Below are 56,692 nucleotides of genomic sequence, written 5' to 3' on the forward strand. Positions count from 1 at the left end.
CGGGTCGGCGGCGGGGGGGGGGGGGGGGGGGGGGGGGGGGGGGGCGGGGCCGGGGGGGGGGCGGGGGGGGGGGGGCCCCCCCGCCCCCCCCCCCCGACGCGTGGTCGGGGTGGGGCGTCAGCCGACCGCGGCGAGGGCCGCGGCCAGGCGGGTGGTCGACCGACCGGGGTGGAACGGGACCGTGACGACCCGGCCGCCCCACTCGGCGAGCGTCGCCGCCTCGGGCAGCTCGCTGGCGGCGTAGTCGCCGCCCTTCGCCCAGACGTCCGGGCGGAAGCGGCGCAGCGCCTCGTCCGGGGTGTGCTCGTCGAAGACGACGACGGCGTCGACGCAGTCGAGTGCGAGCAGGAGCTCGACGCGGTCGTCCTGGCTCATGATCGGCCGCTCCGGACCCTTGAGGGCTCGGACCGAGTCGTCGGAGTTGAGGCAGACGACCAGGCAGTCGCCGAGCGCCCGGGCCGCGGAGAGCGTCCGCGCGTGCCCGGCGTGCAGCAGGTCGAAGCACCCGCCGGTCGCGACGACGGTGCCGCCGGCGCTGCGCACCTCGTGCACGACGCGCAGGGCGTCGCGGTCGACGCCGGGCACCGCCACCGGAGCGGGTCCGTCGTCGGCGAAGAGCGCGGTGACGCCGCCGGCCGCGAGGTACTCGGACGCGGCGAGCACGCCCGCCTCGACGGCCTCGGTCACGTCCGCGCCCTCGGCGAGGGCGATCGCGACGCCGGCCGCCAGCCGGTCGCCTGCTCCGCAGGGGTCGCCGGCGGTGACGGACGGGGCGGGCACGAAGCGGCTGTCGAGCGCACCGGATCCGGCACCGCCGTCCGCGGCGGGACGGCGGGACGCGACGAGCGCACCCCGGTCGCCCATGGTGACGGCGACCGCGTCGACGCCCCAGGTGTCGACGAGCGCCGCGGCGGCGTCGGTGGCGAAGGGCACGCCCTCGCCGGGGACGTCCGTGTAGCGACGTGCCTCGGACGTGTTCGGGGTGACGACCGCGGTACCGACCACGGGGGCGGCGCCCTTGGGGTGCGGGTCCCAGACGACGGGCGTGGTGCGGGCGGCGGCGGTGAGCGCGTCGCGGAGGCCCGCGGACGCGGCGACCCCGCGGCCGTAGTCGGCGACGACGATCGCGTCGGCGCCCTCGAGTGCCGCGGTCATCTCGGCGGTGGTCTCGGGGATCGGGGGCGTCGCGCAGCCCTCGTCGATGCGGACCAGGGCGTGGTCGACGACCCGCACGCGGGTCTTGACCGGCGTCGGCGCACCGGAGGGACCGGCGACGACCCGCACGTCGGGCAGCAGGGCGCGGATCTCGGCTGCGCGGTCGTCGTCGCTCAGGACGGTGACGAGCGTCACGTCGTGGCCGTCGCGGACCAGCATCGTCGCGACGAGACCGGCGCCGCCGGCACGACGGTCGTCGGTGCGGACGTCGACGACGGGGACCGGGGCGTCCGGGCTGAGGCGCTCGCTCGTGCCGGACACGTCGACGTCGAGCAGGGTGTCGCCGACGACGACGATCCGGCGACGCAGACCGCCGCCGGTGCTCGGCGAGGTACCGCCGGTGCGCTGTGCGCCGCTCACCGGCGGCCACCGCGGCGGAGGGCCGGCTCCATGGCCCGGCAGAGCGCGTGCACGAGGACCAGCTGGGCCTCCTGCACGTTCGCCGACGGACCCTCGATGCAGATGGCGTCGTCGACCGCCTCGGCCAGCGGGTTGGGGCCGGGGCCCGTCATCGCGATAGAGCGGGCGCCGACGGCGCGGGCCGCCTCGGCGGCGCGGAGCAGGTTCGGGCTCTTGCCGCTCGTGCTGAGCAGGACGACGACGTCCCCGGCGCGGGCGTGTGCGGTGACCTGGCGGGCGAAGACCTCGTCGTAGCCGTAGTCGTTGCCGATCGCCGTGACCGCGGAGCTCTCCGCGTGCAGGGAGATCGCCGAGTAGGCGGGGCGGTCGCCGTCGAACCGGCCGGTCAGCTCGGAGGTCAGGTGCTGGGCCTCCGCGGCGGACCCGCCGTTGCCCGCGGCGAGCAGGCGACGGCCGGCCACCAGGCGGGCGGCGATGTCGTCCGCCCACGCGGCGATGTGGTCCTTGTGGTCCACGAGGGACGCGATCACGGGCACCGAGGCGGCCACGTGGTCGACGACCGTGCGGACGCTGTCGCTCTCGGTCGCCGGCTCGCGGGTGCCGGTCTGCTGCTCGATGGTCATCGTGCGGTCCTCTCCGTCGGGTGCGGCCGTGCCGCGGGCGTCGGGCGGGCGGTCCGTCCGGCGCGACCGGGGCGGGAGCCCGGGGTCAGGGTCGCGGGTTCCGCGGGCGCCGAGCCGGTGGCGGCCACGGCGCTGGTCGGTGCGGGGGCGCCGCTCCCGGCGGCCACGCCGCCGGCGACGAGCCGCTCGTACACGCGCTCGCTGTCGGCGGCGACCTTGTGCCAGGTGTAGCGGGTCTCGGCGCGTTCGCGACCGGCCCGGCCGTACGCCTCGCGGCGCTCGGCGTCGTCGAGCAGGCCGCCGACGGCCGCGGCGACGGCGTCCTCGTCGCGGGGCGGGACGTGCAGCCCCGTCGCGTCCTCGACGACCGTGTCGATGAGGCCGCCGACGCTGGAGGCGACGACCGGTCGGCCGCAGGCCATCGCCTCGAGCGGCACGATGCCGAACGGTTCGTACCAGGGAGCGCAGACGACGACGTCGGCACTGCGGTAGACGGCCGGCATGTCGTGCTGGCCGAGCTGGCCGCGGAACGTGACGTGCTCGCGCACCCCGAGCGAGCGGGCCAGGGCGTCGAGGCGCTGGTACTCGGGGTCGTCGGCCAGGTCGGACCCGGCGGTGCCGGCGCCGCCGACCACCACGAGCTCGGCCTCGCGGCCCTCGTCCAGGAGCTTCGCGAGCGCGGCGATCGTGGTGCCGACGCCCTTGCGGCGGACCAGGCGCGACGCGGTCAGCACGCGGAACGGTCGGCCGCGTTCCTCGACGGGGCCGTCCGGTCGGAACAGTTCGGTGTCGACGCCGCACGGCACCACGGAGATGGCGTGCAGCGGAACGCCGAGGGCCTTGAGCTCGAAGGCCTCGTCGGAGCAGGTCGCGACGACCTGGTCGACGCTCCGGCCGACGGCGGGCTCGATCCACTCGCGCTCGGCGGGGCTCGTGTCGGCGGTGCCCTGGTGGCGGCGCTTCACGACGCCGAGGGCGTGGAAGGTCTGCACGACCGGGATCCGGATGCCACCCGTGCGGGCCTGCACCTGCTTGACGGCCTCGAGCGCCGCGTGGCCGGACATCCAGAAGTGCCCGTGCACGACGTCGGGGCGGTCGACGAACCACTCGGCGGCGAGCACCGACGCGAACGTGCCCATGTACGGGAACAGGTCGTCCTTCGGCACGTGCCGAGCGGGTCCGGCGTCGACGTGCACGACCTCGACGCCGGGTCGCAGCAGCACGCGGACGGGCTGGTCGGCGTCGTCGCGCCGCGTGTAGACGGTCACCTGGTGGCCGCGGTCGGCGAGGGCTCCGGAGAGCTCCGCGACGTGCACGTTCTGTCCACCGGCGTCGACACCGCCGAGCACGGCGAGCGGGCTCGCGTGCTCGGACACCATCGCGATCTTCATCGGAGGCTCCCTTCCAGCGCGGCGGACGCCGCGTGCTCCCGTCGCGCACCACGCGCGACGGCGTCGTCGAGGAGGTCGTCCCAGTCGCCCAGGTACCGGCCGAGCGCGTGCCGCGCCAGGGCGGCCTCACGGGCGACGGCACCGCGGCGGCGGGCCTCCTCGGGGTCCTCCAGCAGCGTCCTGGAGGCGCGGACCAGCTCCTCGACGTCGGTCGCGATCGCGCCGGCCTCGGCGGGGACGGTGCGCGCCGCGTCGGTCGTCGCGAGCACCAGCACCGGCATCGCCATGTGCATCGACTCGATGAGCGACAGGCCGAGGGAGGTCCACCGGTTCGGGTGGACGTAGGCACGGCGCTGCGCGAGCGCCGCGTGCATGGGGTCGGCCGGCACGTCGCCGAGGGCGACCACGCGGTCGCCGAAGCCGAGCTCCGGCAGCCGTTCGGTCCCCATGCCCCAGAGGTCCACGGGGGCGACCTCGGCGAAGCGGGGGAGCAGGTCGGTGCCGACGACGCGACCGCGGCGGACCGGCTCGTTGATGACGACGCCGAAGCGCTCGAGCTCGCCGGTGTACAGCGGACCCGGATCGACGACGCCGTGCTCGATCACGGTGGTGCGGGTCGTGCCGCAGTCCCACATGAGGGCGTTCCAGTGCGTGACGTGCGCGATGACGAGGTCGTCACGGTCCCGCATCGGGTGCAGGCTGCTCGGGACGTCGACCCGCGGTGCGTTGTGCTCGACGAAGACCGTCGGGACCGAGCGGCCGCCCAGGAGTCGACGCGCCTCCTCGAGTTCCTCGGTGCGCTGCAGCACGACCACGTCGACCTCGGCGTCGGCGACGTCGGCCGGGTCGATCTCGATCACGGAGTCGGGCCAGTCACGGCCGCCGCGCCCGAGGCCCCAGCCGTCGCGGGCCGGGGTGGTCGGGACGAGGTACTCGTGGGGGCCGCGGACGAAGGCGTCCATCCAGCCGCCGTGCACGTGCCACACGAGGATCCGCATGCAGGGCCTTTCGGTCGATCGGGTTCCCACGAGCGGCCTCGCGCGCGCAGCGCGGGTGCCGACCGACAGGAGCAGGAGGAGCAGTGGCGCACGCTACGGAAGCAGTGCTGCGCCCCTTCGCAGACTTCTCTGCTTCATCCGCGGAACGCGGTCGGGACCCCTGTCACGCTACGGCCGAGCAGGCGTTCGTGGGCGGCGAGGACGTCCTCGACGCGCACTCCGGACAGGCAGGGGTGCCCCGGGACCGGGCAGTCGCGGGCCCGGCTCAGCCGGCACGGGGCGGCCTGGTCGCCGAGCAGTTCGACGTCCGGCGCGTACGGCGCCCACTTCACCGCGGGCACGACGGGCGAGAACAGGCTCACGATCCGCGCACCGACCGCGGCGGCGAGGTGCGCGGGACCGGTGTTGCCGACGACGACCACCTCGGCGCCGGCGAGCACGGCGGCCAGCTCGGCGGGCGACGTGCGGCCGCCGAGGTCGAGCGCCGTGTCGCCGGCCACCGACGCCGTGAGCGCGCGCTCGCCCGGACTGCCGGTGACGACGACGGGTACGCCCCGCTCGGCGTAGGCCGCCACCAGCGCGCGGTGGTGGTCCTCGGGCCACGACCGCGCCGGCACGCTCGCACCGGGGTGGACGACCACGTAGCGGTCCAGGGCGGCCACCTCGGGTGGTGCGACGGCGTCGTGCCGGACCGCGAGCCTCCCGTCGTCCGACGCGGGCAGCGCGAAGCCCGCCGCCTGCGCGATCCGCAGGGCGCGCTCCGGCTCCGGGAGGTCCTCCGGCAGGTCCTCGCCCGGGCGCAGCCGCACGTCGAGGAGCGACCCCGGGTGGTCGACCGACGCCCCGGAGACGCGGGCGACCCCGGCCAGGCGGAGCAGCAGCGCGACGGGCAGGGGCGACTGGTGGAACGAGGTGAGGACGACGGCCTCGTCGGGCTGCTCCTCGGTGACCAGGGCACGGAACTCGCCGAGGAGCGCGTCGTCGATCGGCCGCGCCGTCTCGGTGACCCACGGGGCGGCCCACACGCGGACACGGTCGACGCCGGGCAGCAGGTGTGCCGCCGGCGCACCCTGCGGACCGCAGAGCATCGTGACGTGCGCGGCACCGGCGGCCACCGCCCGGACGGCCGGGCCGGCGACGAGGACGTCACCGAACGAGTCGAGGCGGACGACCAGGACGCGGGGCCGGGGCATCGTCGCGCCCGTCCGGGCGTCGGCGTCCGCCGTCGCCGCGCTCACGCGCGTCGGGCGGGGACGCGGGCGAGCACGAGGTCCACGGCCTCGGCCAGGTCGGCGGCGACGGTCGTGGCCGCGTCGACCTCCTCGGTGCGCGTGCGGGCCGTCGGCACGAGGATGCCCTGCGCTCCGGCCGCTGCCGCCGCGCCGACGTCGGCGCCGATGTCGCCGACCACGACGAGCTCCGAGGGGTCGACGCCGAGCCGCTCGGCCGCGTCGAGCACCATGCCGGGACGGGGCTTCCGGCACGGGCAGCCGTCACCGGCGTCGTGCGGGCAGACGCACCACACGTCGAACGGCCCGACCAGCTCGTCGACGCGGGCGTTGGTAGCGTCGACCTGCTCCCGGGTCGCCAGGCCCTTGGCGATCGCCGACTGGTTGGTCACGACGCCGACGAGCAGCCCCGCGGCCCGGGCCCGCTCGACCGCCCGGTGCGCACCCGGCACGGGCACCACGCGGTGCGGGTCGGCGTTGTACGGGACGTCGATGACGATCGTGTCGTCACGGTCGAAGAGCAGACCGCGGACGAGGCGGTCCTTCGCGAGAGCCATGCACCTTGGTACCGGTCCGGAGCCGTGAACCGCCACAGCGCAGTCCGGATACCGTCGTACCGTGACCGCTGTCCCCGCCCTGCCACCGTCCGACGGCCGCCCGGACCTCCTGGTCCTCCGCGCCATCAAGCTCGGCGACGCGCTCGTCGCCGTCCCCGCGCTGCACGCGCTCCGCCGGGCCTTCCCCGGCCACCGCATCACGCTCGCGACGACCGCGTGGCTCGCCCCGGTCGTCGAGCTGCTGCCGGTGGACGTGCACCTCGCCCAGCACGGCCTCGACCACGCGATCGCCGTGCCGGCCGGCGCGGTCGACGTCGCCGTGAACCTGCACGGTGCCGGGCCGGAGTCGTCGGACCTGATCGCCGCGCTCGGTGCGCGACGGGTGATCGGCCACGCCGACCCGACGCACGGGTACGAGGGACCGGAGTGGCCGGACGACGTGCACGAGCGCGAGCGCTGGGCCGACCTGGTCACCTGGCACGGCATCCCCGCCGACCCCGACGAGGTCGCCATCGCCCGCCCGCAGGCACCCTCGGTCGCGCCGGGTGCCGCGGTGGTGCACATCGGCGCCTTCCACGGGGCACGGCACTGGCCGACGGACCGCTTCGCCGACGTGGTGCGCGGGCTCCGGGAGCGCGGTCTCGACGTCGTCCTGACGGGAGGCGCGGACGACGTCGAGCGTGCCACCACCGTCGCGCAGGCGGCCGGGCTCGACCCCTCGGCGGTCCTCGCGGGGGCGCTCGAGCTGCAGGCGTTCGCCGGCGTGGTCGCCGGGGCGTCGCTCGTGGTCACGGTCGACACCGGTGCCGCGCACCTCGCGTCGGCCTACGGCATCCCGTCGGTCGTGGTGTTCGGACCCGCCCCGCCGGAGGCGTGGGGACCGCCGACCTCCGGCCCGCACGTCGTGCTCACGGACGCCTCGGTCCGCCGCGGCGACGTCTTCGCCGAGGACCCGGACCCGGCGCTCCTGGCGGTCGGGGTCGACGACGTGCTCGCCGCCGTCGACTCGCTGCCCGTCCGGGCACAGCCGGTGTGAAGCGCTCGGGGGCGCACCGGTAGCGTCGCCGAGGAGCACACCAGCTCGAAGGACCACCGCTCGGAAGGAGCACCCGTGTTCGAAGCCGCCAACATCCGTGACTGGATCGGCCTGCCCGTCGTCGACGACACCGAGGACAAGATCGGCACGCTCGAGAGCATCTACTACGACACCGCGACCTCCGACCCGGCGTTCGGCGCCGTGACCACCGGACTGCCCGGGTTCCAGAAGCTGCTGTTCGTGCCGCTCGTCGGGGCGACGGTCGCGCCGAAGCACCTGCGCGCCGCGTTCTCGAAGAAGCTCGTGAAGGACTCGCCGACCATCCCGACCGACGGCGAGCTCGAGGCGTCGACCGAGCCGGTGCTGTACGAGCACTACGGGCTGCAGTACCAGACCGGCAGCGGGGGAGAGCGGCGCCTGGGTCGCCGCTGACGTGACGGCGGGTGCGGACGGGTAGTCTTGCCCGTCCACACCCGGCCCGTCCGTCGCCGTCCCTCGTCCACCTGGAGCACCCCCTGAAGCGCACCGCCCGCCCGAAGCGGCTCGTCGCCGCCGTGGCCGTGCTCGCCGTCGCGGCGGTGGCGGTGGTCCTCCCGTGGTCGCCCGGTGCCGGACCGGGTGAGCGGGCCGCTGCGGCCCCCATGTGGCCCGTCCCGGAGCCCTACCCGGTGACCGACGAGCCCGCGGAGACCCTCGCCGCGATCCCGCCGGGCAGCGAGTACGTCGCGCTCGGTGACTCGTACTCGGCCGGCTACGGCCTGCCGGACCCGACACGGCTGCCGACGAACGCGTGCGGGCAGTCCGCGCGGGACTTCCCGCACCGGATCGCCGCGCGCTTCGGCCTCGCGCTGACCGACGTCAGCTGCGCCGGGGCCACCAGCCGCGACGTGGTCTCCGGCCACCAGTTCCGCGGGGCGCCGCCGCAGGTCCGTGCGCTCTCGGAGCGCACCCGGCTCGTCACCCTGACGATCGGCGGGAACGACGCCGACCTCTTCGGGACCGCCGCGTCGTGCCTGGCGCTCTCCGCGCGCGGACCGGTGTTCTCCGGCCGCGACGCGCCGTCCTGCCGGAGCACGCTGGTGCGCGACGGCGTCGACGACCTCGAGGTCCGCATCCGTTCCCGGGTCGCGCTCGGCATCGCCGACACGCTCGCGGCCGTCCGCCGGGCGGCGCCGAACGCCGAGGTCGTGCTCGTCGGCTACCCGGCGATCTTCCCCGACGCCGACCACACGCCCGAGCGCGGGTGCTTCCGGTCCGCGCTCGACCTCGGGTCACTCGCGGGTTCGTTCCCGCGCGACACCTACCCGTTCACCGACACCGACGTGCGCTACCTGCACGGGGTGCAGGAGGAGCTCGACGAGGTGTCCGCGGCGGCGGCCCGGGCGGCCGGGGTGACCTTCCTCGACGTGTTCGCCCGCTCGCAGGCCCACTCGGCGTGCGCGACCGCCCGCCCGTACGTCGCCGGCGTCTCGCTGGCCGGCACCGGTGACCTCAGCCGCATCGACCTCGAGCCCGGGGCGCTCCACCCCAACGGCCGGGGCGTCGCGTGGCTCACCGCTCGGCTCGCGGCCGCGCTCCGGACCACCGCGGGCTGACCGGCACCGGCCCGCCGGCGCTCGGTACGCTCGACCCGTGGTCACCAGCGCCGGGCTCCTGCTGCACCGCGGTCCGCCGCACGACGGCGACCTGCAGGTGTTCCTCGCGCACATGGGCGGGCCGTTCTGGCGGCGCCGCCCGCGGGCGTGGTCGATCCCGAAGGGACTGCTCGAGGAGGGCGAGGACGCCCTCGCCGCGGCCCGCCGCGAGTTCGCCGAGGAGATCGGCGTCGCGGCTCCCGACGGAGAGGTCGTCGACCTCGGCGAGGTCCGCCAGGCGTCGGGCAAGCGGGTCCGGGTGTTCGCCCTGCCGGCCGAGGGGTTCGTCGTCGACGTGGTCCGGAGCAACACCGTGCGGCTCGAGCTGCCGCGCGGGTCCGGCCGGTTCGTCGAGGTGCCGGAGGTGGACGAGGCACGGTGGGTCCCGGTCGACGAGGCACGCGAACTGCTCGTGGCGGGACAGGTCGTCGCACTCGACCGGCTGGTGTCCGCCGTCACCGATCCGTGACCTCGGGACCGTGCCCCGTCCGCGGGACACGGATAGCCTGAGGAAGCGTCAAGGACAGGTGGCGCCGACACAGGGGAGCACACATGCGCGGATTGCGCACCATCACCGCCGGCGGCATCGCCGTCGTCCTCGGGGCCGGGCTGGCGGTGAGCGGCGTGACCAGCGCCTCCGCCGCGACCGCGGGGCACTGGGGCGTCTTCACCGTCGCCGGGTCCGCCCGCGCGTACAGCGGTGCCGTCGCGCTGCCGGGCTTCCCGGAGACCACGTTCACGTCGACCTCGCGCCAGACGCAGGTGGTCTCCGGCGCGTCGACCTGGCAGGGGCCCTCGACGCCGCCGGGAGCCGTGTACGGCAGCAGCCGGGGCAACTCGTACGTCAACCAGCGACCCGACACGGACAACGCGACCAGTCCCGCCGTCACCACCTACACCTTCGCGGGTGGCACCCCGGGCGCCGGCGGGTGGTCGTTCGTGCTGGGAGACATCGACGCCGACCAGGCCACCATCACGGCGACGCTCGCGGACGGCACTCCCGCCTCGGTCGCGCAGCTGGGCTTCGCCGGTGCGTACAACTCGTGTTCCGTGGTCTCACCGGGCGGCTGGTCCTGCGACGCGGACAGCGACGGCACCACCGGGCGGGACGTCCCGACGTGGAACGCGACGACCGGCGTCCTCGTCGGCAACCCGACGGCGAGCGACACGGCCGGAGCCACCGCGTGGTTCACGCCGACCGCCTCGCTCGGCACCCTGACGATCACGTACCAGCAGCGCAGCGGGTTCCCCGTCTACCAGACCTGGTTCGCGAACCGCACCTCGTCGCTGTCCGGCGTCGCGACCCTCGACGGTGCTCCGCTGTCCGGCGTCCTGGTGACCGCGACCGCACCGAACGGCACCGAGTACACCACCACGACCGACGCCGACGGCGCGTACTCGTTCGATGCCCTGACGCAGGCCGACGGCTACCGGGTGTCGATCGCCACGCCCGACAACGCGGCGGTCGACCGGGCACCGGCTGCGTTGTCCCTGCGCAGCGACGTCACCGGCGCCGACTTCGCCTTCAGCACGCCTCCCGGCACGGTCGAGGTCGACGGCACCGTGGTGGACGAGGACGGCCTCCCGGTCGCCGACGCCACCGTCACGGTGACCGACCCGGCGACGGGCACGGTCCTGGCCGAGGTGGTCAGCGACAGCGAGGGGCGGTGGAGCGCCTCCGGCCTGCCCGCAGGGACGGCGATCAGCGCCACCACCGCCGGTGCGACGCCGGTGACCGCGACCACGGGCGCGGACGGGGCTCCGTCGGCGACCGTGCCGCCGATCGTCGTCCGGGCACCGCTGGGGACGGTGAGCGGTCGTGTGACGCTCGACGGCGTGGCACCGACCTCGCCCGTGACGATCGAACTCCTGCAGGGCGACCAGGTCGTCGTGACGGTCGAGACCGCGGCGGACGGCTCGTACGACCTCCGCCTGCGTCCGGGGAGCTACACCGTCCGCACCGTCGCTCCGGCGACGGGGGCCACGGGACCGACCGAGGTCGCCGTCACGGTCCCGGCCGACGGCACGGTGACGGCGGACTTCCCCTTCGTCTCACCGGTCCCGCAGACCGTGTCGCAGACGGGGACCGTGACGTACACCGACGGCACGCCGGTCGCCGGGACGACCGTCTCCGCCCGCCCGGTCGACGCGGGTGCCGGGGCTGACGTCCAGGGCAGCACGGGTGCCGACGGGTCGTTCGACCTCGTCGGGCTGACGCCGGCGACGCCCTACGTCCTGACGGTCGACGGAGCGGACCCCCGGACCGTCACCTCGGCGGGGCCCGGAGCCGCACCGACGCCGGTCGGCTTCGTCCTGCCGCTGCCGACCGTGGAGCAGCCGGGCACCGTGACGGACGCCGACGGCGCGGCCGTGCGCGGAGCCGAGGTCGTCGCGACGCCTGTCGACCCGGCCGACGGCAGCCCCGTCGAGGCCACGACGGACGCGGACGGCGCGTTCGACCTGACCGGACTGCGCCCGAGCACCGCCTACTCGGTGATCGCTGGCGTCGAGGACCTCGCCAGCGAGCCCGTGGCGGTGACGACGGCCGCCGTCGGTGCGACCCCGACACCGCTGGCGATCGCGCTGCCGGCCGTGGCGGTGCCCCCGACCACGCAGCCGACGCCCGCTCCGACCGCACCGGTCGAGCCGGGCACCGGGCCGACGACCGTGCCGGTCGGCAGCGCGGGTGGCAGCGTGACGGGCGGTGGACTCGCGTTCACCGGTACGGAGCTCACGCCGGGGCTGATCGCCGCGGGCGCGTTCGTCCTGCTGGGCGGCGGTCTGCTGACGTTCCGGGCCGTGCGGAACCGTCGCCGCACGACGCACCTGCAGGACTGACCCGGTGACGAGGACGGGGCGGAGCACTGCCGGCCCGCCCCGTCCCCGTCGTGGTGGCACCGGCGAGTCAGCGCCGCCCCCGCCGAACCCGCGCAGCACCCCGCCGCACCCGGACCGCACCCCACCGGGACCGCGCCGAGCCTCCCGGCCCGTTCCGTGACCAGGCGGGGCGCACCGCCGGAGCCGCACCGAGCCTCCCGGCCGGCGTCACCGGGCCACAGGGCCTGCACGATCCGCCCGCCGCGCACCGTCGAGGTCCCAGGACTCGCCGTCAGCACAGCCCCGGGGTCCCGAGGACTCACGTCGACCGCGCCGAGGTCCCGGGATAGTGGAACCTCGACGACCGGCGATCGGGCGAGTCGGCGCACCTGCCCGCCGAGCGTCGCGCGCCGGACGTGCCTCAGCGCTGGCGACGCGTCCGCACCGACCCCGTGCTCACGGCGACCGACCCGGTCAGCGTCTGGATCGCCCGGCTGACCACCGGCACCGAGGTGGTGACCACCGCGAGCGACGACGTGATCGCCTCGATCGACGACGTCGACAGGTGCTCCTGCGTGTGCGTGTGCACCGGGAAGCCGCGACGTGCCACGAGCACGACGCCGAGCGACCCCACGAGCACCACGGCCCCCGCGAACGGCAGGTACTGCAGCCCGACGAGCCCGAGGGCCTGGCCGCCGATCGCCGCACCGCCCGCGATCCCGATGTTCGAGGCGCCGTTGACGAGCGCGCCGGCGATGTCGGGGGAGACGCCCCCGGTCCGGATGGCCGCCGCCATGAAGAGCGTCCCGGTCGTCCCGTTCGCGGCCATCCACACGCCGGCGACCGCCATGGTGCCGAGCAGGGAGCCGTGGACGAACGGCAGCACGGCGAAGGCACCCGCCATCACGGCGACGGCGGCGACGAGCGTCTGCCGCGGCGCACGGTCGACGAAGACCCCGGCGAGCCAGAGCCCGACGACCCCGGTGCCGCCGAGCACGAGGAGTGCGCCGCTCACCATGCCGGCGTCGAGCCCGGCGTCGATCGCGTAGGGGCCGATGTAGGTGTAGACGACGTAGTGGCCGGCGAAGAGCAGCAGGTCGGCCACCACGACGGCGAGCAGGCCGGTGCGTGCCCACGCCCGCGGCGAACCGATGTGCGGCGATGCGCTCCCGCCGACGCTCGGCAGGAACGCCACGGCGACCACGGCGAGCGCCGCGGCAGCGAGTGCGACCCCGCCGACGGCCGGCCGCCAGCCGGTGTGCTGCGCGACCCAGGTCGCGAGGGGCACCCCGAGGACGAAGCCGAGCGAGCTGCCGGAGTAGACGAAGGCGATCGCCCGGCCGGCCAGCCGGGGCGGCACGATGCGGGTCGCGTAGGCCGACGCGACCGAGAAGAACAGCGCGTGTGCGACACCGCCGACGACGCGGCCTGCGCAGACGACGGCGAAGGTCGGAGCGAGCGCGACCATCACGTTCGACACCGCGTAGCCGACCAGGGTGGCGACGAGCACCGCCTTGCGGGGGAGTCGCGCGGTGAACGCGGTGAGCGGCAGCGCGAGGATCGCGACGGCCGCCGCGTACACGGTCACGACGACGCCCATGGTGGACTCGGAGACGCCGAGGTCACGGCTCATGGTGCCGAGCAGGCCGACCGGCATGAGCTCGGTCGTGATCGCGAAGAACGTCGCGAGACCGAGCACGGCGATGCCGACGACGGACCTGCTGGTGACGGTGATCGGCCTCGTGTGCGTCGACACGGCCGAGGTGGTGGTGTTGGTGGACACGCTGCTGACCTCCTCCGGGGGACACCGGAGCACGCAGCAGCTCACCGTCCTGACGGTGGGGGTGCGGGGCGCGCTCGCGGTTCGTCGTCCGGGCCGACCGACCCGGACGTGGTGTTGTAGGACGACTCCACGGCGAGTGCGCTCCTCCAGTGTTGCACGCTGCATCCGGATCGCGCGAGACCCCCGCGGAAAGTCTCAGGAGCGCTCCAACGCACCGCGGGAGCGGGCATTCCCCGGTCAGTTCTCGTTCGTCACGGTCCCCTGCACGCCGCCGCCCCGCAGGGTGACGGTCAGCGTGCCGCTCATCGACTGCGCCGAGAGCGAGACGTTCCCGTGCAGGGCGTCCTCGCGCGGGTAGCAGGCGGTCGTCGACTCGAGTCGGTTCGCGGTCGCCACCAGGCAGATGGTCTCGCGGTCGGTGCCGACGCCGGCCCAGACGTTCCAGGGCGTCTCGAACGAGCTGCCGTCGAGCGCCCGGTTCGTGAACACGAGCCGTGTGGTCCGCAGGCTCACCGGCGCCTCGACCGGGCCCGGCAGCTGGTCGGCGTACGTCTGCGGGATGTCGAGGAGCTCCTCGAGCGTGACCGTCCCGGCACTCGGCGTCGTGCTCGGCGCGGCGGCGGGCTGGTCGTGCGAGGTGCCGACGAGCGTCCCGGCGGCGAACGTCAGGCCGAGCACGGCCGCGGCACCGAGCGCGATCCAGGCGCGCGGGCGTGCGGTCCAGAGCAGTGAGCGGGCTCGTGTCCGCCAGGTCGTCGGTCCGGCCGGGAGGCCCGCCCCACCCCCGTCGTCCACCGCGCCCCCGTCGCTCCCCGGCTCGGTACCGGCGGTGCCGGTCCGTCCCGCCGGCTCGGCTCCCGTCGTCGTCGCCGCGCCACCGTCGGACGCCCGGTGCGTGCCGGGGTCGGGTCGTGTGTCGCGGTGCAGACGTGCGTCGGGCTCCGCCCGGGCGTCGTGATCCGTCCGCATGTCCTGTCCTGGTCGCGCGTCGGGGTCGTGTCGCGCGTCGAGGTCCCGGAGCGCGGCCCGCGCCCGAGCGGCGGCCTCGGCCGACGACCCGGCGCCCCACGCGAGCGCCTCGAGTCGTGCCCGTTCCGCGGTGACGTCGTCGTCTGCCATGCGCACTCCCGGTCCGGACGCACCGGACGTCGCCCATGTTCCCACCGAGGCGCAGCGCCGTCCGCCCCGGTGCGGGCTCCGGCCGGTCCGCGCACCCGCCCAGTTCGAGGGGGTAGACGGGACCCATGAGCCCCGACCGTGACCCCGCGTCCGCCACCGACGTGCCGACGACCCCGCCCACGACGGACCGGCACGGCGCGCCACACGACGAACGGCCCGGCGAGGAACGACACGACGCCGTCCGGCACGACGCCGACGAGGAGACCCTCGAGGCGCTCAGCCACGACACCCAGTCCGGCGAGGCCGACTACGTCGCGACGAGCCCCGGGGGGAGCGGCACCGAGCGCCACGTACCGACGCCCGACGAGGAGCAGGGCCGCGGGTCGGAGTACGACCCGGTCGACCAGGGCCCGCAGCAGGAGGGCCAGGGCGGCTAGGCACCCTGGCGGCACCGACCGAGCTCAGCGCACCAGTCGCCGCAGCACGGCCCGCTCGCCGAGCGTCCACACCGCACTCGTGACGACGTAGAGCGTCGCGGCGAGCGGGACCACCGCGGCGAAGGCGACGGAGACGAACGGCACCCACCGGGCCACGGCCGCCGCGGTCCCGCCGCCGGGCGTTCCGGGAACCGGTGCGTCGACGGGGTTCCAGCGGGAACCGGCACGCCGCGACAGCTCGACCGTGACGGCGAGCACGCCGAGCAGCACGAGCACGATCCAGGCGTGCGTCCAGAGCGGTCCTGCCAGCACCGCGAGGAGCGTGTGTCCGAGCGGGATGTCGACGAGGGTGGCGTCGAGCAGGGCGTTCGCGGCGCCCGCGACGGACGCGTGGGTGAAGAGCGTGTACACGAGCGACAGGACCGGAGCCTGCGCGAGCACCGGCAGGCAGCCGGCGAGCGGCGAGACGTGCTCCGACGTGTACAGCCGCTGCAGCGCCTCCTGGAGCCGACGCGTGTCGCTGCCGTACCGTCGGCGGAGTGCCGCGACCTGCGGCGCCAGGCGACGGCGGTCCCGTTCGGCTCGCACCTGCAGCACGGCGAGCGGGACGAGCGCCGCACGGACGGCGAGCGTGACGAGGACGACCGCGAGTGCGGCCGCAGCGGCGCCCGCGACGGGCGCGAGCCCGTCGGTGAGGGCGGTGAGCAGGTCGGCGCCGGCGTGCAGCAGGCTCCCGACGACGGGCAGGGTGGTGACGTCCATGACGATCCGTTCGGTGGAGGGGTACGCGGTCACGTGACCCGACCACCCGCGGGTGGTCAGGGCGGCGTCACCGCGCCCGGCGCTCGCGACCGCACGTGACCATCGGCGTCCGGGTGCCGCCACCCGATCCGCGTCGGCCGTTCGACGGCCTCCCTCGGCCGGCCGTCGGCGGTCGGGTCGACGTCGAGCCCGAGCACCGTGGCGAGCACGCGGACGACGAGGACCGTCGCGGCCACCGCCGCCAGGCCGAGGGCGGCGACGGCGAGCAGCGGCGCGGGGGAGGCCACCGAGGCGTCACCGAGCTGGAGCGCGGCGACGGCACGCAGCAGGAGCTCGATGACGGTCATGGTCGGTTCAGCGTAACGCCCGCGTGCCGCGGCGGACCGTCGGGTGTGGACGGGCAGGATCACAGGCATGACCGCAGGATCGCCGAGCACCCCAGCGACCCTCGCCCTCGAGCGGGCGGGGATCCCGTTCACGCCGCACGTCTACGAGCACCACGAGACGGCGACGAACTTCGGCGAGGAAGCAGCCGCGGCGCTCGGCCTCCGCGAGGAGCAGGTCTTCAAGACCCTGGTGGTCTCGGTCGACGGGCAGCTCGCGGTCGCGGTCGTCCCCGTCGCGAACCGACTCGACCTCAAGGCGATCGCCGCAGCCCTGGGCGGCAAGAAGGCGACGCTGGCGCAGCCGGCCCTCGCCGAGAAGCGGACCGGGTACGTCGTCGGCGGGATCAGTCCGGTCGGGCAGAAGACTGCGCTCCGCACGGTCGTCGACGAGTCGGCGCTGACCTACCCGAGCATCTTCGTCTCCGGAGGCCGTCGCGGGTTCGACATCGAGGTCGCTCCGACCGACCTCGTCCGCGTCACCGACGCCTCGACCGCGGCCATCGCGCGGACCTGAACAGGACCCCAGCGCGGACCTGAGTCGAGCCGACGCAACTTCTTCCACCTCCCGGGAATGACCCGGCGCCTCCTGCGTTGCATTGAGTCGAAGGCACTCAAGTTCCCCAGGAGGTCCCGTTGCCAGAGACGTTCGGCCCGACCGGCAGCAGCGACGCGTTCGACGCGTTCCTCGCCCGCCTGCTCGCGGCACAGCAGTCCGGCGCCCAGCGGTCCGTACCGTTCGGGCGACCGGTCGACATCACGCGGCTGCTCAGCCGCCGCACGCACGACCTGCTCAAGCGCACCGCCGAGTACGCGGCATCGCAGGGGCAGCGCGAGATCGACGCCCTGCACGTCCTGCACGTGCTCGTGGGCGCCGACCCCTTCGCCGCGGTGCTCCGCCACGCCGGCGTCGACCCCGAGCGCTTCGCCGCCGAGGTCGAGGAGCGCCTCCCCGCCCCGACCGACGAGCCCGTCGAGGGGCGCCCGACGCTGACCGGCACCGCGCAGCGGATCCTGCTCGAGGCGACCCAGGCCGCCAAGGGCTTCGGCAGCACCTACACCGACCCCGAGCACGTCTTCTTCGCGCTCGTCACCGACCAGGACACCGTCGCCGGGCAGCTGCTCGCGAGCGCCGGTGTCACCCCGCAGGCCGTGCAGGACTTCGCCCAGCAGGCCGCGGCAGCAGCACGAGAGGGGCGCCCGATGCCCGACACCACGACGACCGAGAGCGACACCCCGACGCTCGACCAGTTCGGCACCGATCTCACCGAGCGCGCCCGCGACGGTCGCATCGACCCGGTGATCGGCCGTGCCGACGAGATCGAGCAGACGGTCGAGATCCTGCTCCGTCGCACGAAGAACAACCCCGTCCTCATCGGTGAGCCCGGTGTCGGCAAGACGGCCATCGTCGAGGGCCTCGCGCAGCGCATCGCCGACGGCGACGTGCCCGTCCTCCTGCAGGGCAAGCGCGTGGTCGCCCTCGACCTGCCCGGCATGCTCGCCGGCACCCGCTACCGCGGTGACTTCGAGGAGCGCCTGACGAAGGCGATGGACGAGATCGCGGCACACGCCGACGAGCTCATCGTGTTCGTCGACGAGCTCCACACGGTCGTCGGTGCGGGCGGCGGCGGCGAGGGCGGCTCGATGGACGCCGGCAACATCCTCAAGCCCCGACTGGCGCGCGGCGACCTGCACCTGGTCGGCGCGACGACCCTGAACGAGTACCGGCGCATCGAGAAGGACGCCGCGCTCGAGCGTCGCTTCCAGCCGGTCACGGTGGGGGAGCCGAGCGTCGAGGACGCCGTCGCGATCCTCGGTGGGCTCGCCCCTCGGTACGCCGAGCACCACGACGTCGAGTACACGCCCGAGGCCCTCCGCGCCGCGGTCGAGCTCTCGCACCGCTACGTCACGGACCGGCACCTGCCGGACAAGGCCATCGACCTCGTCGACCAGGCGGGCGCCCGTCGTCGTCTCGCCCTGTCGGGCGACGTCGACACCGAGGCGCTCCGCGACCAGGTCGCCGAGCTGCAGGCCGACAAGGACCGCGCGGTGGCCGACGAGCGGTACGAGGAGGCGTCGCGCCTGCGCGACGAGATCGACGGACTGGAGGCGCGGATCACCGCAGTCTCCTCGGGTGACGGAAGCAGCGCCTCCCGTCCGACCCCCGCCGACCGCACGATCACGGAGGCCGACATCGCCGAGGTGGTGTCGCGCGCCACCGGCATCCCCGCGACGCGCCTGACGCAGGGCGACCGCTCCCGGCTCGCCTCCCTCGAGGACGAGCTCCACGAGCGCGTCGTCGGCCAGGACGACGCCGTGCGCGCCGTCGCGACCGCGGTCCGGCGCAGCCGCACCGGCATGGGCGACCCGCGTCGCCCGGTCGGCAGCTTCCTGTTCCTCGGCCCGACGGGCGTCGGCAAGACCGAGCTCGCGAAGGCCCTCGCCGGGTCGCTGTTCGGCGACGAGTCCGCCATGCTCCGCTTCGACATGAGCGAGTTCGGCGAACGGCACACCGTGTCCCGCCTGGTCGGTGCCCCTCCCGGGTACGTCGGCTACGACGAGGCCGGGCAGCTCACGGAGCGCGTCCGTCGCAACCCGTACTCGGTGATCCTGCTCGACGAGGTCGAGAAGGCCCACCCCGACGTCTTCAACCTGCTGCTGCAGGTGCTGGACGACGGACGGCTCACCGACGGGCAGGGGCGCACGGTCGACTTCCGCAACACGGTCGTCATCATGACGTCGAACATCGGGTCGGAGTTCCTCGCGTCCCGCTCCGGGGCCCTCGGGTTCTCGGCATCGGCAGACGGCGGCTACTCCGAGGACGACCTGCGTGCCCGAGTCATGGGCCGGCTGCGCGAGTCGATGCGTCCGGAGTTCATCAACCGGATCGACGACATCGTGCTGTTCCGCAAGCTCGAGCGCGGACAGCTCCGGTCGATCGTCGACCTGCTGCTGCAGGACACCGCGCTCCGGCTCCTCGCGCAGGGCATGACCCTGTCGGTGTCGGACGCCGCGACCGACTGGCTCGCCGAGCACGGCTACGAGCCGGAGTACGGCGCCCGCCCGCTCCGGCGGCTGATCCAGCGCGAGGTCGACGACCGCATCGCGACCCTGGTGGTGGACGAGCAGGCGCACGACGGTGACACCGTCCGGATCGACGTCGAGGACGGCGGGCTCGTGGCCCGCGCATCCGCCGCGGCAACGGTCTAACCGCAACCACGCGCAGCACGGCCCCGGTACCCCAGCGGTACCGGGGCCGTGCTGCGTCCGCGTGTTCTGCGATGCAATTCCAGAAATGTGGGAAGAAAGGGTTGCGCTCGCATTCCCGACGCCGATAGTGTTCACGAGCATCACCGGCTGTACGAGACCGAGAGGGGGCCGACAATGATGATCACCGCGATGAACCCGTTCCGTGGAGTCCGCGCGATCGACGGCACCCCGCTCCGTTCGCACTGACGCGGGACGTCCCGCTCCAGCCGTCCTCCCTCGACCGACCGAGGTCGTCGCACCCCTGACGTGGTGCCGCTCCGGTCGTGCCCGCACAGCCCCGCTGTGACGGGCCGCACACACCGTGCCGTCCGCGGTCGTCCGTCCTGCTGACGGCGGCCGACCGGGCACGGTGCGCGTGCGCCGAGGTCGGACCGCGAGCGGCGGACGTCTCGCGCGACGACTCCACACGGTGACCGCAACCGGTCACCGACAATGCAGCCGTGCGCATTCCTGCGCGCCCTGCGGTCATTCTCGCCCGCATTCTCCGGGCGATCTCGCTGACCCGTTCCCGACGCATTCGTGCGCTCGGTGGTCGGGTTCTCCGTCATGCCCTCGGGCACCCACGAAAGGCACCACCGTGTCGAACGACACCGACGTCCGTCCCCCCGGCACCCGCGCGGTGCGCAGCCGGGTCACGCTCGCCGACCGCATCGCCCTCCGGATCGGCATGTCGCTGATCATCTGGAGTCGTCGGACGCACCACGTCCGCCCCTCGGTCGACCTCGCGACCCGTCAGCGGCTCGAACGCGAGCGGTACGAGCGCGAGCTCGACTGGCTCACGCAGGGCGCCGCGATGCGCCTCTGGCGCTGACGCGGCGCAGCGCCCAGCCCGCCCGCCCGCCCGCGACCGCCGCGCTCGTCGCCGCCGTGATCGAACCACGGAACCGACGTCGAACCAGGTCACCCGCCTGGTTCGACGTCGGTTCCGTGGTTCGACGGTGGGGGCCGGCCACGCGGCGAGGGGGCGGCCCGGCGCGGACCGGAGACGGTGCGCACGACGCACCCCGTGCCTCCCGTACCGTTGTCCGGTGACCGAAACCGCAGCTGCACTCGTCGAACGCCTCACCGCCGTCGTCCCGGACTTCCCGAAGCCGGGCATCCTCTTCCGCGACGTGACGCCGGTCTTCTCGGACCCCGTGGCCTTCGGCCGCGTGTGCGAGGCCCTCGCGGCGCCGTTCGCGATCGGCGGCGGGTTCCAGGCCGTCGCCGGCATCGAGGCGCGCGGCTTCGCCCTCGCCGGCGGCATCGCGGCGCAGCACCAGGTCGGTGTGCTGACCGTCCGCAAGGCCGGCAAGCTCCCCGGCGAGGTCCTCAGCGAGCAGTACGCGCTCGAGTACGGCGAGGCCGAGCTCGAACTCCGCCCGGGGCAGCTGCCGCAGGGCACGCGGGTGCTCGTCGTCGACGACGTCCTCGCCACCGGCGGCACCGCGGCGGCGACCGTCACGCTGCTCGAGCGCGCGGGGTACGAGGCGGTCGGCTTCGCGTCGCTGCTCGAGCTCGACGGACTCGCCGGTCGCGAGCGCCTCGAGCCCCGCCTGCCCGTCACCACACTCGGCCGCGTCCCCGCCTGAGCGTCCGCCGCCGCGCACTAGTCTTGACCCACCCCTGAACCAACCGAGGAGCACCACGATCGTGACCGAGTCAGTCGCACCAGCGCCCGCAGACCTGCCCCAGGCACCCGAGCCCCGCACCGCGACGACGACCACGACGGGCACCGAGCTCTTCGACGGCGAGCGTGGCGTGGTCGCGATCCGCGTCGGCGGCGTCCTGAAGGACCTCGACGCGGCGGTGCAGGACGGCGAGACGGCCGAGGCGGTCACCCTGCAGGAGCAGGACGGCCTCGACATCCTCCGCCACTCGGCCGCGCACGTGCTCGCGCAGGCCGTGCAGCAGATCAACCCGGACGCCAAGCTCGGCATCGGGCCGCCCGTGACCGACGGCTTCTACTACGACTTCGACGTCGCCGAGCCGTTCACGCCGGAGGACCTCAAGGCGATCGAGAAGGGCATGGACCGGATCATCCGGCAGGCCCAGCGCTTCCGTCGCGTCGTCGTCACCGACGACGAAGCACGCGAGCGGATGGCGGGGGAGCCCTTCAAGCAGGAGCTCATCGGCCTCAAGGGCGCCGCGGACGAGGGCGACTCCGGTGAGAGCGTCGAGGTCGGCGCCGGCGAGCTGACGGTCTACGAGAACGTCGACCCGAAGTCGGGCGAGGTCGTCTGGCAGGACCTCTGCCGCGGCCCGCACGTCCCGCACACCCGGTGGATCGGCAACGCCTCGAAGCTCATGCGCGTCGCGGCGGCGTACTGGCGCGGCTCGGAGAAGAACCCGCAGCTGCAGCGCATCTACGGCACGGCGTGGCCGGACAAGGACCAGCTCAAGGCGTACCAGCTCCGTCTCGAAGAGGCTGCGAAGCGCGACCACCGCAAGCTCGGCGCCGAGCTCGACCTGTTCTCGTTCCCGGACGAGATCGGTTCGGGCCTGGCGATCTTCCACCCGAAGGGCGGCATCATCCGCCGCGAGATGGAGGACTACTCGCGCCGTCGGCACGAGCAGGAGGGCTACTCCTTCGTCTACACGCCGCACATCACCAAGGGCGACCTGTTCGAGCAGTCCGGTCACCTCGGCTGGTACAAGGACGGCATGTTCCCGGCCATGCACATGGACGAGGCCCGCGACGAGGACGGCAACGTCACGCGGCAGGGGGCGGACTACTACCTCAAGCCGATGAACTGCCCGATGCACATCCTGGCGTACCGCTCGCAGGCCCGGTCCTACCGCGACCTGCCGCTGCGGATGTTCGAGTTCGGCACGGTCTACCGCAACGAGAAGTCCGGCGTGATCCACGGCCTGACCCGCGTGCGCGGCATGACGCAGGACGACGCCCACATCTTCACCACGCAGGAGAAGATGAAGGAGGAGCTGACCACGACCCTCCAGTTCGTGCTGTCGCTGCTCCGCGACTACGGCCTCGACGACTTCTACCTCGAGCTCTCCACGAAGGACCCGGAGAAGTACGTCGGCGACGACGACGTGTGGGAGGTCGCGACGAACACCCTGCGCGAGGTCGCCGAGGAGTCGGGCCTCGAGCTCGTCCCGGACCCCGCCGGCGCGGCCTTCTACGGCCCGAAGATCTCGGTGCAGGCCCGCGACGCGATCGGCCGCACGTGGCAGATGTCGACCGTGCAGCTCGACTTCAACCTGCCGGAGCGCTTCGAGCTCGAGTACACGGCACCGGACGGCTCCCGGCAGCGCCCGGTGATGATCCACCGTGCCCTGTTCGGCTCGATCGAGCGCTTCTTCGGCGTCCTCACCGAGCACTACGCGGGCGCGTTCCCGGCGTGGCTCTCCCCGGTGCAGGTCGTCGCGATCCCGGTCGCGGCCGAGTACGGCGACTACCTCGACGAGGTCGTCGCGAAGCTGCGCGCGCACGGCGTCCGCGCCGAGGTCGACCACTCGGACGACCGCATGCAGAAGAAGATCCGCACGCACACCAAGGCCAAGGTGCCGTTCCAGCTCATCGCGGGCGGTGACGACCGCGACGCCGGTGCGGTGTCGTTCCGCTTCCGCGACGGTCGCCAGGACAACGGCGTGCCGGTGGACGAGGCGGTGGACCGCATCCTCACCGCGATCCGCGACCGCGCGCAGGTCTGATGGACCAGGAACGGCCGGGAGGCCCGGAGCAGGTCCCGGGGACCGGTCACGTCGTCGACGTGGCCGGTTCCGAGGCCGCCGACGAGCGGTTGGTGATCCGCGACGCCGCGACCGGCGCCGCCGTGCCGGACGCCTTCCAGCGCCTCTGGAACCCGCACCGGATGGCCTACATCGACGCCGGTCGGGAAGGCGTGGGGCGCGGGCACGACGATGACTGCCCGTTCTGCGCCGCCCCGGGCATGTCCGACGAGGACGGCCTGATCGTCGCCCGCGGTGCGCACGCCTACGTGCTGCTCAACCTCTTCCCGTACAACAACGGGCACCTGCTCGTCTGCCCCTACCGGCACGTCCCGCTCTACGACGAGGCGACGCCGGAGGAGACCCGCGAGATGGCGGAACTGACGCAGACGGCGATGCGCGTCCTGCGGGCGGTGTCGCACTGCGACGGCTTCAACATCGGGATGAACCAGGGCGAGGTCGCCGGAGCCGGTGTGGCCGCGCACCTGCACCAGCACATCGTGCCGCGGTGGGCCTCGGACTCGAACTTCTTCCCGATCATCGCGCGGACGAAGTCGATGTCCCAGCTGCTCGGTGACACCCGCCGACTCGTCGCCGAGGGCTGGCCCGCCGCGGACTAGACTGTCGGCATCATGAGCGACAGCACCAGCACCCCGAGCACCAACGGCACCTCGATCACCGGCTCCGACCGCGTCAAGCGCGGCCTCGCGGAGATGCTCAAGGGTGGCGTCATCATGGACGTCATCGACGCCGAGCAGGCCCGCATCGCGGAAGAAGCGGGCGCGACCGCCGTCATGGCGCTCGAGCGCGTCCCTGCCGACATCCGCGCGCAGGGCGGTGTCGCCCGCATGTCCGACCCGTCGATGATCGAGGAGATCATCGCCGCGGTGTCGATCCCGGTCATGGCGAAGGCCCGCATCGGTCACTTCGTCGAGGCGCAGGTCCTGCAGGAGCTCGGCGTCGACTACATCGACGAGTCCGAGGTCCTCTCGCCGGCCGACTACGTCAACCACATCGACAAGTGGAACTTCACCACGCCGTTCGTCTGCGGTGCCACCAACCTGGGCGAGGCGCTCCGCCGCATCACCGAGGGTGCGGCGATGATCCGCTCCAAGGGCGAGGCCGGTACGGGCGACGTGTCCGAGGCCACGAAGCACATCCGCACCATCTCGAAGGAGATCGCGGCGCTGCGGTACCTCAAGGAGGACGAGCTCTACGTCGCGGCCAAGGAGCTCCAGGCCCCGTTCGACGTGGTCAAGGAGGTCGCGCAGACGGGCAAGCTCCCGGTCGTGCTCTTCACCGCCGGTGGTGTCGCCACCCCGGCCGACGCCGCGATGATGATGCAGCTCGGCGCGGACGGCGTGTTCGTCGGCTCCGGCATCTTCAAGTCGGGCGACCCTGCGAAGCGCGCCGCCGCCATCGTCAAGGCCGTCACCTTCCACGACGACCCGAAGGTCATCGCGGAGGTCTCCCGCGGGCTGGGCGAGGCGATGGTCGGCATCAACGTCGCCGACGTCCCCGCACCGCACCGCCTCGCCGAGCGCGGCTGGTGAGCGTCCGGCCCCGCATCGGGGTCCTGGCGCTGCAGGGTGACTTCCGCGAGCACATCGCCTCGCTGACGGAGCTCGACGCGGACGTCGTGCCGCTCCGGCGGCCGGAGGAGATCGCGGCGCTCGACGGCGTCGTGATCCCCGGCGGCGAGTCGAGCGTCATGGACAAGCTGTCCCGTGCGTTCGGCGTGGCCGGACCGCTGTCGGCGGCGATCCGCGGCGGACTCCCCACGTACGGCACGTGCGCGGGCATGATCATGCTGTCCTCGCGCATCGCCGCGGGCATCCCCGGGCAGCAGACGCTCGACGTCCTCGACACCACGGTGCGGCGGAACGCGTTCGGCAGCCAGAACGACTCGTTCGAGACCGACATCCCGATGCCGGCGCTCGGCGACGCCCCCGTGCACGCGGTGTTCATCCGTGCGCCCGTGGTGGAAGAGCACGGCGACGGGGTGCAGGTGCTCGGCGCGTTGTCCGACGGCCAGGTGGTCGCGGTGCAGCAGGACAACGTCATCGCGAGTGCGTTCCACCCCGAGGTCGCCGGCGAGGACCGCTTCCACCGGCGCTTCCTCGACCTGGTCCGCTCCGCCTGACCTGGTCCGCTCCGCCTGCCCCGCCGCGCCCCGACCACACGCTGCACGCGACCAGCGCGCCGGGGCGGCACCGTGCCTCCCGGGCCGGTAAACTGATCCGGATCTTCAGCGAGACCAAGGAGCACCGTGTCCGGGCATTCCAAGTGGGCAACGACCAAGCACAAGAAGGCGGTCATCGACCAGCGCCGTGCGAAGTCGTTCGCCAAGCTCATCAAGAACATCGAGGTGGCCGCCAAGATGGGCGGTGCCGACCTGTCGGGCAACCCGACGCTGGTCGACGCCGTGCAGAAGGCCAAGAAGACCTCGGTGCCGAACGACAACATCGACCGCGCCATCAAGCGCGGCGCCGGCCTGACCGGTGAGTCGATCGAGTACACGACGATCATGTACGAGGGCTACGGCCCGAACGGCGTCGCGATGCTCGTCGAGTGCCTCACCGACAACAAGAACCGCGCCGCGGCCGAGGTCCGGACGGCGATGTCCCGCAACGGCGGCACCATGGCCGACCCGGGCAGCGTCGCCTACAACTTCTCGCGCAAGGGCGTCATCTCGGTGACGAAGGTCGACGGGCTCGACGAGGACACCGTCATGACGGCCGTCCTCGACGCGGGTGTCGAGGACGTCGTCGACCAGGGCGGCGGCTTCGAGGTCATCACCGAGGCGAGCGACCTCGTCGCGGCCCGCACCGCGCTGCAGGACGCCGGCATCGACTACGACTCCGCCGACGCCGAGTTCGTGCCCGGCGTGAAGGTCCCGGTCGACGCGGACACCGCGCGCAAGGTCTTCAAGCTGATCGACGCGCTCGAGGACAGCGACGACGTGCAGAACGTCTACGCCAACTTCGACATCCCCGCGGACGTCCAGGCCGAGCTCGACGAGGACGAGGACTAGCCGGTGCTCCGGGTGCTCGGGGTCGACCCCGGGCTCACCCGGTGCGGCGTCGGCGTGGTCGAGGTCGCACCGAACCGGCGGGCCCGGCTGGTGCACGTCACGGTCGTGCGCACGCCGGCCGACATGGCGCTCGAGCAGCGGCTGCTGCGCATCGCGCAGGGCATCGAGGCCGAGATCGACGAGCACCGTCCGGACGCCGTCGCGGTCGAGCGGGTGTTCGCGCAGGCGAACGTCCGGACCGTCATGGGGACCGCACAGGCCTCCGGGCTCGCGCTGCACGCAGCAGCGGCCCGGGGCCTGCCCGTCGGTCTGCACACACCGTCCGAGGTGAAGGCCGCCGTCACCGGCTACGGCAACGCGGACAAGCGGCAGGTGCAGACGATGATCGCGCGCGTGCTCGGTCTCGACGAGGCACCGAAGCCCGCCGACGCCGCGGACGCGCTCGCCCTGGCCGTGTGCCATGCCTGGAGGCTCGGATCACCCGACCGGGTCGGCCCCGGCCCGGCGACGCTCACCCCGGCGCAGCGTGCGTGGCGCGACGCGCAGGCAGGCACCGCCGACACGCCCCTCGCGCGCGCCGAGGCTGCGGCCGCGCGGCGGTCCGGCTTCGTCGGCGGGCGGCCCTAGGCTCGTGGGCATGATCGCGAGCCTCCGGGGAACCTGCATCGACGTCGCCGGATCGGCCGTCGTGATCGAGGTCGGGGGAGTGGGCTACGCCGTCACGGTCACGCCCGCGCACGCCCTCACCATGCGGCACGGCGCCGAGGTCTTCCTGCGCACGGCGATGATCGTGCGCGAGGACGAGCAGCAGCTGTTCGGCTTCGAGTCGACCGATGCGCTGCAGGTGTTCGACCTGCTGCGCAGCGTCTCCGGCGTCGGCCCGAAGTCCGCGCTCGGCGTCCTCGCCCACATGGACCCGGCACAGGTCGCGAACGCCGTCGCGAGCGAGGACGACGCCGCGTTCCGCAAGGTCTCGGGCATCGGCCCGAAGACCGCCAAGCTCATCACGGTCGCACTCTCCGGCAAGCTCGTCGCCTTCGAGCAGGCAGCCCTCCCCACCACCGCCGGTGCGGCGACCGCCCACCCCGCGGCGGTCGACGTCGTGACAGCCCTCGTCGGGCTCGGCTGGCGCGAGGACGCGGCGCAGTCCGCGGTCGACGCCGTCGTCGCCGGCGACCCGGGTGCGGCGGCGATGGGCACCCAGGCCCTGCTCCGTGCGGCACTCGGGACGCTGCGTCCCGCCGGAGCCGGCCGGTGAGCGGCATCACGTCCGCGGGCGCCGAGTCGCAGGAGGAGCTCGCCTTCGAGGGGGCGCTCCGCCCGAAGTCGCTCGACGAGTTCGTCGGGCAGCGGAAGGTCCGCGGGCAGCTCGACCTGCTCCTCCGCGCCGCCGCGCTGCAGGACCGGACCCCGGACCACATCCTGATGGCCGGTCCGCCCGGGCTCGGCAAGACGACGCTCGCGATGATCGTCGCGCACGAGTCCGGCCGACCGCTGCGCATGTCGAGCGGACCGGCGATCCAGCACGCCGGTGACCTCGCCGCGGTGCTCTCGTCGCTCGTTCCGGGCGAGGTCCTCTTCATCGACGAGATCCACCGGATGGCGCGTTCGGCGGAGGAGATGCTCTACCTCGCGATGGAGGACTTCCGCATCGACGTCATGGTCGGCAAGGGTGCCGGTGCGACGAGCATCCCCCTCGACCTCGCACCGTTCACCCTCGTCGGCGCGACCACCCGTGCCGGCCTCCTGCCGAACCCGCTCCGCGACCGCTTCGGGTTCACCGCCCACCTGGAGTTCTACGAGAAGGACGAACTCGAGCAGGTCCTCATCCGTGCGGCCCACCTGCTCGAGCTCGCGATCGACCGCTCGGCGCTCCGGGAGATCGCGGGTCGTTCCCGCGGGACACCCCGCATCGCGAACCGCCTGCTGCGACGCGTGCGCGACTTCGCCCTCGTGCACCGCACGACGGACGGCATGGCGGCCGTGCAGGGCGCGCTCGACCTCTACGACGTCGACGACCTCGGCCTCGACCGCCTCGACCGCGCCGTCGTCGAGACCATGCTGACGCGCTTCGACGGCGGACCGGTCGGGCTGAACACCCTCGCGGTGTCCGTCGGCGAGGAGTCCGAGACGATCGAGTCGGTCGTCGAGCCGTTCCTCGTGCGCGTCGGCCTCGTCACCCGGACACCGCGTGGCCGGATCGCCACCCCGCAGGCGTGGCGGCACTTCGGCATGACCCCGGGGGACGGCACCGCCGGACAGCCCGGCCTGTTCGACGAGTGATCGCCTGTACGGTACGCTGGTACACGGTATTTCGCCCGACCGGCCCTCGCAGTCGGTCAGGACGCTCACGGTGACCTGCCCGATCACGGACACACCCGTGCCCTAGACTGCTACGGCCCGAAGCCGAGCAGCGACCGCTCCGGCTGGATCCGAGCAACCAGAGAAGGCACCGCCCCCATGGACCAATCACTCTTCCTCATCGTCATCATCGTGGCGTTCGCCGCGTTCATGTTCTACAGCAGCCGCAAGCGCAAGAAGCAGCAGGCGGAGCTCCAGACGAAGATGGTCCCGGGCTCCCGCGTCATGCTCTCGTTCGGCCTCTACGGCACGCTCGTGTCCGTCGACGACGACAAGGTCACGGCGGACGTCGAGGTCGCTCCCGGCACGGTCGTGACGGTGCACCGCCAGACCCTGTCGCGCGTGGTCGACGAGGACGCGTCCGACGTCGAGACCGCCGTCGTGGCCGACGACGAGACCACCGCCCCGAAGCCGGTCGCCGAGCTGAACGGTGAGCCGGTCTACGGCGAGCGTGTCGACGAGGTCGACCCGGCGAAGCGCAAGACCGAAGACTGATGCTCCCCGGTCGCCGGGTCCACCGACCCGGCGACCACACCTCCTGCCGCCGGCCTCGCCGCCGTCGGTCCTGAACAGAAAGACGAGACGACCGGTGGCACGATCGACACCCGTCAAGAAGGCGTTGCGCTCGCTCACCTGGTTGGTGATCATCATGGCCGCCCTGGCGGGCCTGAACACCGCCGCGTCGGTGCTCGCCGCCAACAGCAAGGACGACACCAACGAGTGGTTCGCCGGCGCGAGCTGGGTCCCGGAGTTGGCGCTCGACCTGCAGGGCGGCACGCAGCTGACGCTCGCGGCGCAGAACACCGAGGGCGGTTCCGTCACCTCGCAGCAGTTGAACCAGGCGGTCAACATCATCCGCCAGCGCATCAACGCGACCGGCGTCTCCGAGTCCCAGATCAACACGCAGGGCACGAACAACATCGTGGTGTCGATCCCGGGCAAGCCCGACAAGGCGACGATCGACCGGATCGAGGCCGCGGCGAAGCTGACCTTCCGCCCGGTGCTCTACACGGAAGCCGCCACGAACTCGGCGGTCGGCGGGAGCGACGGCAAGACCGCCTCGCCGACGCCGTACTCGCCGCCCGCGTCGCTCGACGCCACCCCGAGCACGAAGCCGACCAACGGCAGTGACCTCGCGCAGGTGACCCCGGCGCTCCAGGACCTGTACACGAACTACAACTGCGCTGCGCCGGACGACGTCACCGCGGCGCCGGACGACGAGCCGCTCGTCACGTGTGACCAGGACGGTGCCGCCAAGTACATCCTCGGCCCCGTCGAGGTCTCCGGTTCGGGCATCAGCAACGCGACCTCGGGCCTCGCCACCGACAGTCAGGGTGCGACGACCGGTGAGTGGGCGGTCAACCTGACCTTCCGAGGGCAGAGCTCGGACGACTTCCGTCAGGTCACGAGTCGCCTCGTGCAGCTCCAGCCGCCGCAGAACCAGTTCGCCATCGTCCTCGACGGCACGGTCATCCAGGCACCGGCGGCCAACGCCGCGATCACCAACGGCAAGGCGCAGATCACGGGTGGCTTCACCGCCGAGTCGTCGAAGACCCTCGCCGATCAGCTCAAGTACGGTGCCCTGCCGATCAACTTCCAGGTGCAGTCGAACGAGAACATCTCGGCGACGCTCGGCACCGCCCAGCTCGTCGGCGGTCTCGTCGCCGGTCTGATCGGTCTGATCCTGGTGGTCATCTACTCGGTGATCCAGTACCGCGCACTGGCGTTCGTGACGGTCCTGTCGCTCGGTGTGGCCGCGGTGCTGACCTACCTGGTCATCGCGATCATGTCGTGGCGGGTGGACTACCGCCTGTCGCTCGCCGGCGTTGCCGGTCTGATCGTCGCGATCGGCATCACCGCGGACTCGTTCATCGTCTACTTCGAGCGCATCCGCGACGAACTGCGCGACGGGCGCGGCCTCGAGAGCGCCGTGGAGGCGGGGTGGCGGCGGGCCCTCCGCACGATCCTGGCGTCCGACTCGATCAACTTCCTCGCCGCGGTCGTGCTCTACATCCTGGCCGTCAGCGACGTGAAGGGCTTCGCGTTCACGCTGCTCCTCACCACCCTGATCGACATCGTCGTCGTCGTGCTCTTCACGCACCCGATGATGCAGCTCATCGCCCGCAGCCGCTTCTTCGGCGAGGGGCACAGGTTCAGCGGACTCGACCCGTCCGCACTCGGCGCCGTCTACCGCGGCCGTGCGCAGTTCCGCGCACCGGTCGTCGACGGCAAGCGCCAGCGGAGTGCGGGCGAGGCCCAGCGCCGCCAGACGATCGCAGAGCGGAAGGCCCAGCAGGCCTCCGGCGACAACGGCTCGACGCCGGACGGGAAGGACGACTGATGGCCAGCTTCAGCCAGTTCGGCAGCGACCTCTACACGGGCAAGCGCTCGTACGACATCGTCGGGCGCCGGAAGACCTGGTACCTCGTCGCGATCATCGCCATCGTGGTCTCGCTCGCGGTGCCGTGGCTCCGCGGCGGCTACCACCTCGGCATCGAGTTCACCGGTGGTTCCGAGTTCACGATCTCGAACGCGAAGGACCTCGACCAGTCCATCGCGACCCGCACGGTCGAGTCGATCGTGCCCGAGGGCATCCCGCGCGTCTCGCAGGTCGGCCAGGACGGCATCCGCGTCCAGACCGAGCAGCTGACGGACCGTGAGACGAGCGACGTGCAGGACGCGCTCGCGCAGGCCTACGGTGTCTCCGACGACCAGGTCGCCTCGACCTACATCGGTGCCACCTGGGGTGCGGACGTCCTCGCGCAGGCCATCCGCGGCCTCGTGATCTTCCTGGCGCTGGCCGCCGTCGTCATGGCGCTGTACTTCCGCACCTGGAAGATGTCGGTGTCCGCCATGGTCGCGCTGCTGCACGACCTGCTCATCACCGCCGGTGTCTACGGCATCGTCGGGCTCGAGGTGACGCCGGCCGCGGTGATCGGCTTCCTCACGATCCTCGGATACTCGCTCTACGACACCGTCGTGGTGTTCGACAAGGTGCGCGAGAACACCGCGCAGGAGTCGCACCGCACCTTCGTGCAGTCGGTCAACCTCGCGGTGAACCAGACGCTCGTCCGCTCGATCAACACCTCGGTGGTCGCGCTGCTGCCCGTCGCCGCGATCCTCTTCATCGGATCGTACGTGCTCGGCGCCGGCACCCTCCGCGACATCTCCCTCGCGCTCTTCATCGGCATCATCGTCGGCACCTACTCGACGATCTTCATCGCGTCGCCGATGTACGCGCACCTGCGGGAGAACGAGCCGAAGGTCAAGGAGGCCGACGCGAGGAAGACCCGCGCTGCCGAGAAGCGCCAGCGCGAGGTCGACGCCGCGGCCGAGGTCGCCTGATGGCGGTCGAGGTGCACGACGTCGACGTCGCCGAGGCACGTCGTCGGCTGGACGCGGGCGCCCGACTGTTCGACGTCCGCGAGCAGGGGGAGTGGGACGAGGTGCACGCCCCCGAGGCGACGCTCGTGCCGATGTCCGAGCTCGTCGCCCGCTGGCAGGAGATCGACGGTGGCGACCAGCCCGCGATCGTCGTCTGCCACTCCGGGGCGCGGTCGGCCCGGGTGGTCGCCGCCCTCGAGCAGTCCGGCGTCTCCGCGGTGAACCTGACCGGCGGCATGGTCGCTTGGGAGCAGGCGGGCCAGCCGGTCGTGCGCGACGCCCAGGGCGAACCGCGTCACGAGCACTGACCGGACGCGCGTAGGCTTGCCGGACCGTACCCGCACTGGAGGCGCACCATGACGGACACCCGTGAGTCCTCGCCCCAGGGTGCGCCGTCGCCCGACGCGAGCCGTCCCGGTTCCGCACCACGGCCCTCCAGTCCGCTGAACGCGACGACCACCGGCAACCTCGGTTCCCTGCGGTCCCTCCTGCCCCGCCTGTTCTCGCGGGCGCAGCCCGCCGGCGCCGTCGACACGCTCATCCGGACCGTGCGGTCGCACCACCCCAAGGCCGACGTCACGCTCATCGAGCGTGCGTACTCGGTCGCGGAGCGCGCCCACGACGGGCAGAAGCGCAAGTCCGGCGAGCCGTACATCACGCACCCCGTCGCGGTGGCGCAGATCCTGGCCGACCTCGGCATCGGCACCATCACGATCGCCGCCGCGCTGCTGCACGACACGGTGGAGGACACGGACTACCAGCTCGACGAGCTCCGGGCCGACTTCGGCGACGAGATCGCCATGCTCGTGGACGGCGTCACGAAGCTCGACAAGGTCAAGTACGGCGACAGTGCGCAGGCCGAGACCGTCCGCAAGATGGTCATCGCGATGTCGAAGGACATCCGTGTCCTGGTCATCAAGCTCGCCGACCGCCTGCACAACGCGCGCACGTGGGGCTTCGTCGAGTCCGCGTCGGCCACGCGGAAGGCCAAGGAGACGCTCGAGATCTACGCGCCCCTGGCGCACCGACTCGGCATCCAGATGATCAAGCTGGAGCTCGAGGACCTGTCGTTCGCGGTCCTGCACCCGAAGCTCTACGTCGAGATCGACAGCCTGGTCAAGGAGCGGCAGCCGCGCCGCGAGCAGTTCGTGCAGAACGTCATCGGGACGCTCAAGAAGGACCTGAAGGCCGCGAAGGTCCGCGGCGAGGTCATGGGCCGGCCGAAGCAGTACTACTCGATCTACCAGAAGATGATCGTGCGGGGGCGCGAGTTCGACGAGATCTACGACCTGGTCGGGATCCGCGTGCTCGTGCCGACCGTCCGCGACTGCTACGCCATGCTCGGCTCGGTGCACGCGCGCTGGACGCCGCTGCCGGGGCGCTTCAAGGACTACATCGCGACGCCGAAGTTCAACCTGTACCAGTCGCTGCACACGACGGTGTTGGGGCCCCAGGGTCGCGCCGTGGAGATCCAGATCCGCACGCACGAGATGCACCAGCGGGCCGAGTTCGGTGTCGCGGCGCACTGGAAGTACAAGCAGCGGGCAGCGGGACGCGACGTCGACACCGCGTCGACGACGGACGACCAGGACATGGCGTGGCTCGCCCACATCACCGACTGGCAGGCCGAGACGAGCGACCCGGGGGAGTTCCTCGACTCGCTGCGGTACGAGATCGGTGCCAAGGAGACGTACGTCTTCACCCCGCAGGGCAAGGTCATCGGCCTGCCGGCGGGCGCGACCCCGGTCGACTTCGCCTACGCGGTGCACACGGAGATCGGGCACCGCACGATGGGTGCGAAGGTGAACGGTCGACTCGTGCCCCTCGAGAGCGCGCTCTCCAGCGGTGACGTCGTCGAGATCTTCACGTCAAAGAACCCGGACTCGGGGCCGAGCCAGGACTGGCTGACCTTCGTGCGGAGCCCGCGGGCCCGCAACAAGATCAAGCAGTGGTTCACCAAGGAGCGTCGCGAGGAGGCGATCGAGCAGGGTCGCGACGCGATCGCGCGGGCCATGCGGAAGCAGAACCTCCCGCTCCAGCGCATCATGAGCCAGGACTCCATCGCCGAGGTGGCGTCGTCCATGCGGTACGAAGACGTCTCGGCGCTGTACGCGGCCGTCGGCGAGGGGCACGTCTCCACGCAGTCGGTCATCGAGAAGGTGCTCGGCAACGTCCAGACCGAGTCGGAGACCGACGAGCCGGAGCTGGCGTTCCCGCGCCAGGTGACGAGCCGACAGCTGCGCAACAGCGACAGCGGCGTGCTCGTGCGCGGCGCGCCGGACATCCTGGTGAAGCTCGCGAAGTGCTGCACCCCGGTGCCGGGCGACCAGATCGTCGGGTTCATCACCCGCGGTCAGGGCGTGTCCGTGCACCAGGCGTCCTGCACCAACGTGAAGTCGCTCATGAACGAGCCGGACCGGATGATCGAGGTCGAGTGGGCGCCGTCGTCAAAGTCGGTCTTCCTCGTGCAGATCCAGATCGAGGCCCTCGACCGGTCGGGGCTCCTCAGCGACGTCACGCGTGTGCTGACCGACCACCACGTGAACATCCTGTCGGCGACCGTGTCGACGTCGTCCGACCGGCTCGCGCTCAGCCGCTTCGTGTTCGAGATGGGCGACACGACGCACCTCGACCGCGTGCTCAACGCGGTGCGCCGCATCGACGCCGTGTACGACGTGTACCGGGTCAGCGCCGGCTGACCGGCCCCGTCACCTCCGCGAGTCGCCGCGCCGCCTGACGGACCATCGGCACCGTCCCCAGCGCGTCGAGTCGCGCCCGGACGGCATCGGGGTCGACCACTCCGATCGCGACGAGCCCCTGCAGGCAGTCCCGCGCGTCGGCGGCGAACGGGCCCGGCGCACGCAGCAGGTCGAGTGCGGTCCGCAGCGGCGTGGTGACCCGGACGGTCCCGAGCACGACCACGTCGCCGTCCTCCAGCCGGACCTCCCGCAGGCGGACGTCGGCGTCGACGCGCACGCGCAGGTTCGGCGGTGCGACGACCTCGGGCACGGCCGGCTCGCGTGCCGTCGCGCCCCAGATCCAGGCAGCGGACCGCCCGCCCGCGACCAGGCGCCGGTCCGGGATCCGCCACGCGTGCGCAGCGGCCCGGAGCGCCGGGACCTGCGGCTCGGCGGGGGAGGCCCAGCACCGTCCGACGGCGACGAGCTCGCCGGCGAGGACCGCGGCGCGCAGCTCCGCCTCCGGCCAGTCGTCGCTGGTCAGCAGGCGCGGGGTCGGCACCCGCTCATCCTGCCCGACCGGCAGGGCGTCCAGGGGGCCCTGTGCACAGGTCGGTGGACGTCCGGCATTCCCGAGGTCTCGCTCAGCGCAGGACGTCGGCGCGGTCCGGCCCTGCCGCCCCGCTCAGCGCAGGACGTCGGCGCGGTGCACCAGGGCGCCGGCGCCGATGAGCGGACCGTCCTGCGAGAGCCCGGTCGGCACGATCCGGACCTTCGTCACGAAGCCGAACTCGACCCGTTCGGCCACGGCCTCCCGGGCGTACGTGAACAGGTCCGGGCTGACGTGGGAGAACCCGCCGCCGATGGCCACGACCTCGAGGTCGACCAGGCTGGTCGCGGCCGCGATCGCCTGTCCGAGGGCCCGACCGCTGCGACGAACCGCAGCGACCGCGATCTCGTCGCCCACGGCGTACGCGGTGGAGAGCTCCTCGCCGGTCGTCCCGGCGAAGCCCTGACGCTGCGCCCAGGCCACGGTCTTCGGGCCGCTGGCGACCGCTTCGAGGCAGCCGGTGCCGCCGCAGGCGCAGGGGTCGTCGAACCCGCCGCACTCGACGTGCCCGATGTGGCCGGCGTTGCCCGTCGGACCGCTGACCGTCCGGCCGTGCAGGATGAGGCCGCCACCGACGCCCGTCGACACGATCATGCCCATGACGTGGTCCGAGCCCTGCGCGGCGCCGACCCAGTGCTCGGCGAGCGTGATCGCGAGGCCGTCCATCCGGAGCGTCACCGGGACGCCGTCCGGCACGAGCGCGGCGATCCGGTCACGCAGCGGGTACCCGCGCCAGACCGGCATGTTGAGGGGGGAGACGAGCCCCCGCTCCTCGTCGACCGGCCCGGCGGACCCCACGCCGACGCCGACGAGGACCGCGTCGGTCGGCAGGGTCGCGAGCGTCGCGGTGACGACCTCGTCCACCGCCGCCTGCAGCTCGTCCGACGTCCGCTGCGGCCCGGTCGGGCTGCGGTGCCGGGTGCCCGGCACGACGACGCCCTGGTCGGTCACGAAGGCCGCCTCGACCTTGGTGCCACCGAGGTCCACGGCGAGTGCGAGCGCCGAGCCCGACGGGGACGACGGAGACGAGGGGGACGACGGAGACGAGGGGGACTGGGGTGCGGTGCTGGACATGCGCGCTCCGATGCGGCGGTCTGGAGGCCCGGTGCGGCTGTCCGACGCGTCCACGCGTCGGTGCGTGCCGACCCGGGCGACGGGGTCGGGTTGGGTGGTGCTGGTCCGGGCCTCGTGCGGGCCCGGGGGACTCAGTACGAGGTGGTGTCGTCGCCGAGGGCGGAGGCTCCGCCCGTCTCGGCACGGTGGGCGAGCTCGTCGAGGATGCGGGCGGAGGCGCTCGTGCCGATGCGGTCGGCGCCGGCGTCGACCATCTCGACGAGCGTGTCGAGACCGCGGACCCCACCGGAGGCCTTCACGCCGGTGTCCGGTCCGACCGTCTCGCGCATGAGCCGGATGTGCTCGGCGGTCGCGCCACCACCGGCGAAGCCCGTCGAGGTCTTCACGAAGGCGGCACCGGCACGCTGTGCGGCACGCGAGGCCGCGACGACCTCGTCGTCGGTCAGGAACGCCGTCTCGAGGATGACCTTCACGACGGTGTCCCCGGCGGCGTCGACCACGGCGCGGACGTCCTGTTCGACGCGCTCCCAGTCACCCGAGCGTGCTGCGGCGATGTTCTGGACCATGTCGAGCTCGAAGGCGCCGTCCGTCAGGGCCTGCAGGGACTCCGCGACCTTCGTGGCGGTCGTGGTGGTGCCGTGCGGGAAGCCGATGACGGTGCCGACGCCGACCCCGGTGCCCTGCAGGCGCTCGACGGCGTGGGCCACGTCGCTCGGACGGACGCACACGCTGAACACGCGGTACGCAGCGGCCTCGTCGAGCTGCGCGTCGACGTCGGCGCGGGTCAGCTCCGGCTTGAGGATCGCGTGGTCGATGAGGGCCCGCACCTCGTCGGCGCCGAGCGGCGCGGGACGGACCTGGTCTGCGGGGATTGCTGCGTTGTCCACCCGGAAAGACTACCCGGAGGCGACCGGCGTACCGTGCCCCTCATGCAGGTCCTCGTCACCGGTGCAACCGGCTACATCGGAGGACGTCTCGTCCCCCGTCTCCTCGAGGCCGGACACCGCGTCCGCGTCTTCGTCCGCACGCCCCGCAAGCTCCAGGACGTGCCGTGGCACGACGACGTGGAGATCGCCGCGGGCGACCTGCAGGACGCCGAGGCCGTCCGTGCCGCGGTGCAGGGGATCGAGGCGGTCTACTACCTGGCGCACGCGATGGGCGCGGACGGCGACTTCGAGCAGGCCGAGCGGGACGCCGTCGAGACGATGGCGCGCGAGGCACGCGACGCCGGGGTCGGTCGGTTCGTCTACCTCGGTGGGCTCCACCCCGACGGCGAGCTCTCCAAGCACCTCCGCAGCCGCAAGGAGGTGGGCGACGTGCTGCTCGCGTCCGGCGTGCCGACCATCGCCTACCAGGCGGGTGTGGTCATCGGCTCGGGCAGCACCTCGTTCGAGATGATCCGCCACGTCACCGACGTCCTGCCGTGGATGCCCGCGCCGCGGTGGGTGCGCAACCGCATCCAGCCGATCGCCGTGCGGGACGTACTGTACTACCTCGTCGAGGCGCTCCGGATCCCGGCCGACGTGAACCGCACCTTCGACATCGGCGGGCCGGACGTGCTCAAGTACGGCCAGATGCTCAACGGCTACGCGGTCGAGGCCGGGCTGCCGCAGCGCCGCTTCTCGGTGCTCCCCGTGCTCACCCCGGGGCTGTCCGCGCACTGGTTCAACATCGTGACGCCCATCCCACGCAAGCTCGCGACGCCGATCATCGAGTCGCTGCAGTTCGAGTGCGTCCAGCGCGAGCACGACATCGACGACGTCGTCCCCCGTCCCGAGGGCGGCCTGACCTCCTACCGCCGTGCCGTGCGGCTCGCCCTGACGAAGATGCGCGACGGCGAGGTCGAGACGAGCTGGCGCAACGCGACCCTCGCGGCGACGTCCGCCGACCCGCTGCCGAGCGACCCCGAGTGGGCCGGACACACGGTGTACGTGGACGACCGGAAGCGGCACTCCTCGGCCAGCGCCGCGGACGTGTGGCGGGTCGTCGAGTCGATCGGCGGCGAGAACGGCTGGTACTCGTTCCCGCTCGCGTGGGTCGCCCGTGGGTGGCTCGACAAGCTCGCCGGCGGCGTCGGGCTGAACCGGGGCCGTCGCGACCAGCGCCGGCTCGAGCAAGGCGACGCACTCGACTGGTGGCGTGTCGAGCAGCTCGAGCGTGGCCGGTACCTCCGCCTGCGTGCGGAGTTCAAGTCCCCGGGCCGCGCCTGGCTCGAGATGACCGTGACGCCGAGCGACGACGGCGGGAGCGACTACCACCAGCGGGCGATCTACTTCCCCCAGGGGCTGTCCGGGCGCCTGTACTGGTACGGCATCCTGCCCTTCCACGGCGTCATCTTCCCCGGCATGGTCGAGCGCATCACCGCGGCGGCCGAGCGCGAGTCCGAACACACCGAGTCGACGGGGCGGAACTGGACCCAGCAGAATGGGGACCCGCAACCGGCACACGAGGAGGCAGCATGACCACGGAACACCCCAGCGTCCTGTTCCTGGGCGACAGCATCACCGAGCAGGGGTCGTGGGACCAGTGGCTCCCCGGTGAACGCACGAGCAACCGCGGGGTCGGTGGCGACACCACCGACGGCGTGCTCGCCCGGCTCGACGACGTCATCGCGGAGCAGCCCGAGGTGATCGTGCTCCTCATCGGGACGAACGACTTCGGCAACCACCGCGCCAGCGTCGAGCACGTCGTCCGCGGCGTGGAGTCGATCCTCGTGACGCTCCGCCGCGAGCTGCCCGGGGTCCGACTGCTGCTCGTCTCGATCCTGCCGCGGCAGGCCGACTGGTGCGCGAAGATCGAGGAGGCCAACCGCCACCTCCGCCAGTTCGTCGCGACCTGCCACGCGCAGTACCTCGACCTGTGGCCGGCCCTCGCCGACGACGACCACCTGGACGCTCGGTACACCGACGACGGCCTGCACCTCACCGAGGACGGCTACCGCGCGGTCGTCGACGAGCTCCTACCGGCCCTCGAACGGGTCCGCGACCTGCCCCCGATGTCCCGCTCCATCCAGGCGATCGACCTCGGGGAGACCGGCGCCTGATGCCGCGCAAGGGACGCCCACCGGCCGGGTCGTCGCTGCAGGGCGTGCCGTCGAGCCGTCCGGACGCGCGACGGCCGGCGGGCGCGACCGCCGGGACCGACGGCACACCGTCGTTCACGCGCCCCGCACTCGCGCCGTCGCTGCTCGCCGCGGTGGTCCTCGTCGCCTTCGTGGCGATCGTCGACTCGTCGGCGTTCGTCTTCGTCCGCTGGGGGGTGACGGTGCTCGCCCTGATCGTGCTCGTCTTCGCGGTCCGCGGCCGGGCGTGGTGGGCCGTGGCCCTGACGGCCGCGATCGCGGTCTGCTGGAACCCGGTCGTCGTCGTGCCGATCCCGGGACAGGTCTGGGCGGCCCTGCAGCTCGTCGCAGCCGCGGCGTTCATCCTGGTCGGGATCTCGGTCAAGGTGCCCCGCGAGGCGGACGCGGGGCGTGCCTCCCGGCCGTGACCGGCACGCGCTCGCGTTCTCCCGGCGGACGGTAGGATCGCAGGAGCCGGGCACGGGGTCCGGCTGACGCGACCCGAAGGGCATGGATGAGCCACGAGACCGAGCCGGCGACCGAGAGTCCTCTGCTGAACCCTCGACCGTCCTCCGGCGGTCTCGACCGTCCCGACGTCGTCGTCCGCAAGGGACGGCTGACCCTGGTCAACGGGCACCTCACGCCCCAGCAGTCGATGATCGAGGACCTGTTGTTCCTCGACGACGCGCTCACCGCCGGTGACGTCGACCACCTGCTCATCCGTGGCAACGACCGACGGCCGGTCATCGCGGTCGACGAGCGGGACCGCCAGCGCGCCGAGAGCGCCGTCATGGCAGCCGCCGCGAACGAGCCGCTCTACGCCAAGCCGCCGGGGGAGCCCGCGGTCCTCGTCGTCGACGACGGCCTCGGCAACGCCGACGAGCCCGTGCTCCGGGTCTTCCGGCCCCGCCTCGAGCCCCTCGGTCGCCTCCGGTACGGCGCCGAGACGAGCGTGCAGCTCGAGTTCTGGCGCGTCACCGACACCGAGGTGCTCGCGCCCGTCGAGAACGCGCTCATGCGCCGCAGCCTGCCGATCGACGAGTTCGTGCTCGTGGACATCGAGCGGTACGGCCGCACCTGGCGGACGGTCGAGCACATGTTCGACGACCACGTCTCCGACATCCGCTTCCCCATCGACATCGTCTTCTCGTGGGTCGACGGCAACGCGATCGAGTACCAGCGCGCCCGTCAGGCCGCGCAGGCGAACGCCGTGCTCGGCGAGGGCGACGACGCCCCGGCCCGCTTCCGGCAGATCGACGAGCTGAAGTACGCGCTCCGCTCCGTGCACACCTTCGCGCCGTGGATCCGCCGCATCTACATCGCCACCGACTCCCCGGCGCCGGCGTGGCTCGCGGACCACCCGAAGGTGCGGATCGTGCGGAGCGAGGAGTTCTTCGCCGACCCGTCCGTGCTGCCGACGCACAACTCGCAGGCCGTCGAGTCCCAGCTGCACCACATCCCGGGCATCAGCGAGCACTTCATCTACTCGAACGACGACATGTTCTTCGGGCGACTCGTGGACCCGTCGGTGTTCTTCAGCCCGGGTTCGGTGACGAAGTTCATCCTCGCGACGACCCGCATCGGGCTCGGCTCGAACAACCCGGCTCGCAGCGGGTTCGAGAACTCCGCCCGGGTCAACCGCCGCCTGCTGCAGCAGCGGTTCGGCGCCGTCACCACGCGGCACCTCGAGCACGCGCCGACCCCGCTCCGGGCGTCGATCATGACCGAGATGGAGCACGAGTTCGCGGACGAGTTCCGCGCGACGATGGCCTCGCGGTTCCGTGCGGCCGAGAACATCTCCGTCACGAACTCGCTCTACCACTACTACGCGCTGCTCACGGGGCGGGCCATCGTGCAGGAGAACGCGCCGGTCCGGTACGTCGACACGACGATGCAGTCCGGGCTCAAGGCGCTCGAGGACCTGCTCAAGAAGCGGAACGTCGACTTCTTCTGCCTCAACGACGGCAGCTTCCCGGAGGTCTCCGACGAGGAGCGCACGCGGCGGGTGACGGACTTCCTCGAGAAGTACTTCCCGTTCCCGGCGCCGTGGGAGCAGCCGACCGACTGAGTGGGCGCCGGGTGGGCCGGTCCGGCCCGGTCGCCTCCGCGCGAGCGGGTCATTCCTGTCACGCTCGGCGCGCGGGCGCGACGAGTCGTGCCCGCACGACGACCGCACGCGGCATGTCGTGCCCGTTCGGCGGGCAGGAGCGCGCACAACGACGGACGGGAGGCTCGGCGCGCGTCCGGCAGGGACGTCACCCCACAGGGTGTCCGGCCTGCAGTGACGTTCGGCCAGCAAGGACGGTTGGCCTGCAATGACGTCCGGCCGTCAAGGACGGATCGCCGTCAGCGGCGGATGGGGGAGGTGGGCACCGTGTCCAGGGTGAACACCGGGATGCTCGACGTGACGGGCGCCGGCTCGACGGCCGGAGCGATGGTGATGCCGGCCGCACCGAGGCGTGCCTCGGTCTGCTCGGCGGACACGGGCTCACCCACGGTCGAGTAGTGGCCGATCGGCACCACGGAGTGCACGACGTTGTTGCCGTACACGTGCACGAGGTTGAACGACTGCGCGCCGTCCTGGCCCCGGGTCCCGCCCTGGTACTCGGTGAGGTCCTGGGTGTAGCAGGTGGCACTCGCCACGGACACGGGCACACCCGCGAACACGGCGCTCGTCGAGTAGTGCAGGTGTCCGGCGATGATCGAGATGACGTCCGACCCCTCGACGACCTCCGCCAGCGCGGCCTGGTCGCGCAGCTCGACGAGCACGGCGAGGTCCTGCACGCTCGGGACCGGCGGGTGGTGCATCGCGAGGATCGTGCCGTGCGGCGCGGGCTCGGACAGCACCTCGGCGAGCCAGTCGAGCTGCGCGGGGGTGACCTCGCCGTGGTGCGCCCCCGGCACGCTCGTGTCGAGGGTGATCACGCGGAGGCCGTTCACGTCGTAGACGAAGTCGACCGGACGATCGGTCGGCTGGAGACCGAAGAGCTCCTGCCGGAAGGCACCGCGCTCGTCGTGGTTCCCCATGGCCCACACGACCTGCGCACCGAGGCGCTCGGCGGCCGGCTCCACGATGTCACGGACCCGCACGTAGGCACCGGCTTCGCCCTTGTCCGCGACGTCGCCGGTGATGACGATCGCCTCGGGCCGCGTGCCTGATGCCTCGATGTCGGCGATGATCGCGGAGAGTCGCGCGGCGGAGTCGACGTCGCCGTAGAGCGCGCCGTCACCCGCCACGAGGTGGGTGTCGCTGAGGTGGAGGAGGAAGTGGTTCGGCCTGGGGTGTTCGGCCGTCCGGCTGTCCATCGGTCTCTCGTTCCGTTGGCGGATGCGTGGTGCAACACGTTGCCACACCGTCCTGGACGAGTCCAGCACGACACCGTGAACTGGGGGTGAACCGGAAGCGGGTTCCCGCCGAACCGGAACGAACGAGCCCCCCGACCACGATGTGGTCGGGGGGCTCGTTCGGTGGTGCTGGGACTCAGTGGTTGGCCGCACCGAGCGCCGGGGCCTGGGCCTGGTGGTCGCCCTCCAGCTCCGGGCCGTGGTGTGCGGCGTGCGCGGCCTCGAGCTCGGCCTTCGTGACCGGTGCGATGCGGTCCTCGAAGAAGAAGCGGGAGACGTTCGCGCGCACCTTCTGCACGCCGGTGATCCGACCCTTGGCGTCCGGACGGACCATGAGCGGCTTGTACTCGTTGAACTGCAGGAGCTTCCAGCGCTCGTACTCGTCGAGCTGCTCGTGCACCTCGATGTACTCGCCGTGGGGGAGTCGGACGATGCGGCCCGACTCGTAGCCGTGCAGGACGATCTCGCGGTCCTTCTTCTGCAGCGCCAGGCAGACACGCTTCGTGATCCAGAAGGCGACGAACGGGCCGAGGACCGTCGTGGCCTGGATCACGTGGATCACGTGCTCGATCGACACCATGAAGTGCGTCGCGATGATGTCCGACGAGGCAGCGGCCCACAGCGACGCGTAGAGCGTGATGCCGGCGGCACCGATGGCCGTGCGGGTCGGGGCGTTGCGCGGACGGTCGGCAAGGTGGTGCTCACGCTTGTCGCCCGTCACCCACGCCTCGAGGAAGGGGTAGGCGAACATCGCGATGATGAGTGCCATCAGGACGGCGATCGGCGCGAGGATGTTGAACGACACCGTGTAGCCGAACCACACGACCTCCCAGTGCGGCGGCACCAGACGGAGCGCACCGTCGGCGAAGCCGATGTACCAGTCGGGCTGGGTACCGGCGGACACCGGGGACGGGTCGTACGGGCCGTAGTTCCAGATCGGGTTGATCGTGAACAGCGACGCGATCAGGGCCAGGATGCCCGCGACGATGAAGAAGAAGCCACCGGCCTTCGCGGCGAACGCCGGGAGGATCGGGACGCCGACGACGTTCTCCTCGGTCTTGCCGGGTCCGGCGAACTGCGTGTGCTTGTTGATGACGACCAGCACGAGGTGGACGCCCAGCACGGCGACGAGGATCGCCGGCAGCAGCAGGATGTGCAGCGTGTAGAGGCGGCCGACGATGTCGGTGCCCGGGAACTCGCCGCCGAAGAGCAGGTAGGCGATCCAGACGCCGATCACCGGGACGCCCTCGATCATGCCGACGATGATGCGGAGACCGTTGCCGGAGAGCAGGTCGTCGGGGAGCGAGTAGCCGGTGAAGCCCTCGGCCATGGCCAGGACCCACAGCACGAAGCCGAAGACCCAGTTGAGCTCACGCGGCTTGCGGAAGGCACCCGTGAAGAACACGCGGGCCATGTGCAGCATCACCGAGGCGACGAACAGCAGGGCGGCCCAGTGGTGGATCTGCCGGACGAACAGCCCGCCGCGGATGTCGAACGAGATGTTCAGCGTCGACTGCAGGGCGGTCGACATCTCGACGCCCTTGAGCGGCACGTAGGAGCCGTTGTAGACGACCTCGGTCATCGACGCCTGGAAGAAGAACGTCAGGAACGTTCCCGAGAGCAGGACGACGACGAAGCTGTAGAGCGCGACCTCGCCGAGCATGAAGCTCCAGTGGTCGGGGAAGATCTTGCGCCCGACCTCCTTCACGAGGCCGGAGATGCTGGTGCGCTCGTCGATGTAGTTGGCGGTGGCCCCGATGAGACGGGACCCGCGCGTCGGCTCGGGCCGGGTGGCCGTCGTCGGTGCGCTGGTGGTGGTGGTGCTGGTCATCAGCGTTCACGCTCCCAGAAGGACGGCCCGACCGGCTCGTGGAAGTCGCTCTGTGCGACCAGGTAGCCGTCGTCGTCGATCGCGATCGGAAGTTGGGGGAGGGGACGTGCAGCCGGGCCGAAGATGACCTCGCAGTTGTTCGAGACGTCGAACGTCGACTGGTGGCACGGGCACAGCAGGTGGTGCGTCTGCTGCTCGTAGAGCGCGACCGGGCACCCGACGTGGGTGCAGATCTTGGAGTAGGCGACGATGCCGTCGTAGCCCCAGTCCTCGTGCCCCTTGCTGGGGTTGAGGTCCTTCGGGTCGAGACGCATGAGGAGGACGGAGGCCTTCGCCTTCTCCTCGAGCATGTGCTCGGAGTCGAGCATGCCGTCCGGGATGACGTGGAACACCGAACCGATGGTGACGTCGGACGCCTTGATCGGCAGGCCCGTCGGGTCCTTGGTCAGGCGCATGCCCGACTTCCAGAACGTGTGGCGCAGGAGCTCGTTCGGGTCCTCGGCGGGGGCCAGGTCACGGACGAGCACGATGCCCGGCAGCGGGAAGGCCGCCAGCGCACCGATCATCGAGTTGCGGATCAGCTTGCGACGGCTGAAGCCCGACTCCTTGTCGGCGAGCTGGAACGCCTCGACCGCCTTGGCGCGGGTCGCGTCGGTGCCACGGGTGCCGTGGCGCATCTCCGAGATCTCGCGGTCGACGACCAGCGACTTGCCCCAGTAGACGGCGCCGAGGCCGAGTGCGAGGAGCGCGAGCGCGATCGAGAGGCCGAGCCAGAGGTTGCCGGCACGGACGGTTCCGAAGTCCTCGGGGTCGATCGGGAACGCGACGTACGCCGCGATCGCGAGGACGCTGCCCACGACGGAGAGGTAGAAGAACGTCGCGACCTGACGCTCGGCGAGGCGCTGCTTCTTCGGGTCGACGTCGGTGCGGCGAGGGCGGTGCGGCGGCTCGCCCGGGTTCTCGAACGGCTCGGCGGGGACGACAGCCGTCCCGACGGAGGTGCTGGTCGTGCCGTGCTTCTCGACAGCCGAGGACGAGTTCAGTGCCTCGTCGTCGTGCTCTGCCATGGTGTTCCCTTCAGTGTCGTTCGACACGGACGATCAGTTGGACTTCGCCGTCAGCCAGACGGTCATCGCGACGACGGCACCGAGGCCGAAGATCCAGATGAACAGACCCTCTGCCACCGGGCCGAGGGAGCCGAGGGCGAACCCGCCGGGCGACTTGTTGTCCTGCACGTACTTGAGGTACGTGATGATGTCGGCCTTCTGCTCCGGGGTGAGGTTCAGGTCGTTGAACACCGGCATGTTCTGCGGGCCCGTGACCATGGCCTCGTAGATGTGCTTGCCGGACACCGACTGCAGGTTCGGGGCGTACTTGCCCTCGGTCAGGGCGCCACCGGCACCGGCCACGTTGTGGCACATGGCGCAGTTGATGCGGAAGAGCTCGGCGCCCTCGGCCGCGTCACCCTTGCCGTCCGTCAGCGACGAGGACGGCACCGACGGGCCGGGGCCCAGCGAGGCGACGTAGGCGCCCATGGCGTCGACCTGCTCGTCCGTGAACTGAGCGGGCTTCTCCTCGGCCTGGGGACCCTGCGCAGCCATCGGCATGCGGCCGGTGCCGACCTGGAAGTCGACCGACGCGGCGCCGACGCCGATGAGGGACGGGCCCTCGCCGGTGCCCTGGGCGTCGAGCCCGTGGCAGGTGGCGCAGTTCGAGGCGAAGAGCTTCTCGCCCTCGTTCACCTGGGACTGGCTCGACGCAGCGGTGGTGGTGCTGTCGTCGGCGTTGGCCGTCGAGCTGAACAGCGCGTACGCGCCGCCGGTGGTCATCAGACCCACGACGATGAGCGACACGGTCGCCATCGGGGAGCGGCGGCCCTTCTTGGACTTGCTTCTGTTGAACATGCGGTGGGGGCTATCCAGTTCCTACTTGAGAAGGTAGATGACGGCGAAGAGGCCGATCCAGACGACGTCGACGAAGTGCCAGTAGTACGACACGACGATCGCGGTGGTCGCTTCCTTGTGACCGAAGTTCTTGGCGGCGAAGCCGCGGCCGAGGGTCAGGAGGAAGGCGATGAGACCACCCGTGACGTGCAGGCCGTGGAAGCCGGTGGTCATGTAGAACGCGGAGCCGTAGGCGCTGGACGACAGCGTGACCCCGTCGTGCCAGAGGTGCGCGTACTCGAAGAGCTGACCGCAGACGAAGATCGCGCCCATGCAGTAGGTGACGAAGAACCACTCCGTCATGCCCCAGTCCTTCGGGTTCCAGCTCGTGCGGTGCACCTGGAAGCGCTCCGCGGCGAACACCGCGAACTGGCAGGCGAAGCTGGACAGCACCAGGATGATCGTGTTCACGGAGGCGTAGGGCACGTCGAGCTTGGAGGTCTCGGTGGCCCAGAGCTCGGGGGACGTGCTGCGCAGCGTGAAGTAGATCGCGAACAGGCCGGCGAAGAACATGACCTCGCTGCCCAGCCACACGATCGTCCCCACGGCAACGGCGTTCGGCCTGTTCAGGACCGGACCGCTGGCGGATCTGGAGAGAGGGGTGCTAGTCACGTGTTCCATTATGGCCGAAACCGGTGACAGTGTTTTCGCAGCAGACTGGCGGGTCTTCCGAACTCAGTACGATCGAGGCATGTCGCTCCCACTCTCCTGGCCCGCGGTGATCAGCGCCCTCATGGCACGCGAGGACCTCACGATCAGCCAGTCCACCTGGGCCATGGAGGAGATCGTCCAGGGACGTGCGACCCACTCCCAGATCGCCGCCTTCGCCGTGGCGCTGCGGGCGAAGGGCGAGACGGTCGACGAGGTCGTCGGGTTCCGCGACGCGATCCTCGACGCCGCCGTACCGCTGGACGTCGACCCGATGGCGCTCGACATCGTCGGCACCGGGGGCGACGTGGTCGGCACCGTGAACGTCTCGACGATGGCCGCGATCGTCGTCGCCGCCTCGGGCGTGCCGGTCGTCAAGCACGGCAACCGCGCGAGCTCCTCGAAGTCCGGGTCGAGCGACGTGCTCGCCGCGCTCGGGCTCGACCTCTCCATGGACGCGGTGCGCGTCGCGGACACCTTCCGGCGTGTCGGACTGACCTTCGCCTTCGCGAGCGCCTTCCACCCGGGCTTCGCGCACGCCGCCCCCGTCCGTCGCGAGATCGGCGTCCCGACGGTGTTCAACTTCCTCGGGCCGCTCGTGAACCCGGCGCGCTGCGAGGCGAACGCCGTGGGCGTGGCACAGCTCGAACTGGTGCCGATCATCACGGGCGTGTTCCAGACCCGGGGCGCGACCGCGTTGGTCTTCCGGGGGGACGACGGGCTGGACGAGCTCACGACGACCGGGCACTCGCACATCTGGGAGGTCACGGGCGGGCGGGTCACCGAGCACGACCTCGACCCCCGCGACCTCGGCATCGCCCGCGCCCGCACCGAGGACCTGCTCGGCGGCGACCCCGAGCACAACGCCGCGGTCGTCCACCGCGTGCTCGCCGGGGAGACCGGACCGGTCCGCGACATCGTCCTGTTCAACGCCGCTGCCGGTCTCGTGTCCTTCCGCCTGGCCGAGGACCCGGAGCAGGCCGACCGGCCGATCCTGCAGCGCTTCCGCGAGCAGCTCGTCGTGGCGGCGGACGCGGTCGACTCCGGCGCCGCGGCCCGCAAGCTCGCCGACTGGGTCGGCGCGGCACCCGCTGCCTGAGCACCACCAGCGCACGCACGGGAGGCGCGGTGCCGGTCCGTGGGACCGGCACCGCGCCTCCCGGCGGTCACCTCAGCAGAGCGTCAGCGCACGTCCTCGTCGACCCAGTCGAAGGTCTTCGTGACGGCCTTCTTCCACAGGCGGAGCGTGCGGTCGCGCTCGGCGTCGTCGAGCTGCGGCTCCCAGCGCTTGTCCTCCTGCCAGTTGGCGCGGAGCTCGTCGAGGTTCGCCCAGAACCCGACGGCCAGACCGGCGGCGTAGGCGGCACCGAGGGCGGTGGTCTCCGCGACGACCGGGCGGACGACCGGCACGTTCAGGATGTCCGCCTGGAACTGCATGAGCGCGTCGTTTGCGGTCATGCCACCGTCGACCTTGAGCTCGGTCAGGTCGACGCCGGAGTCGGCGTTGACGGCGTCGAGGACCTCGCGGGTCTGCAGCGCCGTCGCCTCGAGGGCGGCACGGGCGATGTGGCCCTTGTTGACGTACCGGGTCAGACCCACGAGCGCGCCGCGGGCGTCCGGGCGCCAGTACGGCGCGAACAGGCCGGAGAACGCCGGCACGAAGTACACGCCGCCGTTGTCCTCGACGGTCTTGGCGAGGGCCTCGACCTCCGGTGCGCTGCCGATGATGCCGAGGTTGTCGCGGAGCCACTGGATGAGCGAGCCCGTGACGGCGATCGAGCCCTCGAGGGCGTAGTGCGTCTCCTGGTCGCCGAGCTTGTAGCCGACCGTGGTGAGCAGCCCGTTCTCCGACCGGACGATCTCCGTGCCCGTGTTGAAGATGAGGAAGTTGCCGGTACCGTAGGTGTTCTTCGACTCGCCCTGGTCGAACGCCGCCTGCCCGAAGGTCGCGGCCTGCTGGTCGCCGAGGATGCCGGCGATCGGGACCTCGCGGAGCAGGCTCGAGGACTCGACGTGGCCGTAGACCTCGGAGGAGCTGACGATCTCCGGGAGCATCGACTTCGGCACCCCGAAGTCGGCCAGGATGTCGTCGCGCCACTGCAGCGTCTCGAGGTCCATGAACAGCGTGCGGGACGCGTTCGTGACGTCGGTCTTGTGGACGCCGCCGTCGGTGCCGCCGGTCAGGTTCCAGAGGACCCAGGTGTCGGTGGTGCCGAACAGCAGGTCGCCCGCCTCGGCCTTCTCGCGCGCACCCTCGACGTTCTCGAGGATCCAGGCGATCTTGGTGCCGGCGAAGTACGTCGCGAGGGGCAGGCCGACGACCGCCTTGTAGCGGTCGGTGTCACCGTCGGCGAGCTTGTCGACGATCGACTGCGTGCGGGTGTCCTGCCAGACGATGGCGTTGTAGACGGCCTTGCCGGTGTTCTTGTCCCAGACCACCGCGGTCTCGCGCTGGTTCGTGATGCCGACCGCCGCGACGTCGTGGCGGGTGATGTCGGCGCGGGACAGGGCCTGGCCGATGACCTCGCGGACGTTGTCCCAGATCTCGGCCGGGTCGTGCTCGACCCATCCCGCTCGCGGGAAGATCTGCTCGTGCTCCTTCTGTCCGACGGACACGATCGAGCCGGAGTGGTCGAAGACGATGGCGCGCGTCGAGGTCGTGCCCTGGTCGATGGCGACGATGTAGTCGGCCATGGGTTCTCCTTGGGGGTGTGTTCGGTGTGGTGGACGGGAGGTCGTCAGGAGACGACGGGGAGCAGGAAGGTCGACGCGCCGGCGGCGAGGGCGCCACCGATCAGCGGGCCGACGACCGGGACCCACGCGTAGGCCCAGTCGCTCGAGCCCTTGCCCTTGATGGGCAGGAGCGCGTGCGCGATGCGCGGGCCGAGGTCACGGGCCGGGTTGATGGCGTAGCCGGTGGGGCCACCGAGCGAGACACCGATCGCGATCACGAGGAAGGCGACGGGGACCGCGCCGAGCTCGGCCGGGGTCTTGCCGTTGGTGAAGGCGAGGACGACGAACACGAGGACGAAGGTGCCGATGATCTCGGTGACGACGTTCCAGCCGTAGCTGCGGATGGCCGGGCCGGTGGAGAACACGCCGAGCTTGGCGGCTGCGTCGGGCTCCTCGTCGAAGTGCTGCTTGTAGGCGAGCCACACGATGACGGCACCGATGATCGCGCCGATGAGCTGGGCGATCCAGTAGAGGAACATCTCGCCGACGGTGATGTTGCCCAGGAGCGCCTGGGCGAGGGTCACGGCGGGGTTCAGCTGGCCGCCCGAGCTGTACGACACGGTGACGCCGGCGAAGACCGCGAAGCCCCAGCCGATCGTGACCATGAGGAAGCCGGCGCCGAAGCCCTTGGACTTCGTGAGGGACACGGCGGCGACGACACCGCCACCGAGGATGATGAGCAACGCCGTTCCGACGAGCTCTGACATGAAATTGACGCCGATGCCGTCCATCGGTGACCTCCAGTGCGAGTGGGTGGGGGTCCGGTGGTGCTGCGTCCGGCACTCCCCGTTGAGTGATTGGGGCCGAGCATAGTGACGCCGGTCACCGCTCCGCGATGCGGCGCCGAGGGAACCTCCGCGAAGTGCACGAACGTGCAGGAGCAGTGTGCGGCGCGCCATCCGAAGCGGCCCGCTGACCGCGATGGTCCTGCACGAACGTGCACGGCAGGCGAACGAGCGCCCGCTGTAGGGTGAACCCACTCCGGTCGACGACGGCGGTGGACGGCTCCTCCGACGGTCGGCCCCGCACCCGTGGAGGTCAGCGTGAAGAAGCTCATCAACGATCCGCACGACGTCGTCACCGAGACCGTCCGCGGCTTCGCCCGGGCGCACGAGGGCCACGTGGTCCTCGTCGAGGACCCGATCCACCTCCGGCGCGTCGACGCCCCGGTCGCGGGCAAGGTCGGCATCGTCAGCGGTGGCGGCAGCGGACACGAGCCGCTGCACGCGGGCTTCGTCGGCCACGGCATGCTCGACGCGGCCGTCCCCGGTCCGGTCTTCACGAGCCCGACCCCGGACCCGATCGTCGCAGCGACCAAGGCCGTCGACGGGGGAGCGGGCGTGCTCCACATCGTCAAGAACTACACGGGCGACGTGCTCAACTTCGAGACCGCCGCCGAGCTCGCCGCGATGGACGACGTCCGTGTCGAGTCGGTCGTGGTCGACGACGACGTCGCCGTGCAGGACTCGCTGTACACCGCCGGGCGCCGCGGTGTCGCCGGGACCGTCGTGGTCGAGAAGTGCGCCGGCGCCGCTGCCGAGCGCGGCGACGACCTCGACGCCGTTGCGGCCGTCGCCCGGCACGTCAACGACGTCACGCGGTCGATGGGGCTCGCGCTCGGCTCCGGCACGGTGCCGCACGCGGGGGAGCCGTCCTTCACGCTCGCCGACGACGAGGTCGAACTCGGCATCGGGATCCACGGTGAGCCCGGTCGTGAGCGGATCGCGATGGCGCCCGCCGACGAGCTCGTCGACCGCGTGCTCGGACCGGTGCTCGCCGACCTCGACGCACCGGCCGGCTCGCAACTGCTGCTCCTGGTGAACGGCATGGGCGGGACCCCGCAGTCCGAGCTCTACATCGTCTACCGACGCGCCGCCGAGGTGCTCACCGACCGCGGGCACCACGTCGCGCGTAGCTTGGTCGGCGACTACGTCACGTCCCTGGAGATGCCGGGCTTCTCGATCACCGTCACGGTGCTCGACGAGGAGCTCACCGCCCTCTGGGACGCTCCGGTGGAGACCCCGGCACTGCGCTGGGGCCGTTGACCACCGACCACCGTCCAGGAAGGGAACACGAATTGGCGCTCGACACCGCATGGGCCATCGACTGGGTGCGTCGCACCGCGGCGACGATCGACGAGCACCGGGCAGAACTCGTCACGCTCGACCGCGAGATCGGTGACGGCGACCACGGCGAGAACCTGGACCGCGGCTTCCGCGCCGTCCTCGAGGCCGTCGACGCCGGCTCCTTCGAGACCCCGGGAGCGGTCCTCAAGGTCGTCGCGACGAAGCTCATCTCGACCGTCGGCGGCGCCGCCGGTCCGCTGTTCGGGACCGCCTACCTGAAGGCCGCGCAGGCGGCGGGGGAGGCGACCGAGCTCGACGCGGACGCCCTGGTCGCGGTGCTCACCGCCGCCCGCGACGGCGTCGTGTCGCGCGGCAAGGCCGAGGTCGGCGACAAGACGATGGTCGACGCGTGGTCCGCCGCCGTCGACGCCGCGAGCACGGCGGCAGCGGCCGGCGAGGGCCCGGAGCGGGTGCTCGAGGCCGCGGCCGACGCCGCCGTCACGGGCGCCGAGTCGACGGACCCGCTCGTCGCCCGCAAGGGGCGCGCGAGCTACCTCGGCGAGCGCGCCGTCGGGCACCGCGACCCGGGCGCGCAGTCGACCGCGTACATCCTGCGCGCAGCGGTGGACGCAGCGTGACCGTCGGCATCCTGGTCGTGTCGCACAGTGCGGCGATCGCGACCGGTACCGTCGAGCTCGCCCGCCAGATGGCGGCGGACGTCCCGCTCGTCGCCGCCGGGGGCACGGACGACGGCGGCATCGGGACGTCCTTCGAGGCGATCACCAACGGCATCGAGGAACTCGCCGCCGCGGACGCCGTCGTCGTGCTCTGCGACCTCGGGTCCGCCTACCTCACCACGGACACCGCGCTCGACTTCCTCGACGACGAGGCCCGCGCCCGCGTGCACGTCTCGCAGGCGCCGCTCGTCGAGGGGACGGTCGCCGCCGCGGTCGCCGCGCAGACCGGCGGCGACGCCGAGGCGGTCCTGGCGGCAGCGGCGTCCGCCGGCGGGTCGACGCTCGACGACGACGCCCGGCCGGGAGGCACGGCACCGGCAGACGAGGCAGCTCCCGTCGACGGGACGGTCGCCTCGGCGACCGTCGAGCTCGTCAACGAGAGCGGGCTGCACGCCCGCCCCGCGGCCGAGTTCGTGAAGGCAGCGGCGAAGCACGAGGCACGCGTCCGCGTGAACGGCGTCGACGCGAAGAGCCTGCTCGCGATCATGGCGCTGGCGCTGCCGCAGGGGGCGTCCGTGACGGTCGAGGCGGACGGTCCGGACGCGCAGGACGCCGTCGACACGCTGGTGGCACTGGTCCGCTCGGGGTTCGGCGAGTAGTCCTGCGCCCGCTCAGGCGGTCGGCAGCTCTTGCAGCCCGGTCACGCGGAGCAGGTCGAGGGCGGCTGCGTCCGGTGAACCGGGCGTCGCGGTGTAGACGACGATCCGGAGATCGCTGCCCGGCACCGTGAGGACGTCGCAGTCGATCTCCACCGGACCGACGCGGCTCGCGACGACCTTCCGGCTCGTCCGGTGCTCGGCGATCCGCCCGGTCTCCCACCGTCGCTCGAACTCCGGGGACTCGCGACGCAGGCGGGCGACCAGGGCGGCGAGGTCGCGGTCGGCCGGGTAGCGTCCGGACGCGGCGCGGAGGTCGGCGACCAGGTCGCTCGAGAAGTCCTCCTGGTGGGTGTCGTCCCACGAGACGCCGTCGTGGCCGTGCACGAAGTGCCGCCAGACGAGGTTGCCCTCGATGCCGGTCCAGCCCGAGGGGTCGCCGTTCAGGGCGGCCCACAGGTCGTTCCAGAGGACGATGTCGTGGGCGGCCGTGAACACCGCGATCGGCAGGTCGCCGAGCCGGTCCACGATGCGCTGCACGCCCGGCGGCACGTGCCGGGGGACGAGCTGGCGGGACGGCGGGGCCGCGCCGGCCACCCGGAACAGGTGGTCGCGCTCCGCCACGGACAGGCGGAGTGCCGTCGCCAGCGCGCCGAGCATCTGCGGCGAGGGGTTCGTCGCCCGGCCCTGCTCGAGGCGCACGACGTAGTCGACGCTGACCCCGGCCAGCGCAGCGAGCTCCTCGCGCCGCAGTCCGGGTGTCCGACGTCCCGCGCCGGCCGGCAGCCCGACCTCCTCGGGTCGGACCCGGTCACGCCAGGACCGCAGGACGTCCGCGAACTCGCTCATGGTCCCATCCTCGCCGTTCGGGCGGGATCGGTCCTGGTACCGCTGGTCCCACCGTCGAACGGTGCCTGGGAACACGGTCGACCGGAGAGCAGGGTGGAGGCATGACGACGACAGTCATCACCGGAGCCAACCGCTCCCTCGGCCTCGAGACCGCACGACGGCTCATCGACTCCGGGCACACCGTGTACGCCGGGATGCGGGACACCGCCGACGGCGACGACGTCCGGGCCCTCGGCGCGCACGTCGTGCAGCTCGACGTGACCGACCAGGCCAGCGTGGACGCGGCGATCGCGGCACTGCCGGAGCTCGACGTGCTGGTCAACAACGCCGGGGTGCTCGGCACCTCGTTCGGGGTCGACGACCTCGATGCCGGCGCCCTCGACGCCGTGCTCGCCACCAACGTCACGGGCGTGGTCCGGGTGACGCAGGCGGCGCTGCCGCTCCTGCGCGCCTCCGAGAACCCCGTGATCGTGAACGTGGCATCCGGCGTCGGGTTCGCCCGCTGGCTGACCACGCCGGGACGCGACGAGCACCCGGTCGCGGCCGTGCCGTACGCGGCGTCGAAGGCGGCGCTGATCGCGATGACGGTGCAGTACGCCAAGAACCTGCCCGGCTTCCGGGTGAACGCGAGCGACCCGGGCTACACCGCGACGGCCTTCAACGGCTTCGGCGGGCACCAGACCGTCACCGAGGGCACCGACGCGACGGTGGCCCTGGCGACGATCGGCGCGGACGGGCCGACGGGGGAGTTCCACGACCGCGACGGGCGCATCGAGTACTAGGCGGGCCGTCGAGCGCCGGGAGCGCGGTCGACCTGCCGCGCGCCCGGCGTCGCACGTCTGCCAGGATGGCGCCGTGCGCGCAGTCCAGTACGACCGGTTCGGTTCCACCCCCTCGATCGTCGAGCTCCCCGAGCCGAACGCCCCGGACGACGGCGTCGTCGTCCGGGTCGCGGCGACCGGCGTGTGCCGCAGCGACTGGCACGCCTGGCGGGGCCACGACGACTCCGTGCGGCTGCCCCACGTCCCGGGGCACGAGTTCGCCGGGGTCGTCACCGCCGTCGGGGCGTCCGTCACCCGTGTCGTCGTGGGGGACCGGGTCACCGCACCCTTCGTCTTCGCGTGCGGCACGTGCGACCAGTGCCGCGACGGCGCGACCCAGGTGTGCACACGCCAGCAGCAGCCCGGCTTCACCCTGCAGGGCTCGTACGCGGAGTCCGTGGTCGTCCCGCACGCCGACGTGAACCTCGTGCACCTGCCGGACGCGGTCGGGTTCGCCGAGGCCGCCGGACTCGGGTGCCGCTTCGGCACCGCGTACCACGCACTGCACGCCCGCGGTCGGGTGGCACCAGGGGAGTGGGTCGTCGTCTACGGCTGCGGCGGCGTGGGGCTGTCGACGATCATCGTCGCCGTCGCCGCGGGGGCCCGGGTCGTCGCCGTCGACGTCTCGACAGCGGCGCTCGACCGTGCCGCCGCGCTGGGGGCGGCCACCCTGGAGATGGACGACGAGGCGCCGGCCGCGGTGCACCGGCTGACCGACGGTGGTGCCCACGTGTCGGTCGACGCGTACGGGAGCCGGGCCACGTCCGTGGCGGCCGTGGCGTCGCTGCGTCCCCGGGGTCGGCACGTGCAGGTCGGCCTCCTGCTCGACGACGAGGCGACGCCGGCGATCCCGATGGGCCGCGTCATCGCCGACGAGCTCGAACTGCTCGGCAGCCACGGGATCGCCGTGGGGGAGTACGCCGCGATGCTCGACGACGTCGTGGCCGGTCGGCTGCGGCCCGCGGAGTCGATCGGTGCGACGATCGGCTTCGACGACCTGCCGGGTGCGCTCGAGGCGATGGACCGGCCCGCGAGCGGATCCGGCATGACCGTCGCGGTGTTCTGAGGGCTCGGACTCCCGGACACCGGGGTCGGCATCTGGAATACTACGTGCATGACGGAGACTCCGGAGATCCGCGTCGACGAACGGGCCGCCGAGCCAGCGTGCACGGTGCCGCACCCGGACGGCCCCATCGAGGCGACGGTGCGCTCGCTCGTGGCGCGGATCCCGCCCGGGGGATCGACCGGGTGGCACCGGCACGACGCCTGGCAGACGGGCATCGTCGCGCGCGGACGCCTGCGGCACCGGACCGCTGACGCGGTCCGCCACTACGGACCGGGCGACGTCCTGGTCGAGCCGCCGTTCGTCGACCACGAGGCGTCGAACGTGTCGGACGAGGAGCTCGTGCTGGTGTTCGTCGCCGTGCACCCGGAGGGGCGACCGATCGCGACGCCACGGCCCGCGCCGTGACCTCTCAGGAGCGGACCGACGACACCTGAGTTGACATAATATGCATTATCGGCGCTCGACCACCGTGAGCCCGATGCCGCGAAGAACCACGAAAACGACGTCGAACCAGCACGGTGGGCTGGTTCGACGTCGTCTCCGTGGTTCGGTGCGACCGAGCGGTTCGG

At 72.3% G+C, this 56,692-nt stretch carries 55 protein-coding genes; 34 read left to right on the plus strand and 21 right to left on the minus strand.

The window, feature by feature from the left end:
* Positions 1-117: 117 nt before the first annotated feature.
* From AB0N84_RS09710 to AB0N84_RS09735, 6 genes are all read right to left on the minus strand, one after another.
* Complete coding sequence (locus tag AB0N84_RS09710) at positions 118-1,575, minus strand: PfkB family carbohydrate kinase (protein ID WP_363545635.1); 1,458 nt, start codon at positions 1,573-1,575, stop codon at positions 118-120.
* Entirely contained in the window at positions 1,572-2,198 is a 627-nt protein-coding gene (locus tag AB0N84_RS09715; protein ID WP_069710924.1) for an SIS domain-containing protein, read from the minus strand. The genes AB0N84_RS09710 and AB0N84_RS09715 overlap by 4 nt, the downstream gene beginning before the upstream one ends.
* Positions 2,195-3,589, minus strand: coding sequence for a glycosyltransferase (locus AB0N84_RS09720; protein WP_363545638.1), 1,395 nt, complete (start codon positions 3,587-3,589; stop codon positions 2,195-2,197). The genes AB0N84_RS09715 and AB0N84_RS09720 overlap by 4 nt, the downstream gene beginning before the upstream one ends.
* On the minus strand, positions 3,586-4,587 hold the full coding sequence (locus AB0N84_RS09725; protein ID WP_069710923.1) for a glycosyltransferase: 1,002 nt from the start codon (positions 4,585-4,587) through the stop codon (positions 3,586-3,588). The genes AB0N84_RS09720 and AB0N84_RS09725 overlap by 4 nt, the downstream gene beginning before the upstream one ends.
* Before the next feature lie 134 nt (positions 4,588-4,721).
* Positions 4,722-5,780 (minus strand): glycosyltransferase family 9 protein, encoded by a 1,059-nt coding sequence (locus AB0N84_RS09730; protein ID WP_363545641.1) that lies wholly within the window; start codon positions 5,778-5,780, stop codon positions 4,722-4,724.
* Between the two features lie 41 nt (positions 5,781-5,821).
* On the minus strand, positions 5,822-6,373 hold the full coding sequence (locus AB0N84_RS09735; RefSeq protein WP_363545644.1) for an HAD family hydrolase: 552 nt from the start codon (positions 6,371-6,373) through the stop codon (positions 5,822-5,824).
* Positions 6,374-6,434: 61 nt separating this feature from the next.
* On the opposite strand from AB0N84_RS09735, the gene AB0N84_RS09740 reads away from it, so the two are divergent.
* The 5 genes from AB0N84_RS09740 (at position 6,435) to AB0N84_RS09760 (ending at position 11,881) form a co-directional block, all read left to right on the plus strand.
* Positions 6,435-7,409, plus strand: coding sequence for a glycosyltransferase family 9 protein (locus AB0N84_RS09740; protein WP_363545647.1), 975 nt, complete (start codon positions 6,435-6,437; stop codon positions 7,407-7,409).
* 75 nt (positions 7,410-7,484) lie between these two features.
* The gene (locus AB0N84_RS09745) at positions 7,485-7,841 is read left to right on the plus strand and encodes a PRC-barrel domain-containing protein (protein ID WP_069710920.1); all 357 of its coding nucleotides are present in this window, start codon (positions 7,485-7,487) and stop codon (positions 7,839-7,841) included.
* Positions 7,842-7,852: 11 nt separating this feature from the next.
* Complete coding sequence (locus tag AB0N84_RS09750; RefSeq protein WP_363545650.1) at positions 7,853-9,004, plus strand: SGNH/GDSL hydrolase family protein; 1,152 nt, start codon at positions 7,853-7,855, stop codon at positions 9,002-9,004.
* Between the two features lie 37 nt (positions 9,005-9,041).
* A complete protein-coding gene (locus AB0N84_RS09755; protein ID WP_363545653.1) occupies positions 9,042-9,512 on the plus strand; it encodes an NUDIX domain-containing protein in 471 nt (156 codons plus the stop codon).
* Between the two features lie 83 nt (positions 9,513-9,595).
* Positions 9,596-11,881 carry a carboxypeptidase regulatory-like domain-containing protein gene (locus AB0N84_RS09760; RefSeq protein WP_363545655.1) on the plus strand — a complete coding sequence of 762 codons (2,286 nt, stop codon included), beginning with the start codon at positions 9,596-9,598 and terminating at the stop codon, positions 11,879-11,881.
* Between the two features lie 400 nt (positions 11,882-12,281).
* On the opposite strand, the gene AB0N84_RS09765 is transcribed toward AB0N84_RS09760, so the two are convergent.
* Together AB0N84_RS09765 and AB0N84_RS09770 are read right to left on the minus strand one after the other, a co-directional pair.
* A complete protein-coding gene (locus tag AB0N84_RS09765; protein ID WP_363545658.1) occupies positions 12,282-13,643 on the minus strand; it encodes an MFS transporter in 1,362 nt (453 codons plus the stop codon).
* A 237-nt stretch (positions 13,644-13,880) separates the two neighbouring features.
* On the minus strand, positions 13,881-14,762 hold the full coding sequence (locus AB0N84_RS09770; protein ID WP_363545661.1) for a hypothetical protein: 882 nt from the start codon (positions 14,760-14,762) through the stop codon (positions 13,881-13,883).
* A gap of 125 nt (positions 14,763-14,887) precedes the next feature.
* Here AB0N84_RS09770 and AB0N84_RS09775 point away from each other — a divergent pair, with 125 nt between their 5' ends.
* Complete coding sequence (locus AB0N84_RS09775) at positions 14,888-15,199, plus strand: hypothetical protein (protein ID WP_363545664.1); 312 nt, start codon at positions 14,888-14,890, stop codon at positions 15,197-15,199.
* A gap of 24 nt (positions 15,200-15,223) precedes the next feature.
* Here the strand turns inward: AB0N84_RS09775 and yidC are convergent, their stop codons facing one another.
* Positions 15,224-15,961, minus strand: coding sequence for a membrane protein insertase YidC (gene yidC, locus AB0N84_RS09780; RefSeq protein ID WP_182047514.1), 738 nt, complete (start codon positions 15,959-15,961; stop codon positions 15,224-15,226).
* Positions 15,962-16,017: 56 nt separating this feature from the next.
* The gene (locus AB0N84_RS09785) at positions 16,018-16,308 is read right to left on the minus strand and encodes a hypothetical protein (protein WP_363545667.1); all 291 of its coding nucleotides are present in this window, start codon (positions 16,306-16,308) and stop codon (positions 16,018-16,020) included.
* 67 nt (positions 16,309-16,375) lie between these two features.
* Between AB0N84_RS09785 and ybaK the strand changes: the two genes are divergently transcribed.
* The 17 genes from ybaK to AB0N84_RS09870 all read left to right on the plus strand — a co-directional run bounded on the left by ybaK (position 16,376) and on the right by AB0N84_RS09870 (position 34,764).
* On the plus strand, positions 16,376-16,861 hold the full coding sequence (gene ybaK, locus AB0N84_RS09790) for a Cys-tRNA(Pro) deacylase (RefSeq protein ID WP_363545670.1): 486 nt from the start codon (positions 16,376-16,378) through the stop codon (positions 16,859-16,861).
* Between the two features lie 119 nt (positions 16,862-16,980).
* Entirely contained in the window at positions 16,981-19,554 is a 2,574-nt protein-coding gene (locus AB0N84_RS09795; protein WP_363545673.1) for an ATP-dependent Clp protease ATP-binding subunit, read from the plus strand.
* A gap of 637 nt (positions 19,555-20,191) precedes the next feature.
* Entirely contained in the window at positions 20,192-20,425 is a 234-nt protein-coding gene (locus tag AB0N84_RS09800) for a hypothetical protein (RefSeq protein WP_363545676.1), read from the plus strand.
* A gap of 217 nt (positions 20,426-20,642) precedes the next feature.
* Positions 20,643-21,185, plus strand: a complete 543-nt coding sequence (locus AB0N84_RS09805; protein ID WP_069710910.1) for an adenine phosphoribosyltransferase — start codon at positions 20,643-20,645, stop codon at positions 21,183-21,185.
* A 94-nt stretch (positions 21,186-21,279) separates the two neighbouring features.
* Positions 21,280-23,268, plus strand: a complete 1,989-nt coding sequence (gene thrS, locus AB0N84_RS09810) for a threonine--tRNA ligase (protein WP_363545767.1) — start codon at positions 21,280-21,282, stop codon at positions 23,266-23,268.
* Positions 23,268-23,906, plus strand: coding sequence for an HIT domain-containing protein (locus tag AB0N84_RS09815; RefSeq protein WP_182047518.1), 639 nt, complete (start codon positions 23,268-23,270; stop codon positions 23,904-23,906). The genes thrS and AB0N84_RS09815 overlap by 1 nt, the downstream gene beginning before the upstream one ends.
* 12 nt (positions 23,907-23,918) lie before the next feature.
* On the plus strand, positions 23,919-24,839 hold the full coding sequence (gene pdxS / locus AB0N84_RS09820) for a pyridoxal 5'-phosphate synthase lyase subunit PdxS (RefSeq protein ID WP_363545680.1): 921 nt from the start codon (positions 23,919-23,921) through the stop codon (positions 24,837-24,839).
* Positions 24,836-25,429 carry a pyridoxal 5'-phosphate synthase glutaminase subunit PdxT gene (pdxT, locus tag AB0N84_RS09825; RefSeq protein ID WP_363545683.1) on the plus strand — a complete coding sequence of 198 codons (594 nt, stop codon included), beginning with the start codon at positions 24,836-24,838 and terminating at the stop codon, positions 25,427-25,429. Before pdxS ends, pdxT begins: the two co-directional genes overlap by 4 nt.
* 126 nt (positions 25,430-25,555) lie before the next feature.
* On the plus strand, positions 25,556-26,320 hold the full coding sequence (locus tag AB0N84_RS09830; protein ID WP_069710907.1) for a YebC/PmpR family DNA-binding transcriptional regulator: 765 nt from the start codon (positions 25,556-25,558) through the stop codon (positions 26,318-26,320).
* Positions 26,321-26,323: 3 nt separating this feature from the next.
* Entirely contained in the window at positions 26,324-26,947 is a 624-nt protein-coding gene (gene ruvC / locus AB0N84_RS09835) for a crossover junction endodeoxyribonuclease RuvC (RefSeq protein WP_069710906.1), read from the plus strand.
* A 10-nt stretch (positions 26,948-26,957) separates the two neighbouring features.
* Complete coding sequence (ruvA, locus tag AB0N84_RS09840) at positions 26,958-27,578, plus strand: Holliday junction branch migration protein RuvA (protein WP_182047520.1); 621 nt, start codon at positions 26,958-26,960, stop codon at positions 27,576-27,578.
* The gene (gene ruvB / locus AB0N84_RS09845; protein WP_182047521.1) at positions 27,575-28,603 is read left to right on the plus strand and encodes a Holliday junction branch migration DNA helicase RuvB; all 1,029 of its coding nucleotides are present in this window, start codon (positions 27,575-27,577) and stop codon (positions 28,601-28,603) included. Before ruvA ends, ruvB begins: the two co-directional genes overlap by 4 nt.
* A 177-nt stretch (positions 28,604-28,780) precedes the next feature.
* Positions 28,781-29,176 carry a preprotein translocase subunit YajC gene (locus tag AB0N84_RS09850; protein WP_182047522.1) on the plus strand — a complete coding sequence of 132 codons (396 nt, stop codon included), beginning with the start codon at positions 28,781-28,783 and terminating at the stop codon, positions 29,174-29,176.
* A gap of 94 nt (positions 29,177-29,270) precedes the next feature.
* A complete protein-coding gene (gene secD, locus AB0N84_RS09855; protein ID WP_182047523.1) occupies positions 29,271-31,022 on the plus strand; it encodes a protein translocase subunit SecD in 1,752 nt (583 codons plus the stop codon).
* Entirely contained in the window at positions 31,022-32,026 is a 1,005-nt protein-coding gene (gene secF / locus AB0N84_RS09860) for a protein translocase subunit SecF (protein WP_182047524.1), read from the plus strand. Before secD ends, secF begins: the two co-directional genes overlap by 1 nt.
* Positions 32,026-32,373, plus strand: coding sequence for a rhodanese-like domain-containing protein (locus AB0N84_RS09865; RefSeq protein ID WP_363545691.1), 348 nt, complete (start codon positions 32,026-32,028; stop codon positions 32,371-32,373). The genes secF and AB0N84_RS09865 overlap by 1 nt, the downstream gene beginning before the upstream one ends.
* A 48-nt stretch (positions 32,374-32,421) precedes the next feature.
* Entirely contained in the window at positions 32,422-34,764 is a 2,343-nt protein-coding gene (locus AB0N84_RS09870; protein WP_223246487.1) for a bifunctional (p)ppGpp synthetase/guanosine-3',5'-bis(diphosphate) 3'-pyrophosphohydrolase, read from the plus strand.
* Here the strand turns inward: AB0N84_RS09870 and AB0N84_RS09875 are convergent.
* The 3 genes from AB0N84_RS09875 to deoC form a co-directional block, all read right to left on the minus strand.
* On the minus strand, positions 34,751-35,305 hold the full coding sequence (locus tag AB0N84_RS09875) for a type IV toxin-antitoxin system AbiEi family antitoxin (RefSeq protein ID WP_182047526.1): 555 nt from the start codon (positions 35,303-35,305) through the stop codon (positions 34,751-34,753). The two genes, AB0N84_RS09870 and AB0N84_RS09875, sit on opposite strands and share 14 nt — an antisense overlap.
* A gap of 123 nt (positions 35,306-35,428) precedes the next feature.
* On the minus strand, positions 35,429-36,427 hold the full coding sequence (locus tag AB0N84_RS09880; protein ID WP_363545696.1) for an ROK family protein: 999 nt from the start codon (positions 36,425-36,427) through the stop codon (positions 35,429-35,431).
* 131 nt (positions 36,428-36,558) lie between these two features.
* The gene (deoC, locus tag AB0N84_RS09885) at positions 36,559-37,314 is read right to left on the minus strand and encodes a deoxyribose-phosphate aldolase (protein WP_363545699.1); all 756 of its coding nucleotides are present in this window, start codon (positions 37,312-37,314) and stop codon (positions 36,559-36,561) included.
* A gap of 42 nt (positions 37,315-37,356) precedes the next feature.
* Between deoC and AB0N84_RS09890 the strand changes: the two genes are divergently transcribed.
* From AB0N84_RS09890 to AB0N84_RS09905, 4 genes are all read left to right on the plus strand, one after another.
* Positions 37,357-38,889, plus strand: a complete 1,533-nt coding sequence (locus AB0N84_RS09890; RefSeq protein ID WP_289458951.1) for an SDR family oxidoreductase — start codon at positions 37,357-37,359, stop codon at positions 38,887-38,889.
* On the plus strand, positions 38,886-39,470 hold the full coding sequence (locus AB0N84_RS09895) for a GDSL-type esterase/lipase family protein (protein WP_069710895.1): 585 nt from the start codon (positions 38,886-38,888) through the stop codon (positions 39,468-39,470). Before AB0N84_RS09890 ends, AB0N84_RS09895 begins: the two co-directional genes overlap by 4 nt.
* Positions 39,470-39,916, plus strand: coding sequence for a DUF6804 family protein (locus tag AB0N84_RS09900; protein WP_363545704.1), 447 nt, complete (start codon positions 39,470-39,472; stop codon positions 39,914-39,916). The genes AB0N84_RS09895 and AB0N84_RS09900 overlap by 1 nt, the downstream gene beginning before the upstream one ends.
* An 86-nt stretch (positions 39,917-40,002) precedes the next feature.
* Positions 40,003-41,556, plus strand: coding sequence for a stealth conserved region 3 domain-containing protein (locus tag AB0N84_RS09905; protein WP_182046665.1), 1,554 nt, complete (start codon positions 40,003-40,005; stop codon positions 41,554-41,556).
* A 278-nt stretch (positions 41,557-41,834) separates the two neighbouring features.
* Here the strand turns inward: AB0N84_RS09905 and AB0N84_RS09910 are convergent, their stop codons facing one another.
* The 5 genes from AB0N84_RS09910 to AB0N84_RS09930 all read right to left on the minus strand — a co-directional run bounded on the left by AB0N84_RS09910 (position 41,835) and on the right by AB0N84_RS09930 (position 47,228).
* Positions 41,835-42,794 (minus strand): phosphodiesterase, encoded by a 960-nt coding sequence (locus AB0N84_RS09910; RefSeq protein ID WP_289458941.1) that lies wholly within the window; start codon positions 42,792-42,794, stop codon positions 41,835-41,837.
* Positions 42,795-42,969: 175 nt separating this feature from the next.
* Complete coding sequence (locus AB0N84_RS09915; RefSeq protein WP_182046667.1) at positions 42,970-44,664, minus strand: cytochrome bc complex cytochrome b subunit; 1,695 nt, start codon at positions 44,662-44,664, stop codon at positions 42,970-42,972.
* Positions 44,664-45,731 (minus strand): Rieske 2Fe-2S domain-containing protein, encoded by a 1,068-nt coding sequence (locus AB0N84_RS09920; RefSeq protein WP_069710891.1) that lies wholly within the window; start codon positions 45,729-45,731, stop codon positions 44,664-44,666. Before AB0N84_RS09920 ends, AB0N84_RS09915 begins: the two co-directional genes overlap by 1 nt.
* 33 nt (positions 45,732-45,764) lie before the next feature.
* Positions 45,765-46,568 (minus strand): cytochrome c, encoded by an 804-nt coding sequence (locus AB0N84_RS09925; RefSeq protein ID WP_069710890.1) that lies wholly within the window; start codon positions 46,566-46,568, stop codon positions 45,765-45,767.
* A gap of 21 nt (positions 46,569-46,589) precedes the next feature.
* Entirely contained in the window at positions 46,590-47,228 is a 639-nt protein-coding gene (locus AB0N84_RS09930; protein WP_069710889.1) for a heme-copper oxidase subunit III, read from the minus strand.
* Between the two features lie 70 nt (positions 47,229-47,298).
* On the opposite strand from AB0N84_RS09930, the gene trpD reads away from it, so the two are divergent.
* On the plus strand, positions 47,299-48,354 hold the full coding sequence (gene trpD, locus AB0N84_RS09935; RefSeq protein WP_363545711.1) for an anthranilate phosphoribosyltransferase: 1,056 nt from the start codon (positions 47,299-47,301) through the stop codon (positions 48,352-48,354).
* 83 nt (positions 48,355-48,437) lie between these two features.
* Here the strand turns inward: trpD and glpK are convergent, their stop codons facing one another.
* Both glpK and AB0N84_RS09945 read right to left on the minus strand, forming a co-directional pair.
* Positions 48,438-49,949: a glycerol kinase GlpK gene (gene glpK / locus AB0N84_RS09940; RefSeq protein ID WP_182046669.1), complete on the minus strand. Its 1,512-nt coding sequence runs from the start codon at positions 49,947-49,949 to the stop codon at positions 48,438-48,440.
* Between the two features lie 44 nt (positions 49,950-49,993).
* Positions 49,994-50,719, minus strand: coding sequence for an MIP/aquaporin family protein (locus AB0N84_RS09945; RefSeq protein ID WP_182046670.1), 726 nt, complete (start codon positions 50,717-50,719; stop codon positions 49,994-49,996).
* Between the two features lie 312 nt (positions 50,720-51,031).
* Here AB0N84_RS09945 and dhaK point away from each other — a divergent pair, with 312 nt between their 5' ends.
* The 3 genes from dhaK to dhaM are packed head-to-tail and all read left to right on the plus strand — an operon-like array spanning position 51,032 to position 53,390.
* A complete protein-coding gene (gene dhaK, locus AB0N84_RS09950) occupies positions 51,032-52,033 on the plus strand; it encodes a dihydroxyacetone kinase subunit DhaK (protein ID WP_182046671.1) in 1,002 nt (333 codons plus the stop codon).
* 32 nt (positions 52,034-52,065) lie between these two features.
* Positions 52,066-52,692 (plus strand): dihydroxyacetone kinase subunit DhaL, encoded by a 627-nt coding sequence (gene dhaL / locus AB0N84_RS09955; RefSeq protein ID WP_069710885.1) that lies wholly within the window; start codon positions 52,066-52,068, stop codon positions 52,690-52,692.
* A complete protein-coding gene (gene dhaM / locus AB0N84_RS09960; protein ID WP_363545716.1) occupies positions 52,689-53,390 on the plus strand; it encodes a dihydroxyacetone kinase phosphoryl donor subunit DhaM in 702 nt (233 codons plus the stop codon). Before dhaL ends, dhaM begins: the two co-directional genes overlap by 4 nt.
* A 12-nt stretch (positions 53,391-53,402) precedes the next feature.
* Here dhaM and AB0N84_RS09965 read toward each other — a convergent pair whose 3' ends face one another.
* Positions 53,403-54,236, minus strand: a complete 834-nt coding sequence (locus AB0N84_RS09965) for a helix-turn-helix transcriptional regulator (RefSeq protein ID WP_363545719.1) — start codon at positions 54,234-54,236, stop codon at positions 53,403-53,405.
* Positions 54,237-54,337: 101 nt separating this feature from the next.
* Here AB0N84_RS09965 and AB0N84_RS09970 point away from each other — a divergent pair, with 101 nt between their 5' ends.
* The 3 genes from AB0N84_RS09970 to AB0N84_RS09980 all read left to right on the plus strand — a co-directional run bounded on the left by AB0N84_RS09970 (position 54,338) and on the right by AB0N84_RS09980 (position 56,528).
* Complete coding sequence (locus tag AB0N84_RS09970) at positions 54,338-55,018, plus strand: SDR family NAD(P)-dependent oxidoreductase (RefSeq protein ID WP_363545722.1); 681 nt, start codon at positions 54,338-54,340, stop codon at positions 55,016-55,018.
* A gap of 73 nt (positions 55,019-55,091) precedes the next feature.
* Positions 55,092-56,123 carry an alcohol dehydrogenase catalytic domain-containing protein gene (locus tag AB0N84_RS09975; RefSeq protein WP_363545725.1) on the plus strand — a complete coding sequence of 344 codons (1,032 nt, stop codon included), beginning with the start codon at positions 55,092-55,094 and terminating at the stop codon, positions 56,121-56,123.
* A 48-nt stretch (positions 56,124-56,171) separates the two neighbouring features.
* A complete protein-coding gene (locus AB0N84_RS09980; protein ID WP_363545728.1) occupies positions 56,172-56,528 on the plus strand; it encodes a cupin domain-containing protein in 357 nt (118 codons plus the stop codon).
* Positions 56,529-56,692: the final 164 nt, after the last annotated feature.

The sequence above is a fragment of the Curtobacterium sp. NPDC089185 genome, from assembly GCF_040685235.1.
In the GTDB taxonomy this organism is placed as follows: domain Bacteria; phylum Actinomycetota; class Actinomycetes; order Actinomycetales; family Microbacteriaceae; genus Curtobacterium; species Curtobacterium citri.

Excerpts from the sequence above, each read along its gene's own strand:
- AB0N84_RS09730 (WP_363545641.1), bottom strand. The coding sequence starts at position 5,780 with ATGCCCCGGCCCCGCGTCCTGGTCGTCCGCCTCGACTCGTTCGGTGAC.
- AB0N84_RS09925 (WP_069710890.1), bottom strand. The coding sequence starts at position 46,568 with ATGTTCAACAGAAGCAAGTCCAAGAAGGGCCGCCGCTCCCCGATGGCG.
- ruvA (WP_182047520.1), top strand. The coding sequence starts at position 26,958 with ATGATCGCGAGCCTCCGGGGAACCTGCATCGACGTCGCCGGATCGGCC.
- AB0N84_RS09980 (WP_363545728.1), top strand. The coding sequence starts at position 56,172 with ATGACGGAGACTCCGGAGATCCGCGTCGACGAACGGGCCGCCGAGCCA.
- AB0N84_RS09775 (WP_363545664.1), top strand. The coding sequence starts at position 14,888 with ATGAGCCCCGACCGTGACCCCGCGTCCGCCACCGACGTGCCGACGACC.
- ybaK (WP_363545670.1), top strand. The coding sequence starts at position 16,376 with ATGACCGCAGGATCGCCGAGCACCCCAGCGACCCTCGCCCTCGAGCGG.
- glpK (WP_182046669.1), bottom strand. The coding sequence starts at position 49,949 with ATGGCCGACTACATCGTCGCCATCGACCAGGGCACGACCTCGACGCGC.
- pdxS (WP_363545680.1), top strand. The coding sequence starts at position 23,919 with ATGAGCGACAGCACCAGCACCCCGAGCACCAACGGCACCTCGATCACC.
- yidC (WP_182047514.1), bottom strand. The coding sequence starts at position 15,961 with ATGGACGTCACCACCCTGCCCGTCGTCGGGAGCCTGCTGCACGCCGGC.
- AB0N84_RS09895 (WP_069710895.1), top strand. The coding sequence starts at position 38,886 with ATGACCACGGAACACCCCAGCGTCCTGTTCCTGGGCGACAGCATCACC.
- AB0N84_RS09715 (WP_069710924.1), bottom strand. The coding sequence starts at position 2,198 with ATGACCATCGAGCAGCAGACCGGCACCCGCGAGCCGGCGACCGAGAGC.
- AB0N84_RS09770 (WP_363545661.1), bottom strand. The coding sequence starts at position 14,762 with ATGGCAGACGACGACGTCACCGCGGAACGGGCACGACTCGAGGCGCTC.
- AB0N84_RS09880 (WP_363545696.1), bottom strand. The coding sequence starts at position 36,427 with ATGTCCAGCACCGCACCCCAGTCCCCCTCGTCTCCGTCGTCCCCCTCG.
- AB0N84_RS09970 (WP_363545722.1), top strand. The coding sequence starts at position 54,338 with ATGACGACGACAGTCATCACCGGAGCCAACCGCTCCCTCGGCCTCGAG.
- trpD (WP_363545711.1), top strand. The coding sequence starts at position 47,299 with ATGTCGCTCCCACTCTCCTGGCCCGCGGTGATCAGCGCCCTCATGGCA.
- AB0N84_RS09760 (WP_363545655.1), top strand. The coding sequence starts at position 9,596 with ATGCGCGGATTGCGCACCATCACCGCCGGCGGCATCGCCGTCGTCCTC.
- AB0N84_RS09930 (WP_069710889.1), bottom strand. The coding sequence starts at position 47,228 with ATGGAACACGTGACTAGCACCCCTCTCTCCAGATCCGCCAGCGGTCCG.
- AB0N84_RS09735 (WP_363545644.1), bottom strand. The coding sequence starts at position 6,373 with ATGGCTCTCGCGAAGGACCGCCTCGTCCGCGGTCTGCTCTTCGACCGT.
- AB0N84_RS09865 (WP_363545691.1), top strand. The coding sequence starts at position 32,026 with ATGGCGGTCGAGGTGCACGACGTCGACGTCGCCGAGGCACGTCGTCGG.
- AB0N84_RS09945 (WP_182046670.1), bottom strand. The coding sequence starts at position 50,719 with ATGGACGGCATCGGCGTCAATTTCATGTCAGAGCTCGTCGGAACGGCG.
- AB0N84_RS09720 (WP_363545638.1), bottom strand. The coding sequence starts at position 3,589 with ATGAAGATCGCGATGGTGTCCGAGCACGCGAGCCCGCTCGCCGTGCTC.
- AB0N84_RS09890 (WP_289458951.1), top strand. The coding sequence starts at position 37,357 with ATGCAGGTCCTCGTCACCGGTGCAACCGGCTACATCGGAGGACGTCTC.
- AB0N84_RS09870 (WP_223246487.1), top strand. The coding sequence starts at position 32,422 with ATGACGGACACCCGTGAGTCCTCGCCCCAGGGTGCGCCGTCGCCCGAC.
- AB0N84_RS09850 (WP_182047522.1), top strand. The coding sequence starts at position 28,781 with ATGGACCAATCACTCTTCCTCATCGTCATCATCGTGGCGTTCGCCGCG.
- secF (WP_182047524.1), top strand. The coding sequence starts at position 31,022 with ATGGCCAGCTTCAGCCAGTTCGGCAGCGACCTCTACACGGGCAAGCGC.
- AB0N84_RS09915 (WP_182046667.1), bottom strand. The coding sequence starts at position 44,664 with ATGACCAGCACCACCACCACCAGCGCACCGACGACGGCCACCCGGCCC.
- AB0N84_RS09725 (WP_069710923.1), bottom strand. The coding sequence starts at position 4,587 with ATGCGGATCCTCGTGTGGCACGTGCACGGCGGCTGGATGGACGCCTTC.
- AB0N84_RS09965 (WP_363545719.1), bottom strand. The coding sequence starts at position 54,236 with ATGAGCGAGTTCGCGGACGTCCTGCGGTCCTGGCGTGACCGGGTCCGA.
- AB0N84_RS09785 (WP_363545667.1), bottom strand. The coding sequence starts at position 16,308 with ATGACCGTCATCGAGCTCCTGCTGCGTGCCGTCGCCGCGCTCCAGCTC.
- AB0N84_RS09910 (WP_289458941.1), bottom strand. The coding sequence starts at position 42,794 with ATGGACAGCCGGACGGCCGAACACCCCAGGCCGAACCACTTCCTCCTC.
- AB0N84_RS09815 (WP_182047518.1), top strand. The coding sequence starts at position 23,268 with ATGGACCAGGAACGGCCGGGAGGCCCGGAGCAGGTCCCGGGGACCGGT.
- AB0N84_RS09905 (WP_182046665.1), top strand. The coding sequence starts at position 40,003 with ATGAGCCACGAGACCGAGCCGGCGACCGAGAGTCCTCTGCTGAACCCT.
- AB0N84_RS09900 (WP_363545704.1), top strand. The coding sequence starts at position 39,470 with ATGCCGCGCAAGGGACGCCCACCGGCCGGGTCGTCGCTGCAGGGCGTG.
- AB0N84_RS09920 (WP_069710891.1), bottom strand. The coding sequence starts at position 45,731 with ATGGCAGAGCACGACGACGAGGCACTGAACTCGTCCTCGGCTGTCGAG.